Source organism: Amycolatopsis sp. NPDC001319 (assembly GCF_042896185.1).
Classification (GTDB): Bacteria; Actinomycetota; Actinomycetes; order Mycobacteriales; family Pseudonocardiaceae; genus Amycolatopsis.
The window spans coordinates 170324-226368 of sequence record NZ_JBIAWY010000006.1; the positions used below are offsets into that span (position 1 = coordinate 170324).

General features: G+C 69.9%; 56 protein-coding genes and 4 pseudogenes (1 of these 60 cut by a window edge). 46 read left to right on the forward strand and 14 right to left on the reverse strand.

The annotated features are described in order from the left end of the window. Both ACFY1H_RS24090 and ACFY1H_RS24095 read left to right on the forward strand, forming a co-directional pair. A pseudogene (locus tag ACFY1H_RS24090) lies at positions 1–53 on the forward strand (ATP-binding cassette domain-containing protein) (its annotated part extends 388 nt beyond the left edge of the window); the annotation flags it as partial. A gap of 559 nt (positions 54–612) precedes the next feature. After that, the gene (locus ACFY1H_RS24095; protein WP_386949729.1) at positions 613–1842 is read left to right on the forward strand and encodes a hypothetical protein; all 1230 of its coding nucleotides are present in this window, start codon (positions 613–615) and stop codon (positions 1840–1842) included. A 23-nt stretch (positions 1843–1865) separates the two neighbouring features. Here the strand turns inward: ACFY1H_RS24095 and ACFY1H_RS24100 are convergent, their stop codons facing one another. Then, a complete protein-coding gene (locus ACFY1H_RS24100; RefSeq protein ID WP_366581392.1) occupies positions 1866–2906 on the reverse strand; it encodes a GNAT family N-acetyltransferase in 1041 nt (346 codons plus the stop codon). 280 nt (positions 2907–3186) lie between these two features. On the opposite strand from ACFY1H_RS24100, the gene ACFY1H_RS24105 reads away from it, so the two are divergent. From ACFY1H_RS24105 to ACFY1H_RS24155, 11 genes are all read left to right on the forward strand, one after another. Continuing rightward, positions 3187–5844 carry an HAD hydrolase family protein gene (locus ACFY1H_RS24105; RefSeq protein ID WP_366581390.1) on the forward strand — a complete coding sequence of 886 codons (2658 nt, stop codon included), beginning with the start codon at positions 3187–3189 and terminating at the stop codon, positions 5842–5844. A 65-nt stretch (positions 5845–5909) separates the two neighbouring features. Next, positions 5910–8117 carry a phosphotransferase gene (locus ACFY1H_RS24110; protein ID WP_386949734.1) on the forward strand — a complete coding sequence of 736 codons (2208 nt, stop codon included), beginning with the start codon at positions 5910–5912 and terminating at the stop codon, positions 8115–8117. After that, the gene (locus ACFY1H_RS24115) at positions 8114–9424 is read left to right on the forward strand and encodes a hypothetical protein (protein WP_366581386.1); all 1311 of its coding nucleotides are present in this window, start codon (positions 8114–8116) and stop codon (positions 9422–9424) included. Before ACFY1H_RS24110 ends, ACFY1H_RS24115 begins: the two co-directional genes overlap by 4 nt. Beyond that, positions 9421–10323 carry an alkaline phosphatase family protein gene (locus ACFY1H_RS24120; RefSeq protein ID WP_366581384.1) on the forward strand — a complete coding sequence of 301 codons (903 nt, stop codon included), beginning with the start codon at positions 9421–9423 and terminating at the stop codon, positions 10321–10323. Before ACFY1H_RS24115 ends, ACFY1H_RS24120 begins: the two co-directional genes overlap by 4 nt. Next, positions 10307–11125 carry a polysaccharide deacetylase family protein gene (locus tag ACFY1H_RS24125; protein ID WP_366581382.1) on the forward strand — a complete coding sequence of 273 codons (819 nt, stop codon included), beginning with the start codon at positions 10307–10309 and terminating at the stop codon, positions 11123–11125. Before ACFY1H_RS24120 ends, ACFY1H_RS24125 begins: the two co-directional genes overlap by 17 nt. Next, the gene (locus ACFY1H_RS24130; protein WP_366581380.1) at positions 11122–12390 is read left to right on the forward strand and encodes a hypothetical protein; all 1269 of its coding nucleotides are present in this window, start codon (positions 11122–11124) and stop codon (positions 12388–12390) included. The genes ACFY1H_RS24125 and ACFY1H_RS24130 overlap by 4 nt, the downstream gene beginning before the upstream one ends. A 400-nt stretch (positions 12391–12790) precedes the next feature. Next, positions 12791–13573, forward strand: a complete 783-nt coding sequence (locus ACFY1H_RS24135) for a glycosyltransferase family 2 protein (RefSeq protein ID WP_386949740.1) — start codon at positions 12791–12793, stop codon at positions 13571–13573. After that, complete coding sequence (locus ACFY1H_RS24140; protein ID WP_386949743.1) at positions 13573–15735, forward strand: glycosyltransferase; 2163 nt, start codon at positions 13573–13575, stop codon at positions 15733–15735. Before ACFY1H_RS24135 ends, ACFY1H_RS24140 begins: the two co-directional genes overlap by 1 nt. After that, positions 15732–16085, forward strand: coding sequence for a hypothetical protein (locus ACFY1H_RS24145; protein WP_386949746.1), 354 nt, complete (start codon positions 15732–15734; stop codon positions 16083–16085). The genes ACFY1H_RS24140 and ACFY1H_RS24145 overlap by 4 nt, the downstream gene beginning before the upstream one ends. Beyond that, positions 16082–17929 (forward strand): hypothetical protein, encoded by a 1848-nt coding sequence (locus ACFY1H_RS24150; RefSeq protein WP_366581373.1) that lies wholly within the window; start codon positions 16082–16084, stop codon positions 17927–17929. Before ACFY1H_RS24145 ends, ACFY1H_RS24150 begins: the two co-directional genes overlap by 4 nt. Beyond that, on the forward strand, positions 17926–18144 hold the full coding sequence (locus ACFY1H_RS24155) for a hypothetical protein (RefSeq protein ID WP_366581371.1): 219 nt from the start codon (positions 17926–17928) through the stop codon (positions 18142–18144). Before ACFY1H_RS24150 ends, ACFY1H_RS24155 begins: the two co-directional genes overlap by 4 nt. A gap of 378 nt (positions 18145–18522) precedes the next feature. Here the strand turns inward: ACFY1H_RS24155 and ACFY1H_RS24160 are convergent, their stop codons facing one another. After that, positions 18523–18966, reverse strand: a complete 444-nt coding sequence (locus tag ACFY1H_RS24160) for a hypothetical protein (RefSeq protein ID WP_386949750.1) — start codon at positions 18964–18966, stop codon at positions 18523–18525. Positions 18967–19059: 93 nt separating this feature from the next. Between ACFY1H_RS24160 and ACFY1H_RS24165 the strand changes: the two are divergent. From ACFY1H_RS24165 to ACFY1H_RS24175, 3 genes and pseudogenes are all read left to right on the forward strand, one after another. Next, positions 19060–19548: pseudogene (locus tag ACFY1H_RS24165) on the forward strand (RNA polymerase sigma factor); the annotation flags it as partial. 37 nt (positions 19549–19585) lie between these two features. Continuing rightward, positions 19586–19708, forward strand: coding sequence for a hypothetical protein (locus tag ACFY1H_RS24170; RefSeq protein ID WP_386950511.1), 123 nt, complete (start codon positions 19586–19588; stop codon positions 19706–19708). 211 nt (positions 19709–19919) lie between these two features. Continuing rightward, on the forward strand, positions 19920–21920 hold the full coding sequence (locus ACFY1H_RS24175; protein ID WP_386949753.1) for an APC family permease: 2001 nt from the start codon (positions 19920–19922) through the stop codon (positions 21918–21920). A gap of 69 nt (positions 21921–21989) precedes the next feature. Here ACFY1H_RS24175 and ACFY1H_RS24180 read toward each other — a convergent pair whose 3' ends face one another. Then, positions 21990–22370, reverse strand: coding sequence for a twin-arginine translocase TatA/TatE family subunit (locus ACFY1H_RS24180; RefSeq protein ID WP_386949756.1), 381 nt, complete (start codon positions 22368–22370; stop codon positions 21990–21992). 1150 nt (positions 22371–23520) lie between these two features. Here ACFY1H_RS24180 and ACFY1H_RS24185 point away from each other — a divergent pair. The 4 genes from ACFY1H_RS24185 to ACFY1H_RS24200 all read left to right on the forward strand — a co-directional run bounded on the left by ACFY1H_RS24185 (position 23521) and on the right by ACFY1H_RS24200 (position 29605). Continuing rightward, positions 23521–26337: a Pls/PosA family non-ribosomal peptide synthetase gene (locus ACFY1H_RS24185; RefSeq protein ID WP_386949759.1), complete on the forward strand. Its 2817-nt coding sequence runs from the start codon at positions 23521–23523 to the stop codon at positions 26335–26337. A gap of 70 nt (positions 26338–26407) precedes the next feature. Then, a complete protein-coding gene (locus ACFY1H_RS24190) occupies positions 26408–27412 on the forward strand; it encodes a TauD/TfdA family dioxygenase (RefSeq protein ID WP_366581357.1) in 1005 nt (334 codons plus the stop codon). Between the two features lie 168 nt (positions 27413–27580). Beyond that, positions 27581–29176 (forward strand): acyl-CoA ligase (AMP-forming), exosortase A system-associated, encoded by a 1596-nt coding sequence (locus ACFY1H_RS24195; RefSeq protein ID WP_386950514.1) that lies wholly within the window; start codon positions 27581–27583, stop codon positions 29174–29176. 141 nt (positions 29177–29317) lie between these two features. Beyond that, the gene (locus tag ACFY1H_RS24200; RefSeq protein WP_386949763.1) at positions 29318–29605 is read left to right on the forward strand and encodes an acyl carrier protein; all 288 of its coding nucleotides are present in this window, start codon (positions 29318–29320) and stop codon (positions 29603–29605) included. A 53-nt stretch (positions 29606–29658) separates the two neighbouring features. On the opposite strand, the gene ACFY1H_RS24205 is transcribed toward ACFY1H_RS24200, so the two are convergent. Continuing rightward, complete coding sequence (locus ACFY1H_RS24205) at positions 29659–30846, reverse strand: serine hydrolase domain-containing protein (RefSeq protein ID WP_386949765.1); 1188 nt, start codon at positions 30844–30846, stop codon at positions 29659–29661. A 431-nt stretch (positions 30847–31277) separates the two neighbouring features. Between ACFY1H_RS24205 and ACFY1H_RS24210 the strand changes: the two genes are divergently transcribed. Continuing rightward, positions 31278–32777 (forward strand): FAD-dependent oxidoreductase, encoded by a 1500-nt coding sequence (locus ACFY1H_RS24210; RefSeq protein WP_386949768.1) that lies wholly within the window; start codon positions 31278–31280, stop codon positions 32775–32777. 352 nt (positions 32778–33129) lie between these two features. Here ACFY1H_RS24210 and ACFY1H_RS24215 read toward each other — a convergent pair whose 3' ends face one another. Then, positions 33130–33357: a DUF6766 family protein gene (locus ACFY1H_RS24215; RefSeq protein WP_386950517.1), complete on the reverse strand. Its 228-nt coding sequence runs from the start codon at positions 33355–33357 to the stop codon at positions 33130–33132. After that, positions 33342–33524, reverse strand: a pseudogene (locus ACFY1H_RS24220) (DUF6766 family protein); the annotation flags it as partial. The pseudogene ACFY1H_RS24220 and the gene ACFY1H_RS24215, both read right to left, overlap by 16 nt. A 436-nt stretch (positions 33525–33960) precedes the next feature. Between ACFY1H_RS24220 and ACFY1H_RS24225 the strand changes: the two are divergent. The 13 genes from ACFY1H_RS24225 to ACFY1H_RS24285 all read left to right on the forward strand — a co-directional run bounded on the left by ACFY1H_RS24225 (position 33961) and on the right by ACFY1H_RS24285 (position 41152). Next, positions 33961–34611 carry a hypothetical protein gene (locus ACFY1H_RS24225; RefSeq protein WP_366581346.1) on the forward strand — a complete coding sequence of 217 codons (651 nt, stop codon included), beginning with the start codon at positions 33961–33963 and terminating at the stop codon, positions 34609–34611. Continuing rightward, entirely contained in the window at positions 34608–35717 is a 1110-nt protein-coding gene (locus ACFY1H_RS24230) for an SRPBCC family protein (protein WP_386949771.1), read from the forward strand. The genes ACFY1H_RS24225 and ACFY1H_RS24230 overlap by 4 nt, the downstream gene beginning before the upstream one ends. Beyond that, a complete protein-coding gene (gene gvpJ, locus ACFY1H_RS24235) occupies positions 35714–36106 on the forward strand; it encodes a gas vesicle protein GvpJ (RefSeq protein ID WP_364067153.1) in 393 nt (130 codons plus the stop codon). The genes ACFY1H_RS24230 and gvpJ overlap by 4 nt, the downstream gene beginning before the upstream one ends. A 5-nt stretch (positions 36107–36111) precedes the next feature. Further along, the gene (locus tag ACFY1H_RS24240) at positions 36112–36891 is read left to right on the forward strand and encodes a GvpL/GvpF family gas vesicle protein (RefSeq protein ID WP_386949774.1); all 780 of its coding nucleotides are present in this window, start codon (positions 36112–36114) and stop codon (positions 36889–36891) included. A gap of 4 nt (positions 36892–36895) precedes the next feature. Then, positions 36896–37162 (forward strand): gas vesicle protein GvpG, encoded by a 267-nt coding sequence (locus tag ACFY1H_RS24245; RefSeq protein ID WP_366581338.1) that lies wholly within the window; start codon positions 36896–36898, stop codon positions 37160–37162. A gap of 6 nt (positions 37163–37168) precedes the next feature. After that, on the forward strand, positions 37169–37498 hold the full coding sequence (gene gvpO, locus ACFY1H_RS24250) for a gas vesicle protein GvpO (RefSeq protein ID WP_386949777.1): 330 nt from the start codon (positions 37169–37171) through the stop codon (positions 37496–37498). Between the two features lie 3 nt (positions 37499–37501). Beyond that, positions 37502–37858, forward strand: coding sequence for a gas vesicle protein (locus ACFY1H_RS24255; RefSeq protein ID WP_386949780.1), 357 nt, complete (start codon positions 37502–37504; stop codon positions 37856–37858). After that, positions 37845–38615 (forward strand): GvpL/GvpF family gas vesicle protein, encoded by a 771-nt coding sequence (locus tag ACFY1H_RS24260; protein WP_386949783.1) that lies wholly within the window; start codon positions 37845–37847, stop codon positions 38613–38615. Before ACFY1H_RS24255 ends, ACFY1H_RS24260 begins: the two co-directional genes overlap by 14 nt. Then, positions 38612–38797 (forward strand): gas vesicle protein, encoded by a 186-nt coding sequence (locus ACFY1H_RS24265; RefSeq protein WP_366581333.1) that lies wholly within the window; start codon positions 38612–38614, stop codon positions 38795–38797. The genes ACFY1H_RS24260 and ACFY1H_RS24265 overlap by 4 nt, the downstream gene beginning before the upstream one ends. Further along, the gene (locus tag ACFY1H_RS24270; protein ID WP_366581332.1) at positions 38790–39077 is read left to right on the forward strand and encodes a gas vesicle protein K; all 288 of its coding nucleotides are present in this window, start codon (positions 38790–38792) and stop codon (positions 39075–39077) included. Before ACFY1H_RS24265 ends, ACFY1H_RS24270 begins: the two co-directional genes overlap by 8 nt. A 220-nt stretch (positions 39078–39297) precedes the next feature. Then, entirely contained in the window at positions 39298–40143 is an 846-nt protein-coding gene (locus ACFY1H_RS24275) for a hypothetical protein (RefSeq protein ID WP_386949786.1), read from the forward strand. Positions 40144–40218: 75 nt separating this feature from the next. Beyond that, complete coding sequence (locus ACFY1H_RS24280) at positions 40219–40419, forward strand: hypothetical protein (protein ID WP_386949789.1); 201 nt, start codon at positions 40219–40221, stop codon at positions 40417–40419. Between the two features lie 229 nt (positions 40420–40648). Then, positions 40649–41152 (forward strand): DUF2231 domain-containing protein, encoded by a 504-nt coding sequence (locus ACFY1H_RS24285; RefSeq protein WP_366581327.1) that lies wholly within the window; start codon positions 40649–40651, stop codon positions 41150–41152. Between the two features lie 15 nt (positions 41153–41167). Here the strand turns inward: ACFY1H_RS24285 and ACFY1H_RS24290 are convergent, their stop codons facing one another. Continuing rightward, complete coding sequence (locus ACFY1H_RS24290) at positions 41168–41812, reverse strand: phosphate uptake regulator PhoU (RefSeq protein WP_386949791.1); 645 nt, start codon at positions 41810–41812, stop codon at positions 41168–41170. Between the two features lie 222 nt (positions 41813–42034). On the opposite strand from ACFY1H_RS24290, the gene ACFY1H_RS24295 reads away from it, so the two are divergent. The 5 genes from ACFY1H_RS24295 to ACFY1H_RS24315 all read left to right on the forward strand — a co-directional run bounded on the left by ACFY1H_RS24295 (position 42035) and on the right by ACFY1H_RS24315 (position 46776). Continuing rightward, the gene (locus tag ACFY1H_RS24295) at positions 42035–42835 is read left to right on the forward strand and encodes an FAD-dependent oxidoreductase (RefSeq protein WP_386949794.1); all 801 of its coding nucleotides are present in this window, start codon (positions 42035–42037) and stop codon (positions 42833–42835) included. Positions 42836–42962: 127 nt separating this feature from the next. After that, positions 42963–43817, forward strand: a complete 855-nt coding sequence (locus tag ACFY1H_RS24300) for an SDR family oxidoreductase (RefSeq protein ID WP_366581321.1) — start codon at positions 42963–42965, stop codon at positions 43815–43817. Positions 43818–43850: 33 nt separating this feature from the next. Continuing rightward, positions 43851–44819 (forward strand): acyl-CoA dehydrogenase, encoded by a 969-nt coding sequence (locus ACFY1H_RS24305; protein WP_386949797.1) that lies wholly within the window; start codon positions 43851–43853, stop codon positions 44817–44819. Next, on the forward strand, positions 44816–46093 hold the full coding sequence (locus ACFY1H_RS24310) for a bifunctional PIG-L family deacetylase/class I SAM-dependent methyltransferase (RefSeq protein WP_386949800.1): 1278 nt from the start codon (positions 44816–44818) through the stop codon (positions 46091–46093). Before ACFY1H_RS24305 ends, ACFY1H_RS24310 begins: the two co-directional genes overlap by 4 nt. After that, a complete protein-coding gene (locus ACFY1H_RS24315; RefSeq protein WP_386949803.1) occupies positions 46090–46776 on the forward strand; it encodes a glycosyltransferase in 687 nt (228 codons plus the stop codon). The genes ACFY1H_RS24310 and ACFY1H_RS24315 overlap by 4 nt, the downstream gene beginning before the upstream one ends. A gap of 154 nt (positions 46777–46930) precedes the next feature. On the opposite strand, the gene ACFY1H_RS24320 is transcribed toward ACFY1H_RS24315, so the two are convergent. Continuing rightward, a complete protein-coding gene (locus ACFY1H_RS24320; protein ID WP_386949806.1) occupies positions 46931–47320 on the reverse strand; it encodes a hypothetical protein in 390 nt (129 codons plus the stop codon). 94 nt (positions 47321–47414) lie between these two features. Here ACFY1H_RS24320 and ACFY1H_RS24325 point away from each other — a divergent pair, with 94 nt between their 5' ends. Next, positions 47415–47732 carry a cytochrome P450 gene (locus ACFY1H_RS24325; protein WP_386949809.1) on the forward strand — a complete coding sequence of 106 codons (318 nt, stop codon included), beginning with the start codon at positions 47415–47417 and terminating at the stop codon, positions 47730–47732. A gap of 40 nt (positions 47733–47772) precedes the next feature. Here the strand turns inward: ACFY1H_RS24325 and ACFY1H_RS24330 are convergent, their stop codons facing one another. From ACFY1H_RS24330 to ACFY1H_RS24345, 4 genes are all read right to left on the reverse strand, one after another. Then, a complete protein-coding gene (locus tag ACFY1H_RS24330; protein ID WP_386949812.1) occupies positions 47773–48054 on the reverse strand; it encodes an ANTAR domain-containing protein in 282 nt (93 codons plus the stop codon). 135 nt (positions 48055–48189) lie between these two features. Beyond that, complete coding sequence (locus ACFY1H_RS24335; protein WP_386949815.1) at positions 48190–48636, reverse strand: hypothetical protein; 447 nt, start codon at positions 48634–48636, stop codon at positions 48190–48192. After that, entirely contained in the window at positions 48636–49061 is a 426-nt protein-coding gene (locus tag ACFY1H_RS24340; RefSeq protein WP_366581305.1) for a DUF6292 family protein, read from the reverse strand. Before ACFY1H_RS24340 ends, ACFY1H_RS24335 begins: the two co-directional genes overlap by 1 nt. Positions 49062–49139: 78 nt before the next feature. Further along, complete coding sequence (locus ACFY1H_RS24345; protein ID WP_386949818.1) at positions 49140–49589, reverse strand: Hsp20/alpha crystallin family protein; 450 nt, start codon at positions 49587–49589, stop codon at positions 49140–49142. Positions 49590–49692: 103 nt separating this feature from the next. On the opposite strand from ACFY1H_RS24345, the gene ACFY1H_RS24350 reads away from it, so the two are divergent. The 4 genes from ACFY1H_RS24350 (at position 49693) to ACFY1H_RS24365 (ending at position 53459) form a co-directional block, all read left to right on the forward strand. Further along, the gene (locus ACFY1H_RS24350; RefSeq protein ID WP_386949821.1) at positions 49693–50298 is read left to right on the forward strand and encodes an HSP18 transcriptional regulator; all 606 of its coding nucleotides are present in this window, start codon (positions 49693–49695) and stop codon (positions 50296–50298) included. A gap of 154 nt (positions 50299–50452) precedes the next feature. Further along, positions 50453–51118, forward strand: a complete 666-nt coding sequence (locus ACFY1H_RS24355) for an HAD family hydrolase (protein ID WP_366581299.1) — start codon at positions 50453–50455, stop codon at positions 51116–51118. Positions 51119–51291: 173 nt separating this feature from the next. Then, a complete protein-coding gene (locus ACFY1H_RS24360) occupies positions 51292–52014 on the forward strand; it encodes a GAF domain-containing protein (protein WP_386949824.1) in 723 nt (240 codons plus the stop codon). After that, on the forward strand, positions 52011–53459 hold the full coding sequence (locus ACFY1H_RS24365) for a PP2C family protein-serine/threonine phosphatase (RefSeq protein ID WP_386949826.1): 1449 nt from the start codon (positions 52011–52013) through the stop codon (positions 53457–53459). Before ACFY1H_RS24360 ends, ACFY1H_RS24365 begins: the two co-directional genes overlap by 4 nt. A gap of 81 nt (positions 53460–53540) precedes the next feature. Here the strand turns inward: ACFY1H_RS24365 and ACFY1H_RS24370 are convergent, their stop codons facing one another. Further along, positions 53541–54155, reverse strand: coding sequence for an amidase family protein (locus tag ACFY1H_RS24370; RefSeq protein ID WP_386949829.1), 615 nt, complete (start codon positions 54153–54155; stop codon positions 53541–53543). A 64-nt stretch (positions 54156–54219) separates the two neighbouring features. Beyond that, positions 54220–54810: pseudogene (locus tag ACFY1H_RS24375) on the reverse strand (amidase family protein); the annotation flags it as partial. On the opposite strand from ACFY1H_RS24375, the gene ACFY1H_RS24380 reads away from it, so the two are divergent. Beyond that, on the forward strand, positions 54709–55089 hold the full coding sequence (locus tag ACFY1H_RS24380; RefSeq protein ID WP_386949832.1) for a hypothetical protein: 381 nt from the start codon (positions 54709–54711) through the stop codon (positions 55087–55089). The pseudogene ACFY1H_RS24375 and the gene ACFY1H_RS24380 sit on opposite strands and share 102 nt — an antisense overlap. Then, the gene (locus ACFY1H_RS24385; protein WP_386949835.1) at positions 55064–56035 is read left to right on the forward strand and encodes a response regulator transcription factor; all 972 of its coding nucleotides are present in this window, start codon (positions 55064–55066) and stop codon (positions 56033–56035) included. The genes ACFY1H_RS24380 and ACFY1H_RS24385 overlap by 26 nt, the downstream gene beginning before the upstream one ends. Positions 56036–56045 lie beyond the last annotated feature (10 nt).

Here is a 56045-nt window from a genome sequence, read left to right on the forward strand (position 1 = left end):
TCGGCATGGGCCAGCGTCTCGGGGTCGCCGCCGCACTGCTCGGTGACCCGGCCGAGGAAGCGTTCATGGAGCTCACCGACGACGCCCTGGAGTACCGGGTCGTCGAGGCCGCACAGGAAAGGCGCGTGTCATGACCACGACGATCCCTGTCACCCCCCAAGCGGGCGCGCCGAAGGCCGCGGCCCTGCCCGGGTTGAAGGTGCCCCTGGCGCCATCGGGTGGCGCCCGGCCCACGCCCGCAGCTGCTCGGCGCAGGGCAGGCTGGAGAGCAGTCCGTGTTCGAACACGGGCCACGCGGCGGCTGCGTCGGTCATCGGTCCATCGTCCCCTGCGACCGCGTCCAGGCGGTCGTGCTCGCCTACGAGGTCGGCCTGGTGCGTCCCGCCTGAGCACGGCCCCACACCCGTAAATGTGAATGGGACGAAACAACGGGCGCATCTCCGGACGATTTTACTGGACGCTAACCGCGTCCCGTCCGGTCCTTAATCGGGTTTCCCCTAGCGCCTGACGGGCCATGAAGCGATACTGCATTTCGCGACCAGTTTTTCCCGGCGTGATTCCTTCAGGTCGCGCAGATCTCCGCCGCGGCGGCGAACCGACTCGAAAGAGCCCATGACCGCACACAGCTCGCTCGCACCGAACCAACGGCTTCTCAACAAGGTTCCCGAAGTCACCCTGTATTTCTGGATCGTCAAGATCCTCTGCACCACGGTCGGTGAATCCGCGGCCGACTTCTTGAACGTGAACCTGAACTTCGGCCTCACCGGAGTCTCCCTCGTCACGGGCGCCCTCCTGGTCGTCGCCCTGGTGCTCCAGTTCAACGCGAAGCAGTACGTGCCGGGCAAGTACTGGCTGACGGTGGCCCTGGTGAGTGTCTTCGGCACGTTGGTCACCGACAACCTGACCGACAGCATCGGCGTACCGCTGGAAGCCAGCACCCTCGTGTTCGGCGCGTTGCTCGCCATCACTTTCCTGGCGTGGTACGCCACCGAGAAAACGTTGTCCATCCATTCCATTGTCACTCGGCACCGCGAGGCCTTCTACTGGCTCGCGATTCTCTTCACTTTCGCGCTCGGCACGGCGACCGGCGACCTCATGGCCGAAGTACTCGGCCTCGGCTACCTGGTGACCGGAGCGATCGTCGCGGCCCTGATCGCGGTCCTCTCGATCGGATGGCGATTCGGGCTCCACCCGGTCCTGGCGTTCTGGTTCATCTACATCCTGACCCGCCCGCTGGGAGCGTCGATCGGCGACTACCTCTCCCAGTCGCCCGGCCAGGGTGGTCTGGGCCTCGGAACGACGCTGACGAGCGCCATCTTCGTGGCCGGCATCATCGCCGTCGTCCTCTACTTGTCCGTGACGAAGACCGACGTCACTCCCCGCGACGCAGCCGCTGACCCGGCCACGGCGAGGACCCGAGGTGGCCTGTGGCAGACCGTCGTGGTCGTCGCCCTCGTCCTCGTCGCCTCGGGAATCGGGTACTCGGTGCGAAAGTCCGCACTCCAGGACGACACGCCCGCACCGGTCGCCGGACAGCCGGCATCCTCAGGCGGCCGGACAACGCACCTCACTCCCCTGGGCGACCTCTCGGAGTTCCGGACCGTCACCCAGGACACTCTGCAGCGGTTGAACACCGGCGACCAATCCGGCGCGACTTCCCGCGTCGACGACCTCGAAACCGGCTGGGACAACGCCGAAGCCCGCCTCAAACCCCGGGACGAAGCCACCTGGACCGCCATCGACGGCAAGATCGACACCGTGCTCCGCCGGCTTCGGGCGACAAGTCCGGACCCGAACGCCGAGAAATCCGCGCTCACCGCATTGCTGTCCACGCTCGGATGATCCGGCACCTGTGACGCCGAGAGTCAATCCTGAAACCGGATGATCTTCTTGACCGCCGTTTTGATCTCCCGTTCGACCCGGGTGACCGGAAGCCGCTCGAAGCGGAACTCCGGAGCCACAATGCGGCGCGCGCCGAAACGTTCCTTGAACTGGCCGAGCGTTCCGGTGCCGGATTCGCCGAGGTAGTAGTAGCGGCACCCGGCCTCGCACGCGTCCTGGATCGCCCGCGCCTGCAGCAAGTCGGTGGCCCGGTAGTCCTTCAGCCGTTCGTCCATGACCCCGCGGAAGTCATGTGCGTTGGAGCCCCGCACCACCAGACAGGCCGCGGCGGGCCGGCCGTCGGCGCGGGCGATCCACACTTGGAAGCGCTCGCCGAGGCGACGGGCGATCGCCTCGAATTTCTCGCGCGGATCCCGCCGGTGCAACCGTCGCCTCGCGAGCCACGTCGGCTCGTGCTGCCGGCGAGCCCACCGCAGGACGCCGCGTTCCATCAGCTCGTAGAACTCCGAAACGAACTCGGCTCCGGTGCCGTGTTCCACCGTGACGCCCTTGCGCTCCGCGGTCCGGACACCACGCCGGGAGGTCTTCGCGAAACGCCGCGCCCACACCTCGTCCCATCCGCCCTGCAGGTCGAGCAGGTGCACGTGGTGCTGGTGGACCACGGCCCGCGGGTGGTGCGCGTCGCGCCACATGCCCACCTCGAGCGGGCCCGGCGACACGGATTGGACCACAACGCGCCGCGCCGCCAGGTCCCTCAGCACGGCGTTGACCTCGCCGGCTTGTGTGCCACCCACCGCGAGGAGCCCCCCGAGCCCGCACGCCGGTGGATTGGACTCCTCCGCCGTGAGCAACCTGGTCGCCAACGGACGTCGAAGCATCGGCAGGATGAGCGTGCGCCCCTCGGCCGTTTCGTACAGCCTGCTCACGTCCCGCAACTGGTGAGCTTCGCACATCGCGTCGGCCCATTCCGGTGATTGACTTTCCAACGCGTACGGATCACCGTGCATGATCGTCGCCCACGCTTCCCGAGGAGCAGGGCTGATCACCTTCACCAAACCGTTCACGGCCGGAACGTCCACCTGCTGGTCCGACCAAATTTTCACACGTTGCCTATGCATCAAGCGGCCCCGTTCGCTCCTCGCCCACGACCTTTGCCGGCACGTGGCGTACCTGGTAATTCGTCCGGTTCACCGCAAGGGTTACACAAGATCGTTGAATATTTCCTCCACAAAGGTCCGTCCGATCCGGACTTTCGCTGTAACGGCCGGAACCGGAAGAGCGAATGCCGGGTAATGAAGAATTCCGTTGATAAACGCATCGAACATCAAGTTGGGCGGCTCATCGATGAGGCATTCGGACGACAGGAAACCGACCTTCGACAGTGACCTGCTCGTCGTGGCCGACCTGCTCTCCGACCTGACCGAGATCGCGCACCGGCTGATCGATCGCGTGGCCGGACAGGACATTCTCGACACCTACCTGCTCGCTGCGGCCGCGGTGCAGATCGTGGAAGACCACCTCCAACGGGACACCCTCGCCCTGCGTCGCGCCGGCGAGTACTTTCGCGAGCGGAACACAGCCACGGTGGTTCCCGATCTGCTGGGCCGGGTCGCCGCTGCCGGCGAAATGGCGAGATCCTCACGCGCCGGCGAGCGAGAGGCCGTGCGCTGGCGCGACGCCGCCGCGAGGTTGCGCGACGCGGCCGCCCTGCAGGTGGTCACCGACACACCCGAGGGCGAATTCGAATCGTGGGCGAGCGCAGCTGTCCGCCTGCGGGCCTCGCTCGCTTCGCTGGACCGCCACCTCACCAGCGCGATCCTCCGGATCCCGTCGTGTTTCCGGAGTTTCGATCAGGAGCCGGCCGACATGGTCGCACTCGCGACGCGGTTGCGGCTGCGGTATCCGGACCGCGGACGGCCCGTCGTCGTCCTGGGGGTGCGCACTTCAGGCAACTACCTCGCCCCGCTCGTCGCCGCCGCATTGCGCGACGCCGGCTACGGAGAGGTCCACGCCGATTCGGTACGACCGGGCCACCGGCTCCGGCCGCGGTTGCGCGCGCTGCTGCGGTCGGCCGCCCAGCGCGGAGGCAGGATCGCCGTGGTCGACGATCCGCCCGAGACCGGACAGTCCATCGCCGACGTCGCGGCCGCCGTCTGCCGGGCCGGAGTCCCCGAAAGCGCTGTCACACTGCTGCTCCCGCTGTTCGCCGACACCCCGCCGGCCACTTTGGGCAGTTACGACTCGATCACCTTGCCCTATCGCGACTGGGCGATCCACGACCGGCTCGAGACCGAGGCCGTGGTGCGGTCGCTGTCCGCGCTCCTGGGCCGGCCCGTTCGTTCGGTCAGCCGGGTGCCGAACACCGGAGTATCCCGGGGGCGGGAGCACGCCCGCGCAGTGTTCGACGTCGGGTTGCCTGACGGAGAATCCCGGCGCATCGTGGCCGCCGGGGCCGGCCTGGGGTTTTTCGGGAGGCATTCGCTCGCCGTCGCACACGCGGTGTCCCAGCACTTGCCGCACAATTACGGCTTCATCGACGGCATCGTGTTCCGTGACTGGCTGCCGGCCGAGCAGAAGCTCCGGCACGCGGACGCCACCGACGCGGAACGGCTGGCCGGCTACGTCCGCGACCGGGCGGCCGCCATGCCCGCCGGAGCCGATCACGCCGCCGGGCTGGTCGGCCGGCAACCGGTGTGGGAGGCGGCGAGCCGTGTGGTGGAGCGCAACTACGGCCGCGCCGGCGTGGTGCTGCGGCCCGTCCTGCTCGATCCTCTGATCCGCCGTCTGTGCGAGGTGGCCGAGCCCTCCGTGGTCGACGGTGCGACCGGTCTCGGCCACTGGTTTCGCGGCACCGCAGGACTGTACAAAGTGGACGCGGATGTCCGCGACTTCGCCAACACCGATCTGGCCTGCTACGACCCGGTGTACGACCTGGCCGGAATCGACCCGGGGAGCACCGACCCCGCGTTCGCGCAGTCGCTGCGCCGGGCGCTGCCGTGCGACCCGGAACGGTTCCTGCTCTATGAACTCGTGCACCTGTGGAACCGTGAACGCCAGGGCCACCCCGTCCACCGCGCCGGCGCGCGAGCCGTCCAGCACTACCTGCGGGAAGTGCTGCTGGCCGGAGTGCAGGCCACTTCGGACGGTGCGGTGTGCGCGCTGGACGTGGACGGAGTGCTCGAATCGGACGCACTCGGGTTTGCCATGGCCACCCCGACCGCCGCACTCAGCCTGCGCGCGCTGCTCGCCCACGGCTTCCGGCCCGTCCTGGTCACCGGCCGCAGCTTGGACGAGCTCCGCGAGCGGTGCACCGCCTACGGACTGGCGGGAGGTGTCGCCGAATACGGGTCGGTGATCTTCCACGAAGGTGCTGCCCACGATCTCGTTCCCGCAAAGGGAGCCGAGGCACTCGACCGGGTACGGGATGCGTTGGCAGCCCGGACCGACGTCGTCGTGGATCGCGATTACCAGCGCATCGTCCGTGCCTACCGGCTCGGCTCCGACGGGGTCCGGCTCGCCCTCCCCGACGCGGTGGTCGAGCGCGTGCTGGACCACCTGGGACCGGCGACCGCGCACATCCGCACGATCGTGGGCAATGGCCAGACCGATTTCGTCGCCGCGGCGGTGGACAAGGGCACCGGTCTGGACGCGCTCACGGCCCGGCTCGGGGTCGACTCGGTGTCGTGGGCGGTCGGGGACACCGCGGCGGACCTGCCGATGTTGCGAGCGGCGAGGCTCGCCTACGCGCCCGGCAACGCGGACGCGCGAGTGCGCGCGTCCCAGGTGCCGGTGCTGCGGCGCCAGTACGCGGCAGGGGTCGCGCAGGCTGTGGCGTTGCTGATCGGTCACCGTCCCGGCACCTGCGGAACGTGCCGGCCGCCGGCCCCCACCGCACGGACGCGGACGTTGCTCACCCTGCTGGACGCTTCGAACGCGGGCGCGCGAGGGCTGCCCGCGGCGGTTGCCCGGTGCCTGGCGAGAGCGGCGGTGCGCACGCGATGACGACTGCGGTGCGAGGACAGCCGGAGCGAGCGACGCCCCCGGGCAGGGCGTTTCCCCGGCGCTCCTTGTACGGCCACGGATACGCGCTGGTCCTGAGTTCGGCGCTGACGGCCGGGATCGGCCTGGTGTTCTGGATCGTGGCCGCGCGCAGCTACGACCAGGCTGTGCTCGGCCTCAATTCCGCGCTGGTCTACGCGATCATGTTCCTGGCCGGGGTGGCGCAGCTGAACCTGATGAACGTGCTCATCCGGTTCGTCCCGGTGGCCGGGCCTCGGGCGCGCCGGTTGGTGGCGATGGCCTACCTGGTCGGCGGCGGGCTGGCGGGCCTGGCCGGTCTGGTGTTCGCGCTCGGCGTCCGCTGGTGGTCGCCGGACCTGGCGGGCCTCCTGCACGGTCCCGTCGCGGTCGCCGGGTGCGCGGGCGCCTGCGCGGTGTGGGCGCTTTTCGTGATGCAGGACGGAGTGCTGACCGCCGTCGGCCGGGCCAGGGTGGTCCCGGTCGAGAACCTGGTGTTCTCCCTGGTGAAGCTGGGATTGCTCGCCGGTCTCGCGGCGACCTTGCCCACCGGCGGGATCACCGTGTCGTGGATGGCCGCCACGGGGTTGGTCGTACTCATCACCACCGGATACCTGTTCCTGCGCGCACTGCCCGTGCACGAGGCCGCGGCGACCACCGGCGAACAGATTTCGCCGCGGGCGATTGCCGGATACCTGGGTGGCGACTTCCTCGGTGCGACGTGCTGGCTCGCCTGCACCCAGCTGTTGCCGGTGCTGGTGCTCGGCACGCTCGGCGCGCGGCCGACCGCGACGTTCGCCGTGGCGTGGACGATCGCCTACACGCTCTACCTCGTCCCCGCGGCGATGGGGCAGTCGCTGGTGGCGCACATGGCGCTCGATCCCGAGCACGCGGCGGCGGCCCGGGCGGGGGTCGAGCGACGCTCGCTGATCGTGCTCCTGCCTGCGGTCGTCGTGCTCGTCCTGGCAGCGCCCTGGGTGCTGCGGCTGCTGGGCCCCGACTACGCCGATGCCGGCCGTTGGGTCCTGCCCCTGATGGCGGCGTCGGCGTTGCCCAACGTCGTCGTCGCCGCCGCGGTGAGCCAGGCCCGAGCGCTCCGGCGGACCGGCGTCGTGGCCACGCTCCTCGGGAGCCTTTCGGTGCTCGTGGTGAGCCTGGCCGTGGTGCTGATGCCGGTTTTCGACATCGCCGGGGTCGGGCTGGCCCTGCTGGCCGGGCAAGCCGCCGTCGCGGGCGTGATCCTGTGGCTGCGGGCCGACTGGGCGCCGCGGCCCGTTGTCGGCCCGCTCGCGGGCGTACGCAGCTGGGGCCTCTTGCGCCGGATCGCCCCCACCGCGCTCAGGAGCCGTTCGTGGCACCTCCAGCACCGGTTGCGCGGCCGGTCCGACTCCGCGGTCGCGACCGTCGGCCCCGACGACCGCGGCTCCGCGCTGTTGAAGGTCGCCGACACCGAAGAAGGACGAGAAGCGCTCCTGCACGAGGTGAGGGCGCTGCTGCACCTGTGCGAAGACCGCCGGCTGGACGGCTGGCGGCACCTGGTGCCGGCCGTGTACGACGTGGGGAACGCGCTGGGTGCCTCCTACAGCCTGCAAGAACTGCTGCCCGGTACGGACGCGCGCGCCCGCGTGGCCGATCCGGTGGGTCGGGCCCGGTTCACCACCGCGGCCCTCAGCACCATCGGCGAATTGCACCGGCGCACCGCGGGCCTGGCCCGGGTCGACGGCCGCCTGCTCCGACAGCACGTCATCGCCCCGGCGGCACTGGTTCGGGCGGAGGTTCCGCCTCGGGAGGCAGCCGTGGTCGATCGGGTCGTCGCCGAGCTCTCGGCCGGATTGCACGACCGGCGACTGCCCGTGGGATGGGTCCACGGAGACTTCAGCGCCGACAACGTGCTCGTCGACGCCGACGACCACATCACCGGCATTGTCGACTGGGGGCAGGCCATCAGCGGCGGGCTCGTCGCTGTCGACGTGGCAAGCCTCGTGCTGGCCACCGACATGGCGGTGACCGGGCAGGAACTCGGCGCCGTGGTCACCACCTGGCTCGCTCCGGGCTCGGCGCCCGCGCTGGCAGAGGTGTTGCGGGACCGGAGCACGCTGGGCGGCGATCCGGTACCCGTTCGCACGCTCGTGCTGCTGGGGTGGCTGCACATGGTCTCGGCCAATCTCGCCAAGTCGTCGCGCTACGGCGCGAACCCGATCTGGTTGCGCCGCAACCTCGTCTCGGTCCTGCGCGCGCTCCAGCGGGAGGTCCCGTGAGCGGCGGTTCCGCGTTCGGCACCTCGGCTAGCCGGCGAGCCGGCCGCAACTCCGAGCAGACGATGGTCCGCGACGGCGCGTCGCTCGTCGTCGGCGCGGTGCTGACCTCGCTCGTCGGTGTCGCGGCCTGGGTCGTGGCGGCCCGTCTGCTGCCCCAGGAGCAGGTCGGGCACGCCTCCGCGTTCGTCTCCGGGTTCCTCCTGGTGGCCGGCCTCGGCGATCTGGGGCTGGGCGCCGCCCTGATGCGCTGGGTTCCCCGTGCGGGCGTGCGCCGCACGGGGCTCATCGTCCGCTGCTACGGCCTGGTGCTTGCCGGTTCCGTGCTGGCGGCGTGCGCCGTGCTGCTGCTGCCCACCGGCGACGAGATCACCGAGAGCCTGCCCCGGTTCAGCGCGGTCGCGTTCCTGTTCGCGGCCGTGGCCTGGGCACTGTTCCAGTTCCAGGACGCCGTGCTGGTCTCGTTGGGCCGGGCCCGCTGGGTGCCCTACGAGAACGCCACGATCGGCCTCGCGCGCGTCGGCATCCTGGCGCTCGCCGGGCCCGCGTTCGGCGCGACCGGCATCCTCCTGTCGTGGATCGCTCCCGCCGTCGCGGGGGTGCTGGTGATCTCCCTCGTGCTGTACCGGGTGCTCACCCGTGACCCGGAACCCGCAGTGGCGCAGCGGACACCGCTGCTCCCGGACCGGCGGGAGGTCGTGCGGCTGCTCGCGCCGACGTACCCGGCGAAGGTGACCGGCGGCTTGCTGACCGACCTCGTGCCGTTGCTGGTGATCGGGCGGTTCGGCCCCGAGACGGGCGCGGTCTTCTTCCTGGTGTGGATGGCCGGGAACACCGTGGATTACGCCGCGATCAGCTTTTCCCAGTCGATCATCGTGCGGATCGCGCACGAACCCCACCGCACCCGGGAGCTCTTCGGAATCGGATGCCGCAAGCTCGCGATGGTGTTCGTCCCCGCGCTGCTGCTCGCGGTCGCGCTCGCGCATCCGCTGCTGTCGGTGTTCGGACAGGCGTACGCCGACCAGGGCGCCTGGCTGCTGCGCTTGGTCATGCTCGGATGCCTGCCGAGGCTCGTCATCACCCTCGTGGTCGCGGCCGGGATCGCCCACGGGCGTGGGCCGATGGTCGCGGGGTTGGAAGCCGGCAGCGCGCTCGGGGTGATCGGCGTGGTCGCCGTCGTGCCCATAACGCACATGAACCTGGTCGGGGTGGGCTTCCTCCTGGTGCAATGCCTGGTCGCCGTCTGCGCGCTCGGTGTGCTGTGGCGATGGCGGAATCGAGCGACGAGATCGAGAGAGGCGCTCACGTGACGGCCTGCAGCCGCGTGATGGCGGTGGGACTGTTCCTCGCGGCGACGCTCACGGCCGCCGCGTGTGCGCCGTCCACACCGGACGGTCTGCGAAAGCCGACGCCGACGACGGCACCCGCCGAGAGCACCACGGTGAACTCGGCAGTGCCGCGACCCAGTCACGTGGTCGTGGTGATCTTGGAGAACCACGGGACCGAACAGGTGTCGGGCAACAGCCAAGCCCCGTATCTCAACGAGCTCGCCGCCGCGGGCGCCCGCTTCACCGATGCCACCGCCATCACCCATCCGAGCCAGCCGAACTACCTCGCGCTGTTCTCCGGCGACCCGCAGGGAGTCACCGACGACTCCTGCCCGCACACGTTCAGCGGTCCGAACTTGGCCCGCCAGCTGATCGACGCGGGTTACCGCTTCGGGGCGTTCGCCGAAGATCTTCCCGGTCCCGGATACCCCGGCTGCCGCTTCGGCGGCTACGTGCGCTGGCACGCGCCCTGGGTGGACTTCACCACGGTTCCGGCCGTGGTGAACCAGCCGTTCACCGCGTTCGGACCGAACTACACCCGGCTGCCGACTTTGTCGTTCGTGATCCCCGACATGTGCCATACCATGCACGACTGCGACATCACCACCGGCGATTCCTGGCTGCGGGCCCACCTGGGTGACTACGCAAATTGGGCCGCCACACACAACAGCCTGCTCGTGGTGACGTTCGACGAAGCCGAAGACGCCTCGGCGACGAACGGGATACCGCTGAGCCTGACCGGCCCCATGATCCGGCCGGGCACCTACGCGGAGCCGGTCGACCACTACCGGTTGCTCCGCACGATCGAAGCCATGTACGACTTGCCCGCACTGGGAAACGCCGCAGACGCGAAACCGATCACCGATGTCTGGCGCACCTGACCCGGGGAACGGCCGCGGCGACCCCCGCGACCGTTCTCAGGGAAACCGGAAACCGGCGATCCCCGAAGCCGGTGGCTCTCTCGCCACGGCACGCCGGCGCGCACTCGCGCTCGCCGGGCCGCTGACCCGTCCCATCGGGTCGCTGATCGCCGTCCGCACGCAGGCACCGGAAGTGGTGCTGACCTTCGACGACGGGCCCGAGCCCGGCGGCACCGACCGCGTGCTCTCGGCGTTGTCGGATCACGCCGCCACCGCCACGTTCTTCGTGCTCGTCGACCGCGCCCGACGGCATCGCGCATTGGTGCGGGAAGTGCTTGCCGCCGGGCACGAGATCGGCCTGCACGGAATGGACCACCGAAGGCTCTCGCGGCTACCGTCCGCCACCGTGCGCACACTGCTCGCCTCCGCCACGGCACAGCTGGAGGATCTCCTGGGCACGCCGATCCGCTGGTTCCGACCTCCCTACGGTGCGCAGACCCCGGCGGTGTGGCGCGCGGCGCGCCGGCAGGGACTCACCTCCGTCCTCTGGGGTCCCTGCGCCTGGGACTGGCTCGACCGGCCGCCCGAACTGCTTGCCGCGCAGGCCTTGCGCGGACTCGGGCGCGGTGCCGTACTGCTGGCCCACGACGGCCACGCGGGACCGGAAGACGGTGCGGACGACGGTCCGCGGCCCGGGTTCGACCGCGGCGACCTCGTCCGGCGCGTGCTGACCGGCCTCGACGAACGCGGGCTGCGAGGACGATCGCTGTCCGACGCCCTGGCGACGGGCGAAGCCCGGACCGTGCCGTGGTTCCTCCGATGAACCGCGCCCGGATAGCCGGCGCGGTCGCGGTTCTGCTCGCCGCGGTGCTGACCGGCTGCTCTCCTTCGTCCGGCAACGCGGCGCCGGTGCCCGTCGTGGGCGTCACCCACACCCAGGACAGCGCGGACGACTACCCGGCGGCGCAAATGGCCGCCGCGACGACGACCCTCGCCCGGCATCCGATGGTGCAGAACCAGTACCTGATGGGGTGGGGTGCGGACAACCCGGAACCCGCGCCGGGCGTGTTCGACTGGTCCTCTTTGGACCAGCGGATGGACCTCATCGGACAAACCCGCGGGATACCCGTGCTCACCCTCGCCGGCGCCCCGGATTGGATGAAGGGCGGTTCGCCCGGCACCACGGACTGGAGCCGGCTGAACACCGCGCCCACCCGGGCGCACTACCGGGACTTCGCGGCACTCGCCGCGGCCGCGGCGGCCCGCTACCCGCAGGTGCGGTACTTCCAGGTGTGGAGCGAGCTGAAAGGCCTGTACGACGAAGCCGCGAACCGATGGGACTACGAGGGCTACACCGAGCTGTACAACGCGGTCTACGACGCCGTGAAAAAGGTGCGCCCGGATGCTCTGGTCGGCGGTCCCTACGTGGTTCTCGACACCTGGTCAGCAGCGGGAACTCCGGCGCCCTCGGCTCTGTCCGGCCCGTGGGGCGTGGTCGACCAGCGCGCGCTCGACGTGATCGACTACTGGAACACGCACAAGCACGGCGCCGATTTCCTCGTCGTCGACGGGTCCAGCGGCACCCGGGACGCCGGTCTGACCACCGACGTGTTCCGCGCGACGGCGATGTTCGACACCGTCAGCACCTGGCTTCGCGCCCGGGTCGGGCTTCCGGTGTGGTGGTCGGAGTTCTACCCCACACAGCCCGGCGGACCGGCCTGGTCGCCGGAAAGCCCTGCCGCGGCCGCATTGACCGTGGCCGCGGTCGCCCAGGCGCTGCGCGGCGGGGCCGACCGGATGTTGCTGTGGCAGCCGCAAGCCTCTGCCGACCTGCCCAGCGCAGCGCTGTGGACCACGCCCACCGCGAGCACCAACGCCGAGCCACTGCCCCTCGCCGTGCCCTGGACCTGGCTCGCAGCCAATGTCAACACCCGCACCACGATCTCTTATTCACCGGCCGGCACGATTCTGGAGATCACCGCGGAACGGGAAGTGCTCACGATCAACCTCACCGCCGACGAATTGATCCCGCCGAACCAAAGCGCACCCCTGTCAGCTTATGGAATTCGAATCACTCCCCGCCACTGATCACCCACCACCGGCACATGAAGCTGAAAAACCTGCACACATTCAGGTTACGAAATGATAAACTTCACGCCTGGCCGATTCGGTCATCTGTGCCCAGTTCTCCCGCACGCTTAGTCGTCTCGACAACGCTGAGTGACGTCATCTCGAGGCCGAAGTCCGGACCATTCACCGAAATATTGGACCTGACCAGTGCCCGCGTGCCCGATCGTCACCGGATCGTGATCCTTGCACGAGCACCGTCAGGCTTCCTGTGAATCACCACCCGCGGCGGCCGGCTTTCTTTTTCAACGTAACGACCACCTATCGGTGCACGACGACCTTGATATCAACTTAAATTTGGATGACTTGTAGCGGAACTCAGTGGATCAGCGCCGCATGAATCAGGGAGAGGGTGCGCTCGATGAGACGGTGCGCGAATCCGAAGATCAGTATTGTGATTCCCGCGCGCAATGAAGCACGCAACCTCGAGGTGATCCTTCCGGAACTGCCCGAAGTCGACGAGGTCGTGCTGGTGGACGGACATTCGGTGGACCAGACCGTCGAGGTTGCGCGCAAAGTGCTGCCGTCGATCGTGACGCTGACGCAGACCCGCCGCGGCAAGGGAAACGCACTGGCGTGCGGTTTCGAGGCCGCCGGCGGGGACATCGTCGTGATGTTCGACGCCGACGGATCAGCCGATCCGGCGGAGATTCCTGCGTTCGTGGAGACTTTGGTGCAGGGAGCCGACTTCGCGAAGGGGTCCCGGTTCCGCCGCAACGGCGGCAGCGACGACATCACCGCGTTGCGCCGAGCCGGCAACGCCACGCTCAACAGGTTGGCCAACGTCCTGTACCGCACGAGGTTCACCGATCTTTGCTACGGCTACAACGCGTTCTGGCGAGACATCGTGCCTCAGCTCAAGTTGCCACCGACCATCGCGACCACTCCCGCCGCGGGAGGCTTTTGGGGTGACGGGTTCGAAATCGAGACCGTGCTGAGCTGCCGGGTTGTCGCCGCGGGGCTGGAGGTCGCCGAGGTACCGAGCTTCGAACGACCCCGCATCTACGGCGAGACGAACCTGCGCACATTCGCCGACGGCGCCCGGATCCTGCGCACCATCGTCGCGGAACACCGGCACTATCGCGCTCGCCTGAAACCAAGCCCGGCCGAGACCGGCGAGGTCCCTGCACAGGAGATCGCGTGATGGTGCCCGAAGCGGAAGGCGGCGAGCGCCCGCCCGCGACCTCGGTCGTCGTCTGTGCCTACACGACCGCACGGTGGGACACGATCCGCGCCGCGCTCGCCTCCGCCGCCGGGCAGATCCCGGCTCCGCTGGAGATTCTGCTCGTTGTCGACCACAATCCGGAGCTGGCCCGTCGCGCCCGCGCCGAACTGTCCGGGATCGAAGTCCTCGACAACGAAGGGCCTCGAGGCCTGTCCGGCGCCCGAAACACCGGGATCGCGCACAGCACCGGTGACGTCATCGCCTTCCTCGACGACGACGCCGCGGCCCTGCCCGGCTGGCTGGCGCAGCTGCTCGCGCCCTACACGGATCCCGATGTCGTCGCCGTGGGTGGTGCGGCTCGGCCACAGTGGCCGCCGGGGTCCGGCCGTCCCGGCTGGCTTCCCTCCGACGGGGTGCTGGACTGGGTGGTCGGCTGCACCTACGCGGGCTTGCCGACCGCACGCGCCGAAGTGCGCAACGTCATGGGTTGCACCATGTCCTTTCGCCGCACAGTGTTCGACGAGATCGGCGGTTTCTCCACCCGGGTGGGCCGCCTGGGCGCGCTCCCCCTCGGGTGCGAGGAGACCGAGTTGTGCATCCGGGCCCGCCAACGGCTGCCCCGGGCACGAATCCTGTTCGAGCCGCGTGCGGTGGTCGCGCACCAGGTCAGCGCCGACCGCTTGAGCTGGTCATACCTGCGCCGCCGCAGCTGGTCCGAGGGGGTGTCCAAAGCGGTCGTGAGCCGGTTGGCCGGTACCGGCAGCGCAGTCGCCACCGAGCGCCGCTACGTCGCCCGCGTGCTCCCGGCCGCCGTGGGACGCGAACTGGTCCGGTCCGCACGGAACCGGCGGACAGACTCGGGCAAGGCGCTCATCGGGATCGCCACCGCGCTGCTGGCCGCGGCCGGGGGCTTCGTGCGCGAGTCGGCTCGGCGAAGCGGGCCGGGGCCGGCCACCGGCGAACCCGCGCCCGCGACGGCGGTCACCGAGCTCGACGTCCGCCGAGGGGCGGCGACACTGCCGGTTCCGGCGAACCCCGAACTCGTCTATCGCGACGCGCAGGTGCTCGTACGTGACGGGCGCTGGACCTTGGACCTGCTCCGGTTGCCCGTCACCGGTCCCCGCGTGGACCTCAGCGGCCTTCACCTCGCCACTCCCCCGGCACGGCCCGAACCGGACTCTCGGACCCCGAGGGTGAGCGTCGTGGTACCGACCGCCGACCGTGCCGACGCGGTTCGGCGGTGCGTGAAGTCGTTGCTGGCGACCGGCTACCCGGACCTGGAACTGCTGCTGGTGGACAACCGGCCGCAGGCGGCCGAAGCCGCCGCGCTGGCCGAACTCGCGTCCGAGGATTCGCGCACGCGTTACCTCGCCGAACCCGAACCCGGCGTCAGCCGGGCCCGGAATACCGGCCTGGCCGCGGCGAGCGGGCAGCTGGTCGCCTTCGTCGACGACGACATCGAGGTCGACCGCTGGTGGCTCGCCAACCTGGTGGCCGAACTCGCCGACGAGGCCGTCGACTGCGCGACCAGCCTGGTGCTGCCCAGTTCACTGGACACTCCGGCTCAGCGAACGTTCGAGCAGCTGAAGGGGTTCGGGCAAGGTGTACGCCGCCAGGTGTTCGGTCCCGAGCTCGCCGGCGACGACGCGATGTACCCCTTCGCCCCGGGCCGGTTCGGTCCGGGCGGTTGCGCGCTGTGGCGCCGCTCCACCCTGGCCGGCCTCGGCGGGTTCGATCCACTGCTCGGACCGGGAACCCCCACCCGCGCGGGCGAGGATCTCGAACTTTTCCTGCGGCTAGCTCGCGCCGGTGGCTCCATCGTGTACACACCGCACGCGGTGGCCTGGCACGAGCACAGTGCGGAATGGGCACAGCTGCGCGAGCGCCTGCACGCCTACAGCGTCGGGTTGTCGGCGATGTTCGTCCGGCACCTGCTGCGCCGGCCCGAGGACCTCCGGCGGGTCGCCGCGGTGGTACCCGACCGCGCCGGCCGGATCCTCCGGACGCGCTCATCGCCGCAGGACAGCGGCTCGACCGGCCCGGGAACTCGGCTGCTGCTGGACCAGCTCACCGGCCTGGTCTCGGGTCCGGCAGCGCTCACCCGCAGCGCCTGGCGCACGAGGTCGAGGTGGCCGCGATGAGCCTGAACGAGCGGCGAGCCGTGGCCGCCCTCCTGCTCGGCCTGACTGTCACCGTGCTGCTGCTGGCTGCCTGGGAGGTCACCAGCGCGGTGCGCCTTTACGTGAATACCGCGTTCGTGCTCCTTGCCCCGGGGTGGGCGATCGTCGTCCACTTGCGGCTGGGCACCCGGGCCTTGGAGTGGATCACGGCGATCGCGATCGGCATCTCGGGGACGTTGCTGGTCGCGCAGGTCATGGTCTCGACCCATTGGTGGCATCCGACGGCGGGATTTGTGGCGGTCGCCGTGGTCACGGTGCTCGCGCTGCTCTGGCAGCTCATCGCACCCCGTACCGCGGGGACGGTGCCGTGACGAGAGTCGCCCTCGCGCTTCCCCGACTCCGGCTGTCCAGAAGCGACCTCGGAGCACCGCCGCGAGTCGCCGACGCCGGCCTCCCCGGCCGGCAGTGGCGCGACGTGCTGAGTTCGCTGCTCGCCCTTGTTGCCGCGCTGCTGTGGCTTCTGGGACTGCGCCCTGTCCTGCCCACACAGCTCGACGGCCTCGGCCTGATCACCGCGCTGTCGCCGGTGTTGCTGGCGGCCTACCCGGTGCTCCTGGCCGCGGTGGTGCTCGAACTGGTCCGGCGACGCCCGCGCCCGCGCCTGCTGGCGTGTTTCACCACGCTCGGCGTCGTGCTGGTCTACGGCCTTCAGCCGGCGAGCGAGCAGACGGCCCGGCTGACAGTCTCCTATCTGCACACGGGGTTCGCGCGCTACATAGCGGAGAACGGGCACGCGCTGCAGGGCTACGACGCGCGGTTCTCGTGGCCGGGGTTCTTCTCGTTGATCGCGTTCCTCACCAAGGCCAGCGGCCAGCCGGACGCGTCGCCTCTGTTGCAGTGGGCGCCGACAGTCTTCGCGGGGGTCGCCGTACTGGGGATGCGCGCCCTCGCGGCGGCGGTCTTCGGCAATGGGCGCGCGGGGTGGCTCGCGACCTGGGTCTTCCTTCTTGCCGAGTGGACCGAGCAGGACTACCTGTCGCCGCAGGCCGGCAGCTACCTGATCATGCTCGCCGCGCTCGCGCTGACCGTGCGATACCTGCTGCGCCCCGGCCTGGCGAGCCCTGCGCGGTCGAGGTGGGCTCGCCGTCGGCCACCCGCGAATCTGCCGCGCGAGCGCTTGGTCGCACACGGACTGATCGTGGTCTTCGCCCTGGCACTCGCGCCCACTCACCAGCTGACCCCTTTCGTGCTGGCGGGGCTGCTTCTCGTGATGGTGCTGACCCGGCGGCTGTGGCCGAGCTGGCTGCCCTGGCTGGTGCTGATACCCGCGCTGGTGTGGTTTTCGCTGGGTGCCAAGGACTTCTGGCAGGGCCAGCTGCACATGGTGGTCGGCGACTTCGGACAGGTGGGCAACTCCGTGGACCAGGGCATCACGGGCCGGTTCACCGGCGATGCCGAACGCACGGCCATCCTGTTCGTGCGCGTCGGGCTGACCGGCGTCGTCGGCGCGCTGGCCCTGGGCGGCTGGTGGGTGCGGCACCGCCGGGGTCTCCACTCGCTCCCGCTGGTCTTGCTCGCGGCCGCCCCGCTCGCGATGGTCGCGCTCCAGTCGTACGGAGGTGAGGTCTTCGTCCGCTGCTACCTGTTCGCGCTGCCGTTCGCCGCGTTGCTCGCCGCGGCCGGTCTCGACGCGGTACTCGGCGCGCGTGCGGCCCCGGGAGCGATGGCCGCGACGACGAGAGTGGAACGCCGGCTCCCCCACGTGCGGCCGGTCGTCGTCGGGCTCACGCTGACGTTGCTCGGCCTTGCGACGATCACCGCCCGGGGCGGCGGCGACGCCTACCTCAGCTACAGCCGCAGCGACGTCGCCGCGGTGGCGGACGCCTACCGGCTGGCCAAACCGGGTCAGACGATCAGCGGCCTCAGCGCCGACGCCACGCCCCTGGGCTTCGACAAGATCGGGGTGGTGTCGCAGACCTCGATCGAAGACACCTGCCCGCGGTATTTCCGAGTCGCCACCTGCGTTCAGGACGCGGCGCCGGACTACTTCGTGGTAACCCCCTCGCAGGACAACTACGGGCAGATCAACTACGGGCTCCAGGCAGGCTGGACCGACCGGCTCGTCGCCGACCTCGTTCGCGCCGGGACGTATCACGTGGTCTTCGACGAAGGCGGGAGCCGTCTCCTGGCCCGAGCAGGAGACGAGGCGCGATGAACGACACCCTTCTGGTGATCCTCACCCTCGCGCCGGCAGGCGCATTCGGTGCCATCGTCCTCACCCGCACGGTGCTGGCGGAGCGCGCCGCGGGAGAACGCGGCAGATCCCACGAACGAACGCCGCTCGTGCTCTGGCTCGACCGGGCCGGCGTGACGGTCACCGTGCTCGTCATCGCCGCGGTCCTGTTCCGCGTCGTCAACACTGTGCTCTGATCGCGTCGGCTATGCTGGCGATCAACCCGGGCTACCTGGAGGGTCGCCATCAGTTTCCCCACCCCTGGGCGCGACCAGTGCCGCTGCGGTCACCATCGTGACGCGCACACCCATCATCGTGGCGGAACCGAATGTGCGCTGTGCCCTCCTGGCGAGTGCAACCGCTTCCGCCCGCCAGGGCTGTTCGCGGATATCCTTCATCGGCTCCGCTTGCGCGGCTGACTCCTCCGGGTACGCGCAACTCGTACGCATACCGTTCCCGGCCGAACCTGAGACGGGCAGTCGCCTGACTTCACGACGACTTCAGCGTCGATCCGGGCCGCGCACCGCCGGCCGCGTTCGGTGCGCTCGCACCGGACACCTCGCCTCCGCCTGCGGTCAGCTGACGGTGAGCTTGAGGTCCATGCCGGCTTCTTTGTGGGCGTCCACCGGACAGTAGATCTCGTAACTACCGGGCTGCAGGGTGACAGTCAGATCACCCGACTGGCCGGTATTCAAGGCACTGGGCAAGGTCTGATCGGAAACGCCTGGGCCGTCGATCTCGAGTGAGTGCGCTGTTTGGCCCGCGTTGACGGCGTGGATGGTGTAGGTGCCGGGATGGAGGTTTTGAGTGGACAGGGCGATGTGGAAGTCGGTCAGAGTCGCGGTCACAGTCGTGCCCACCGGCGCGGTCGCCGAGTGCGGTGCAGAGGGGGGCCGGCTGATCGTGCTCACCGGTCCGGGCGAGCCACCACCCCCGCATGCGGTTGCCAATGCCGCAGTCATCACCAGGCCGAACGGCAGGACAACCCTGCCGACGCGGCGCGTGCCGGTGTTCCGCATGCTTACCTCCAAGCTCGGTGCAACGGGTCGTCGCAAGAGATACGAACGCGCGCTCGTGCGGGATTGCGCGAATGCGGAATACAGTCGACAGACATGCCTCGGGAGGCCGAACTGGCAGGCCCGAGCGCCTGCCGGGCAATCCCGCCGCTCGGAGGAGAAGAGGTGGGCAGGATCGGCATTCCGGTCGAGCTGCTTCCTGACGAGACGCTGCTCGCCGGCCTCGCCACCGGTGAGGCCGAGATCGCCGTGGCGTTCGTGCGCCGTTTCCAGCGGACGGTCTACGGCGTAGGGATCGCCGTGCTCGGGGACAGCAGACTGGCCGAGGACGTCGCGCAGCTCACTTTTGAACGAGCGTGGCGCCACGCCGAGATCTACGACGCCCGTCGTGGCTCGGTGCGCACCTGGCTGACCGCCATCGCGCACAACCTGGCCATCGACATGGTGCGCGCCCATCAACCGACCCCGCTGGACCCGGGCGATCTCGCCGCGCAGTTCACGGCTGTGGTGGACAGCCCCGAGCGGCTGGCGGCGGCGCACGAAGACGCTTCGGCGTTGCAGACCGGGTTGACCGCCCTGCCCGTGCCGCAGGCGCGCGCTGGTCATGGCCGGCATCTACGGCATGACCGCCCAACAGATCGCCGACACCGAACACATCCCTCTGGGCACGGCGAAAACCCGCATCCGGTCCGCGATGCGCAAGCTGCGGGGCTCGCTGGCCGCCGAACGAGTCGACCACGGCTGAGCTCCGGTGCGCCCTCGGCCCGGAACTCGCCCTGGACCTGCCTGCGGGACTGCCGAACCGGTCGTCGGGTTCGTGGCCGGGTGCGCAACCGGACGCTGTGCCGCACCTGAGGACCAAGGTTGAGGCGTCTTGACGAAATCCCTACGCCGAGCCACGGATGTTGATACTTTCCTTACCCTGGTAGTCAAGACAGCGATGCACGCTCCGGTAGGTGTCAGCACCCGCGTCATGGCTCAAAAGGTTGGTGCTCGGACGGCCGTTCCGGAGCGACACCCTCGGCGAGACCCTGCTGCCCAAGTGGCTCGCCCTGCCGATCTTCGCCAGCGACCCGCTGTCCTCGGTGGCCTACGCGACCCAGCAGATCCTGCTCATCCTCAGCATCGGCGGCCTGGCCTACCTGAGTTCGGCGCCGTGGATCGGCCTGGCCGTCGCCGTGCTCCTGACCGTCGTGGTCGTGTCCTACCGGCAGGTCGTGCGCGCCTACCCCACCGGCGGCGGGTCCTACGAAGTGGCGTCGAAGAACCTGGGCAGCTCCGCCGGCCTCGTCGTGGCGGGGGCGCTGATGGTCGACTACATCATGACCGTCGCGGTCTCGGTGGCCTCCGGCGTCGACAACGTCATCTCCGCCGTTCCCGCGCTCAACAACTACCGCATCGGCCTGGACATCGGGTTCATCGTGCTGCTGGCGGCAATGAATCTGCGCGGAATCCGCGAATCCGGCCGCACGTTCGCCATCCCGACCTACCTGTTCGTCGGCGGGGTCGTGCTGATGATCGTGCTCGGGTTCACGCAGCTGCTCACCGGGCACGCCCCGGTGGCCGCAAGCGCCGGCTACGGCATCCGGCCCGAACAAACAGGCCTGACCGGCCTGGCGCTGGCCTTTCTTCTGCTGCGTGCTTTCTCCTCCGGCTGCACGGCCCTCACCGGCGTCGAGGCCATCTCCAACGGCGTCCCCGCGTTCCGCAAACCCAAGAGCGCCAACGCCGCCCGCACGATGACCGCGATGGGTGCCATCGCCGTCATCATGTTCGGCGGCATCACCGCGCTCGCGATGATCACGCGCGTCCGGGTCGCCGAGAACACCTGCGACCTCATCGGCTTCCAGGGGAACTGCGTCAGCGACCCGCAGCGAACCGTGATCAGCCAGATCGCCGCCGCCGTCTTCGGCGGCGACCAGTCGGTGCTGTTCTACTTCCTGCAGGCCGCCACCGCGCTGATCCTGATCCTCGCGGCCAACACCGCGTTCAACGGATTCCCGTCGCTGGCCTCGATCCTCGCCCAGGACTGGCACCTGCCCCGGCAGTTGCACACCCGCGGCGATCGGCTCGCGTTCTCCAACGGCATCATCGCGCTCGCGCTGGTCGCCGGGGTGCTGATCTTCGCGTTCGACGGCTCGACGACCCGGCTGATCCAGCTCTACATCCTCGGCGTCTTCACCTCCTTCACGCTGTGCCAGGCGGGTATGGTCCGGCATTGGAACCGCGAACTCGCCACCGCGACCGAGACCCGGCAGCGCCGGGCGATCCAGCGTTCGCGGCTGATCAACGCCGTCGGCGCGACGCTGACCGCGATCGTGCTCGTCGTCGTCCTGATCACGAAGTTCACCCACGGCGCCTACCTGGTCGTCATCGCGATACCGGTGCTGTGGGTGATGATGCGCGCCATCCACCGCCACTACCGCGACGTCCGCGAAGAGCTCCAGGCGGACGACGAGAGCGGGTTGTTGCCCAGCCGCGTCCAGGCGATCGTGCTGGTGTCCACTTTGAACAAACCCAGTCAGCGCGCGATCGCCTTCGCCCGTGCGACGCGGCCCGACACCGTCACCGCGATCACGGTGGACGTCGACGACGCCGACACCCGCACGTTGCAACGGGAATGGGAGCAACGGGGCATGAAGATCCCGCTCAAGGTGCTCGAGTCGCCCTACCGCGAGATCACTCGCCCGGTGGTCGCCTACGTCGAGAACCTCCGCCGCGCCGGCCCGCGCGACGTCGTCTGCGTCTACATTCCCGAATACGTGGTCGGCCGCTGGTGGGAGAACATCCTGCACAACCAGAGCTCGTTGCGGCTCAAGGGGCGGCTGCTGTTCGAACCCGGAGTCATGGTCACCAGCGTGCCCTGGCAGCTGCACTCGACCAGCCGCCGCGACCTCCATCGCGTCCGCACCCTCCCCGGCGACACCCGCCGCGGCATCACCCCGCAGCGCCGCTGACAAGGACGACGCGACTTCGCATCGGGCGATCACCGCCAGCTCGCTGCCGAGCCGGTGTGGGGTGCGAGGTCAGGTGGCGTCCGGGTCGACCGGGGGCCGTTCACCCGGCTTCAACGGCGATCTGGCGGTGGCCACCGGGCCCGCGGGCGCGGTGTTGGTGGCAGCCGCTGAGTGTGGCTCGGTGAACGCGTCGTCGAGCAGGTAACGCCCGAGCGCGGTCTTCGGGTCGAATGTGCGCAGCGCTTGCAGCTCCTGCAGCGGTTTACGCAGCTGCTGGAGCTCCGGGCCCAGTTCAGCACGGAACTGGTCTTGGGCGCCCGTGGCGAAACTGCGGATCTTGTGGATCGTCCGAGCGAGCCAGCGGGCTGTCTCCGGCAGCCGTTCGGGGCCGAGGATGAACAGCGCGGCGATCAACAGGACCGACAGGTGCTCCAGGTTGAGACCGAACATGCCACGCTCCCTCACACCCGCCGCGGTGCTGTTGCCCGCCATGGTAAGGGGGATACTGTGGAATTCCTGTGATCATTCGCAGATACTGCGAATGAGACCGGTTACATGCCTTGCGTGGTGGCATCACGTGACCTCGTGTCCGTGCCGGGTCAGGCTCGTGCGCAGAACCTGACCGATAGCGCGGTCGTCGTCGACCACAAGGACTCGGCCGTGCCCGAGAATATCCGCGTTTCCCGATTCCGGGGTGAAGCGCGATCATTTTGCCTGGCACTAACCTGAGCGGACTGTTCGTTTGCCTGGGCAGACGGCGAAATCGGTTCACATTCGCCGGGCAATGCGTTTGATCGGCACGTGCCGGCCGGATCACCGGCGCGGTGCCGCGGCAGCCCGATCACGTCGCGGGTGGCGGCACTCCCAGGCGTAGACAGCAAAAACGAAGATCCAATCGGCGCAAGCGGCGGCACAAAGCCTGCCCCAATGTCGCGCTGTCTCCCGCGCGCGAGGGGCGCCGCCCGGTAAATTATCGAAGGCTTGACAGCCGGGCGTCGCTCACCACTAGGCTGGATTCCGGATATCAAAACAGATCTTCTTGAGCAGCCGGCTCCGATCTCCCGCATCGCGCGGGGGACATATCAAGAACGTCTTCGCAGGAATTTCTGGGTTGGCGGGGGGTTCAGTCACATGAGACACGGTTCGGCACCGCGAAGACTCGGGCGACGCCAGCGCCGCCCGAGAGCGCGCGACAGCTTTCACGGCACGGCCCAGCGCAATGCGCCGGCCATCGAGCCCGAGCGCGCTGCCCGACACCCGGCGGCGCCGGCGTCTCGACTTGCCGCCGCTCCTTCCACGATCTCGGCGCCGGCTCCCCGCCACGGGCCCGGTTCCGCATCGTACGGACGAGCACGGGATTGTTGCCGGTGTCGCACGATGCGTACCTGCATCCGGCGATCACATCGCTGTGCCGATGACGCGAGTTCCACAGCCGGACACTTCACGCGTCCTTGCTGCCGCAGAACGCGCCGGTGTACGGCCACCCGTGTTCCCTCCCCAGCTCCGACAGCAGTCCAGGCCAGTGCGGATCGCGCGCATGAGTCAGGCCGGCTTGTCGCGCAGACCGCTCTGATTCCTGCTGATTCAAGAGGTTCACCAAATGGGAAACTCCCACGGCGTCCTGACCGCTGAGCCGGCGCACAATCCGACCACGCTCGCCGAATGCGAGCGGCTCTACGCCGAGGTGCTCACCGGCATCGTGGACACCGACCACGTAGCGGCCGACAGCAACTTCTTCGACGACCTCGGCGCCGACTCCATGCTCATGGCCCGCTTCTGCGCACGAGTACGCAAACGCCCCGAACTGCCCTCGGTATCGATGCCGGACATCTACCAGCACCCGACAATTCGGTCCCTCGCAGCGGCCCTCACCACCACGCCTGCCTCGCAGCCGGCAACCACGCTCGCCGAATGCGAGCGGCTCTACGCCGAGATACTCGCCGGCATCGTGGACACCGACCACATCGCGGCCGACAGCAACTTCTTCGACGACCTCGGCGCCGACTCCATGCTCATGGCCCGCTTCTGCGCACGAGTACGCAAACGCCCCGAACTGCCCTCGGTATCGATGCCGGACATCTACCAGCACCCGACAATTCAGACTCTTGCATCGGCCCTCACCACGACAACCGGCACCGAACCCGCACCTGCCTCGCAGCCGGCAACTCCGGCAGTTTCCCCTGACCCACCGAGATCCGCTCGCAAGGGCAAGTTCGTCCTCTGCGGGGCGCTGCAACTCCTGTTCCTTCTCGGCTATCCCGCCCTCACCGCGGCCCTCTGGGTGACGGGCTTCTACTGGGTCTCGGCCAGCCCGAACCTGGTCGACGTCTACCTGCGTTCCGTCGCGTTCGGCGGTGCGATGTTCTTCGGCCTGTGCACCGTCCCGATCCTCGTCAAGTGGGTGCTCATCGGCCGGTGGAAGCCTCAGGAGATCCGCGTCTGGAGCCTGGCGTACGTCCGCTTTTGGCTCGTCAAAACGCTGATCCAGCGGAACCCGATGATGTTGTTCGTCGGTTCGCCCCTCTACGCGCTCTACCTGAGGGCACTGGGCGCGAAGATCGGGCGCGGCGCCGTCATCTTCTCCAGGAACCTGCCCGCGTGCACCGACCTGCTCAGCATCGGCGACGGCGCGGTGATCCGGAAAGACTCGTTCTTCAACGGCTACCGAGCTCACGACGGCGTCATCCAGACGGGTGCAGTGAGCATCGGCAAGGACGCGCTCGTCGGCGAGGCGACGGTGCTCGACATCCGGACCTCGATGGGTGACGGGGCCCAGCTCGGGCACTCGTCCGCTCTGCACGTGGGTCAGGCAATACCCACCGGGGAGCGCTGGATCGGCTCACCCGCGCAGCGGGCCGTGAAGACGACCCAGATGACGGTCACAACACGCGACGTGGGCGCAGGACGACGGGTGGTCTTCTCGGCCGTGCAGCTGGCGAACCTGCTCCTGCTGGGCCTGCCGCTGACGTTCGGCATCGCGGACTTCGCGATCCCGCGGGTTCCGGAGTTCGGCCCGCTGCTGGACTCGGCACCGGTGTCGCTCACGACCTGGACGTTCTTCCGTGACGCGCTGGTTGTCTCCGCCGTGCTCTTCTTCGGCGCCATGCTCGTCGGCCTCGTGCTGGTGGGAACGGTTCCGCGCGTGCTGAACCTGTTCATCAAGCCGGACAAGGTCTATCCGCTGTACGGATTCCACTACTGGGTTCAACGCGCGATCACCCGCACGACCAACATCAGGTTCTACACGACTCTCTTCGGCGGAACTTCCTACATCATCTACTACCTGCGTTGGCTGGGCTACCGCCTCCGCGGGGTGCGGCAAACCGGTTCGAACTTCGGCGAAATGGTCAAGCACGACACCCCGTTCCTCAGCGCGGCCGGCAGCGGAACGATGGTCGCGGACGGGCTGTCCATCATCAACGCCGATTTCTCGAGCACCTCCTTCCGCCTGTCCCAGGCGTCGATCGGGCCGGACAACTTCCTGGGAAACATGATCGCCTACCCCCCGCAGAGCAAGGCGGGCGACAACTGCCTCCTCGCAACGAAGGTCATGGTGCCCCTCGACGGACAGGTGCGGAAAGGCGTGGGCCTGCTCGGCTCGCCCAGCTTCGAGATCCCACGATCGGTCAAGCGCGACAGGGATCTCGACGTGAGCAGCGCAGACGAGCTGCGCCGCGGCCTCAGGGCCAAGACCGTCTACAACACCATCAGCATGGCGCTGTTCCTGCTGGTGCGCTGGACCTTCTTCGTGTCCGTCGTCGTGGTCTACCTGGCCGCGGTCAACCTCCTGCACTTCGTGGGTTCGCTCGCACTCGCGGTCGCACTGGCCACCGCGGTGATCATCGTTTTCACGGTCGCCTACAACGTCGTGATCGACCGGCTGTTCCGGCCGCTGCAGGCCTTGGTGCCGCAGGGCTGCTCGATCTACGACCGCGCTTTCTGGCGGCACGAACGTTTCTGGAAAGTCAGTTCCCTCACCTATGTCCTCGCCTTCAACGGCACCCCGTTCAAGAACGTGATCTGGCGGCTGCTGGGCATGCGGGTCGGCCGCCGGGTCTTCGACGACGGCCTCCGCGTGCCCGAGCGGACGTTCACCACGATCGGTGACGACTGCACTCTCAACGCGGACACCATCGTCCAAACCCACTCGCAGGAGGACGGCGGATTCAAGTCGGACCGCACCACGATCGGTGCCGACTGCACCCTCGAGGTCGGCGCCTTCGTCCACTATGGCGTGACGACCGGCGACGGCGCCGTGCTCGCCACCGGCTCCTTCCTCATGAAGGGCGAGGAAATGCCACCGAACACACGGTGGGGCGGAAACCCCGCCACAGAGATGCACGAGCAACCGGGCGATCCACAGGTCCGAAAGACCAGCGAGGACAACGGCACCGCCGTAGTCGCGCGGTGTCCTTAAAGGACATTGCCGAGCCACCACGCCCGGACAGCTGAAGTCGTCCTCCGGTCGGAACTGAAGGGAGATCGAGATGTCGTCCTCGTCATCATTGCTGCTGGACGTGGATCTGCAGCCCGGCAGGGTGCCGATGCTGCGAGCCGGGACCACCGGCGACGGACCGAACTGGGCGGCCGGGCACCGCGACGCCTTGCGCGCCGTCGTCGCCGAGCACGGTGCGGTCCTGGTCCGCGGTCTCGGGCTGCGCGATGCGGCCGAGGTCACCGAGGTGTTCCGCGGGCTGGCCACCGCGGGCCTGATGACCGAGAGAGAGGCGTTCGCGGAGCGGCAGACCTACGCCGACGGCGTGTACTCCTCGTCGAAGTGGCCACCGAACCAGCCGATGTGCATGCACCACGAACTGAGCTACCGCCTCGAGTTTCCCGGCCTGATGCTGTTCGCGTGCCTGTCCGCGCCCGCCGAGGGCGGGGCAACCGGGGTGGCGGACTCGACCGCCGTGCTCGACGCGCTGCCCGGTGACCTCGTCGAACGGCTCGAGCGGGAGGGCTGGATGCTCGTCCGCAACTACAACGAGGAGATCGGCGCGTCGCTCGCCGAGGCGCTCGGCACCGAGGACCGCGGCGCGGTCGAGAGCTACTGCCGCGCCAATGCCATCGAGTTCGAGTGGCAGCCCGACGGCGGGCTGCGCACCTGGCAGCGCCGCAGCGCGGTGGTGCGGCACCCGGTCACCGGCCGGCGTTGCTGGTTCAACCAGATCGCCTTCCTCAACGAGTGGACGCTCGACCCCGAGGTGCGCGAGTTCCTGGTCGACACCTACGGCACCGACGGGCTGCCGTTCACCACCCGCTTCGGCGGCGGCGACCCGATAGGCGAGGACGTCGTGCAGCTGCTCAACGAGGTGTACGAGGCCAACACCATGCGGGAGCCCTGGCAGGCGGGCGATCTGATGCTCGTCGACAACATCCGCAGCGCGCACAGCAGGGAGCCCTTCACCGGACCGCGCGAAGTCCTGGTCGGGATGGCGGACCCGGTTCACCTGGCCGACTGCTCGCCGACCGTCGAGATCGACGTCGGATGACCACGTCGGCACTGCGCGCCGGCCGGTCGGATGCGCACCGAGGTGTTGCCGACTTCCGGTGTCCGGCACCCGGGCGATCCCGGCCCTGTCCTCCGGGCCGAGCCGGCGCGGGAGGGGGCTGAGCCTCGCCCGCGGCCAGGCGAACCGAACAGAAGGGAACCTTCCGTGATGATCATGCGGTTGCCGGACCTCGTTGCCAGGTCCGCCCGACGCGCCCCCGACACGCCCGCCCTGACCACGCGAAGGAGCACGATCTCCTACGCGGATCTGTTGGAGCGGACGGAGCGAGCGGCCGCCGGCCTGCACGATCTCGGGCTCGATGGTGGTGAGCGCGTCGCGGTCTTCCTGGACAAGCGGATCGAGACCGTCGTGGCGCTGCTCGCCTGCTCGCGGGCCGGTGGCGTGTTCATCCCGGTGAATCCCGTGCTGCGGCCCAGGCAGGTGAGGCACATTCTCGATGACTGCGCCGTGCGGGTACTGGTGACGTCCCCGGATCGGCTGCGGGCCCTGCGCGCCGAGCTCGCCGCCTGCAAGTCACTCTCCCACGTCCTCGTGGTGGGCGACTCGCCTGGTGAGGACAAGGAAGCCCCTTACCGCGTGCATTGCTGGTCGGAGGTCGCCGAGCGCGCAACCCAGGCGGTGTGTCCTCCGACGGGTGGCGTCGACACGGATGTGGCCGCGATCCTCTACACGTCAGGCAGCACCGGGGCCCCGAAGGGCGTCGTGCTGTCGCACCGCAACCTGGTCGTCGGCGCGGAGAGTGTCAGCGCCTACCTGAACAACACGGCAGAAGACCGCATCCTGGCAGTTCTCCCGCTGAGCTTCGACGCCGGACTGAGCCAATTGACGACCGGCTTTTCCGTTGGTGCCAACGTGGTGCTCGCCGACTACCTGCTGCCGGGAGATGTCGTCCGGCTGTGCGCGGAGCACCGCATCAGCGGGATGGTCGGTGTACCGCCGCTGTGGATCCAGCTCGCGGCCCAGACGTGGCCGGCCGAGGCCGTAGCCGGGATGCGCTACTTCGCGAACACCGGAGGGCGCCTCCCGCGCGTCACCCTGCAACGACTGCGAGCGATCTTCCCGACTGCGGCGCCGTACCTGATGTACGGCCTCACAGAAGCGTTCCGCTCCACCTACCTCGACCCGCGGGAGGTCGACCGGCGGCCGGATTCGATCGGCCAGGCCATCCCGAACGCCGAGATCCTCGTGGTCCGGGAGGACGGCGGCCTGTGTGGCCCGGGCGAGCCGGGTGAGCTGGTACACCGAGGTCCGCTCGTCGCCTTGGGCTATTGGAACGACGCGCAGCGGACGGCCGAGCGGTTCCGGCCGGCACCGAACCGTGCAATCGAGCTGTGTACACCTGAGCTGGCGGTCTGGTCCGGCGACGTCGTCGTCCGCGACGAGGAGGGCTTCCTGTACTTCGTCGGCCGGCGCGACGACATGATCAAGACATCGGGGTATCGGGTCAGCCCCCAGGAGATCGAGGAAGTGGCCTACGAGACCGGGCTCGTCCACGATGCCGTAGCGCTCGGCCTCGAGGACGAGGCGCTCGGCCACCGGGTCGTCCTCGCCGTGACCCCCCGCGACCCCGCCGGCTTCGACCCGGCTGCGGTGACCGCGCGCTTGCGGCAGGAACTGCCCGGCTACATGGTGCCCGCCGAGGTGGTGGTCCGCAGCGCCCTGCCCCGATCGCCGAACGGCAAGTTCGACCGGGCAGTCCTTCGCCGCGAGCTCGCCGCCTCCCGCCCTCAGGAGCCCGCATGACCGCCGTCGCCCGCGCGCGCCCCACGATCAGCCCGTTCGCAAACGCCGACGGCTTATCGCGTTCCCGGACGTCCGGCACCGGGGAACTGTTGATGCAGATCGCAGGCCGTCGGGCCTGTGTGCCCAATGAGGAGGATCCGCATGCCTCGCTCGCCAGAGATCTCGCAAGCGATTTTCGAGGACGTCAAGGCCGTCGTGGTGGGCACGCTGGACATCGAGGACCAGGCCGATGACCTCGGGCCGGAGACGGGACTGTACGGCAATCTCCCCGAGCTCGATTCGCTCACCGTCGTCAAGCTCATTATCGCCTTGCGGAAACGGTTCGGGATCGAAATAGAGATCGACGAGATCGCGTGTGAAATCTTCGACACACTCGGGCGGCTCGCGGCGTTCGTGGAGTCCAGGGTGTACCGGGGGCCGCGCAGTTGAGTCCAGCGCTGGAAATGCTGAATCAACCGTCCGGCGCCGACCCATCACCTGCTTCACGTCGGGATCGGCACCGGCGCCGGCGGCAGCGACAGTCCGGTGTAGATCTGGTTGAGCACGGTGGGCAGCAAGGCGACCGCCGTGGTCCGGCCGTCCGGGGCCAAGGTCAAGTCGGCCCAGATGGTGAGCGTGACGTCGTTGGCCGGGTCGTATCCCATGAACGAGTTGAACCCGGGACATTCACCGCCGTGGTACCACATCGCGGCGTTCGGCGCGAAACGCTGGTAGGAGATGCCGTACCCGTACTTCTGCCCGTCGGGCGCGTTCGGGTCCTCGGCTTGCAGGCTGCCTTGCCATTGCCGCTGGAAGTCGGCGTTGAAGACCTTGCCCGAGACCAGCGCCCGGATCCACGTCGCCAAGTCGTCCGAGGTGGAGATGACTCCTCCCGCAGCGGTGGCGTACGAGGGGTTCTGCCGGGTGTAGTCGTTGGGCTGCAGTGTTCCGGCCCGGGCGGCGGCCTGCAGGTCGGGCGGGTACGTCAGGTCGACGAGCGCGTAAGCGGTCCCGCCGTACATGTAACCGTGGGAGTAGCGGTCCGGGATGGAGGTGTCGGTGGCCGCGGGCAGCGAAGTCTGCCGGAGGCCGAACGGGCCGAACAGGCGCTGCTGCATCTGCTGGGCCAGGGGCCTTCCGTCGACCTTCTCGGCCACCAGGCCCAGTAGCGCGTAGTTGGTGTTGTTGTACTGGTACGCCGAGCCGGGCGGGAACTCCGGCGGGCGCCGGAAGGCGATGGCCAGCACGTCCTGAGGCGTGTAGACCTTCGCCGGTTCGGCGTCCAGAGCCGCCGCCAGCTCGGGTGCTTCCGTGTAGTCGTACAGGCCGCTACGCATCGTCAGCAGCTGCGCCAGGGTGATGTTGTCGCCGTTGGGCACACCGGAGACGTAGCGCGACACCGGGTCGCTGAACCGGAGCTTGCCGTCTTGCGCGAGGAGCACGATCAGCGCCGACGTCATGGTCTTGGTGTTGGAGGCGACGCGGAAGTGGGTGTCCGCATCGGGCGGCGTGGTGGTGCCCAGTTGCGTGGTACCCACTCCCGCCGTGTAGGTGCCCTGCGGCGTGCGCAGCCGCACCACCGCCCCGGGAACCAGCAGCTCCTTGGCAGCGGCCGCCACGGTCGCCCGGAACGCGGCCGGGTCGATGGGCTTCAGCGCGGACTGCGCCGATGCGGAACCGGTTGTGGTCACCGGTGCCGCTGACGTGCCGGGCGGCGGCGTCGGTGCGGACGGAGTGCACCCCGCGATCATCAACACAACAGCGGACGCGAGCCCGGCTACGCGCCAGGATCGCCGCTTCCTCCAGCGAATTCCTGTGTCACGCCGGCCCCCGGCCGGATGCGCTCGGCATACCCTCATCGTGGGTATCACCGCCTCAGCCCCGGACTCGACTACCGCGCCGGTGCTGCCGGCACCGGACGATGGCCGTCATTAGAAGCCGAAAAGCCTATCAAGCCAAGCTTTCCGCACTCAATCCCCGGTGAAATCATGGCCGGTGCGCCGAAGCCGGGCACCACGACGAGCCCGCCGTCTCACGGCGCGGCGAGCCCGTCGGTGGTGAAAGCCTGGCCGCCGGCCCGACGCCGGGGTTTGGGCTCACTCCACGGGGGAACCACCCGGGGATGACGGACTTGCCCGCCCCGCTGTCGTTGTGGATCGACACCGCGCCCGCGCCGGAACGCGGCTCGGGGCCGCCGCCGGCGTGGGCCGAGGTGGTCGTGCTCGGGGCCGGGATCGCGGGCCTGACCACGGCGGTGCTGCTGGCGCGGGCCGGGAAGTCGGTGGTCGTGCTGGAGGCCGACCGGGTGGCGAGCGGCGTATCCGGGCACACGACGGCGAAGGTGAGCGCCCAGCACGGGCTGAAGTACGCCGAGCTCGAGGCGCGCCACGGCGCGGACGCCGCGAAGACCTACGCCGGGGCGCAGTCCGCGGCGCTGGAGTGGATCGCGGCCGAAGCGGGGATCGACTGCGCGTTCACCCGCGCGCCCAGCTACGTCTACACGACGCAGGCGGGGACCGTCGACAAGCTCAAGAAGGAAGCCGACGCGGCCACGAAAGCCGGGCTCCCGGCGGCGTACGTGAAAGACGTCGAGCTGGACGTGCCCGCCCTCGGTGCCGTGCGCGTCGCCGGGCAAGCGCATTTCCACCCCCGCCGTTGGCTGCTCGGGCTCGCCGCCGAGGTCGAACGCGCGGGCGGCACCGTCCTGGAGCACACGCGCGCGCTGGGCCTCGACTTGCGCGGCCGGGTCGTGCGGACGTCCGAGGGCGACGTCGAGGCCGACGAGGTCGTGGTCGCCACGCACTACCCCGTGTTCGACCGAGGGCTCTACTTCGCGCGGCTGGACCCGGTGCGCGACCTGGTCGTCGCGGGCCCGGCGGCCGGCGACAAGGCGCCGGAGGGGATGTACCTCGACGCCGACACCCACCACTCGGTGCGCGCCTACACCGCCGAGGGCACCCCGACCGTCGTCGCCGGCGGCGAGCACTACCGCGTGGGCTCCGAATCGCACATCGAGGCGCGCTACGAACGCCTCGCCGCCTGGGCCGGCGAACACGCGGGCCTGCGCCGCGTGACGCACCGCTGGTCCGCGCACGATCTGTCCACTTTGGATGGACTGCCGTACGCCGGCCGCTATCTGCCCGCTTCGGTCCCGCTGTGGGTCGCCGCGGGCTTCGGACAATGGGGCATGACCGGCGGCACGGCCGCGGGTCAGGTCGTCGCCGCCCGCATCCTCGGCGAGGACCACCCCGCCGCCGCCCTGTTCGACCCCAATCGCTTCGACGCGCGCTCGGTGCTCAGCCTCGCCGAAGACGCCTTCGAGGTCGGCCGCCACCTCGTCGGCGACCACGTGTCCGTGCTGCAGCAGGGCCGCTCCCTGAACCAGGTGCGGCCTGGCCAGGGCGCCGTGGTCCGGGTGGGCGCCGAGCTCGTCGCCGCCTACCGCGCCGAAAACGGCGACCTGCACACCGTCGAGGCGCACTGCACGCACCTCGGCTGCCTGGTGACCTTCAACGACGCGGAACACACCTGGGACTGCCCGTGCCACGGCTCCCGCTTCGACCCCGACGGCGCCGTCGTCCAGGGCCCCGCCGTCCGGCCGTTGCGCCGTCATCAGCGCTGAGCCGCCGCGGGTCACCTCGGGGACACGGACGCGATGGACACCCACCCCGAGGCATGGTTCCGGTGGCCGCCGAGGGTCTTTCCCGGGCAAGACGCGGCTGCGACGCAGCGTCCTCACCGGCGCCGGACCAGATCGACGCCGCGGGCCCGGCGGCCTCCCCTGGCAACGACGCCGGGCCCGTTCCGGCACCCGGCCGCAGCACTACGCCCGCATCGTCAAGGTTCGTCGTCGACGGCGCGAGGACTTTGCGGTCGCGCGCACTCATAGCTGTCGCCGGACGCTTCGTGGGTGCCCACCTCGGGACGATCACGCGGCAGGTCGCCGACCCCGGCGGCAAGACTTCGCCGCCCCATCAGCCTGACTCGTCCGTGACGTGGTGGTCGGTTCCGACCGGTTTCGACTCGGGCGAGCCGCGCCGGCGGAGGTAGACGCTGAAGATGGCCACGCAGCCAATGGCGAGGAACTCCGACTGCCAGTTCTGCAGGGTCGCACGTGGGGGCCCAGCACCGGGTCGCGATCGCTCTCCAGGCCGACCCTGCTCAGCGGCTCCGACTCCGGCGAACCGCGTTGCACCAGCCACACCGTCGCGAACACGTAGAGGAAGAACTGCAGATACTCCGACTGTCAGTTCTCGGCGACGTCCACCGGGAACGACCACGACGTGAGGTACTCCCCCAGCCCGACCGTCCGGGCGCCGTGGGCCGGCTGGTGATCGTTGAAATCCGCCAGGCCGGACCAGGCCTGCACGAAGGTCCGCAGTCCCTACACGGCCCGCAGCGAACGACGGGCAACACCTGGGGAGCATCGGCGCTGCACGGCGCCGCAACCGTTTCCGTAGCCGTCGGCCGTCGGCAGTCGAGCCGTAAGGTGCGTTGAAAAGCCGGGACATCGGGCCGGGCCGCATCGGTTCACATATTTTCCCGGGGCCGTGAATCATTGAATTGTTCAAGCGATTCGCCCAGGACGATCACGGGAAATGATCTTCGAAACCGCTTCCGTGAGCCTTTTTTATCGTGGCCTCGCAAGTAAGAAAGACGTTTTCCATGATCCCGTGTTTTCGCACGGAAGGATGCGGGTAGCTGATTTGGATGACGAAGTCACATTCCTGTTCGCGTCGATTTCGGGGGCAGCGTGCGGGTTGTGCGTGGGGACCTCGCAACCGCAAGAGTCAGGAGGAGCGGCAATGAAGGCAGGAACACGGATGGCGCTGGGCGTCGCAGCCGGTTATCTACTGGGGCGGACGAAGAAGGGGCGCCTCGCGTTGATGATCGCGGCCGCCGGGGCGAGCGGCAAGGCCGGGGTGTCACCGACGAAGCTCCTCCAAGATGGCCTCAAGCAGCTGGGGACGTCCCCGGAGATCGGCCAGCTGACGTCGCTGGCGCGCGACGAGCTGCTCAGCGCGGCGAAGTCGGCGGCGGTGACGGCGGCCAGCGGGCGGATCGAGTCGCTGAGCGAGCGCCTCCAGGACGGTGGTGCGCTCACCCGCGGCAAGAAGTCCAAAGCCGACGACGAGCACGACGAAGAGCCGAACGGTGAGGACGAAGCCCAGGAAGAGACCGAAGACGAGGACGAAGTCGCCGACGAGGACGAAGCCGAATCCGAGGAGGAACCGGAGGAAGAGCCGGAGCCCGAGGAAGAGCCGGAGCCCGAGAAGCCCCGGCGCCGCCGTGCGGCGAGCCGCCGCACGAGCGCTGACGACAGCGACACCGATGGCGAACGGCCGCGGCAGCGGCGGTCGCCCGGCCGGCGGGCCGCGGCGTCCGGTGACGGCGAAGGGTCCGGCAGTGCACGCACCGCCACCAAACGCTCGCCCGTCCGACGGACGAGGAAGTGAACGCAGTGGTCACCAAGACTTTGAAAAAGACCGCAGACAAAGCGACGGACACAGCCGGCAAAGCCACCGACACCGCCACGAAGGCCACCGGCGGGGACTCGAATGAGCTGACCGACGCCATCCGCGGGCTGGGCCAGGCGGCGATGAGCCGGGCAACCGGCGCGCTGACGAAAAAGATGTCCTCGACGGCCGGGCGGCTGACCGACTTCGCCGGAGGCGGGGGCGGTGGCCTGATGGAAGCGGTAACCGGCGGCAAGGGCGGCAGCATCAAGGGCCAGGCGATCAAGGGCGCGCTCAAAGGTGGCCTGTCCGGCATCGCGGAGAAGGTGAAGGGCGCGTTCAGCGGCGGGGGCGGCGGCGGCGGGAAAGGAAACAAGATCAAGCTCACCAACATCGTCGAGGAGATCGACATCGGTGCGCCGATCGACCTCGTCTACGACCAGTGGACCCGGTTCACCGACTTCCCTGCGTTCATGAAGAAGGTCAACAACGTCGAACAGGTCAGCGACGAGAAGACCGAGTGGAAAGCGCAGGTCTTCTGGTCGCACCGCACCTGGGAGGCCAACATCCTGGAGCAGGTGCCCTTCGAGCGGATCGTCTGGCGCTCCAAGGGAGCGAAGGGCCATGTCGACGGCGCCGTGACGTTCCACGAGCTCACGCCCGACCTCACCAAGGTCGTGCTGGTTCTCGCCTACCACCCGCAGGGGCTGTTCGAGCGCACCGGCAACATCTGGCGCGCCCAGGGCCGCCGGGCGCGGCTGGAACTCAAGCACTTCCGCCGGCACGTGATGATGGAGGACCTGCTGAACCCCGACGACATCGAGGGGTGGCACGGCGAGATCCACGACGGGGAGGTCGTCGAGCAGGAGGACGAGGACACCGACCGCGACGAGAGCTCGCCCGACCAGGACGAAGAATCCGCCGACACCGGTTCCGACGAGGACGAGGACGAGGACGAGGAGGAGCCGGAAGAAGAACCCGAAGACACCGACGAGACAGACACCGACGAGACCGAGGAAAACACCGACGAGGAGCCCGAAGAAGAACGGCCGCGCCGAGGCCGCGCCCGTGCGGGCGCCGGTAGAGGTCGAGGGAGCAAGCGATGACGACAGCCGTACAGCCGTCCGGTGGGGGCGGTGGCCTCGACCGGCCGAGTTCGAGCGGCCTCGCCGACGTGATCGACACGATCCTGGACAAGGGTCTCGTGATCGACGCGTACGTGCGGGTGTCCCTGGTGGGCATCGAGCTGCTGACCGTGGATGCCCGGATCGTGGTGGCCAGCGTCGACACCTACCTGCGGTTCGCGGAAGCGGTGAACCGGCTCGACATCTCGGGCACCGAGCAGAAGGGCCTGCCCGACCTTTTGGAGGACGTGACCTCCGGCGGCGCCAAGGCCAAGACCCGCGGTGCGCTCGACGCGGCCGGCGACAAGCTGCGCGACATCCTCGGCGACGACGAAGAGGAACCCGTGAGCCGCGGCCGGAAAGGACGGTGAGGCCGGTGGCCGCCGAAACAGACATCGGGACGGAGACCGAGACCGCGATCTACGTCTACGGCATCCTGCCCGCTGACGTCGAGATCGACGACGACGCGCGCGGAGTGGGAGATCCACCCGCCGAGGTGACCACAGTGCACAGCGGTCCGATCGCGGCGCTGATCAGCGAAATCCCCCAGGACGCACCGCTGGGCCGGCCTCAGGATCTCTCGGCGCACGCCAGCCTGCTCGACTCGGCGGCCGCCGAGGTCCCGGTGCTGCCGCTGCGCTTCGGCGCGGTGGTCGCGGACGAGCGGGCCGTGGTCGACGAGCTGCTCGACGCGAACCGCGACGACTTCACCGCCGCGCTGGAACAGCTGGAGGGCATGGCGGAGTACGTCGTCCGGGCGCGCTACGACGAGCAGGCCATCCTGCGGGAGATCCTGTCCGAGAACGACGGTATGGCACGGCTCGCGGATGCGATCCGGGGCAAGCCGGAGGAGGCCACCCGCAACGAGCGCATGGCGCTGGGCGAGCACATCACCCAGGCGATCGAGGCGAAGCGGGCGGTCGATACGCAACTGGTGGCCGACGCCTTGGCCGAGCTGGTCGAGGAGTTCGCGCCGCGGCAGCCGACTCACGAGGAGGAGGCCGTGAACCTGGCCGTGCTGGCCGAGACCGACCGGGAGAAAGACCTCGAAGCCGCGATCGGCGAGCTCGCGAAGGAATGGGACGGCCGTGTCGAGGTCCGTCTGCTCGGTCCGCTCGCAGCGTACGACTTCGTCGTCACGCGGACGCCGGAGTGACGCCATGGGTCTGTTGTCGGGAATCTTCGGCCTGCCGCTGGCACCGGTGCGCGGGGTCCTCGCCTTGGGCGAGCTGATCCGGCGACGGGTCGACGAAGAACTGCACGACCCGGCGTCGGTCCGGCGTGAGCTCGAGGCGGCGGAGGCGGCGCGGGCGGCCGGCGAGATCTCGGCCGACGAAGAAGCCGAGGTGCAGCAACGGGCCTTGAGCCGGCTCACGGCCTCCCCGCCGAGCCGGCCCGTGCGCCGAAGGGACGAAAGGGAAGGGTGACGGCCGATGGCCACCGCCAAAGGTGAAGGCCGGGCCCCGTCGGCCCGCCGTCGATCGGAGCGGGACGGCATGATCGCCTCGACCGCGGCCGCCGCGGCGGTGCGTCAGCTGAACGAGCTGATCACGAACGAACCCGTGGGCGTCACGTCGATCGAGCCACTCGAAGACGGCTGGGTCGTGGAGGTCGAGGTGATCGAGGAGCACCGCATCCCCTCGTCGGCCGACATCCTGGCGCTGTACGAGATCGAGCTGGACGACGAAGGCGACCTGCTCGCGTTCCGCCGCACGAAGCGGTACGCGCGCGGGAAGTCCGGCACCGGTAACGAGGGGAGCTGAGAGATGGTATCGGGACAACCGGTCAGCCGGTCCCAAGGCGGTCTCGGGGCGCCAGGCGGCCAGTCCTCGAACCTCGGCGACATCCTCGAGCGGGTCCTGGACAAAGGGCTGGTCATCGCCGGGGACATCCAGGTCAACTTGCTCGACATCGAACTGCTGACGATCAAGCTGCGGCTGGTGATCGCCTCGCTGGAGACGGCCCGCGAGGTCGGCATCAACTGGTGGGAGAGCGATCCGTGGCTGACCGGTGACAACGGGAAGCTGCAAGAGGAGAACCGGCTGCTGCGGGCGCGCGTCGCCGAACTGGAAGCGGCGCCGGAGTCCATCGAGGCGGGCGGAGAGGACGATGAACGCGAGTGAGGAGACCGGCGTGTGGCTCTACGCCGTGACGCCTGAAGCCGGCGCGTCCGCGCTCGGCGGCGTCACGGGCGTCGCGGCCGAACGCCCGCGGGTCGTCACCGCGGGCAGGCTGGTCGCCGTGGTGGGCGACGTGCCGTTGGGCTCCTTCGGCGAGGAGGCCTTGCGGCGCAACCTGGAGGACCTCGATTGGCTGGCCACGGTGGCGCGAGCGCACGACACAGTGATCGCGGCACTGGTCGAGCGGGGGCCCGTGGCGCCCGTCCGGCTGGCGACCGTCTACCACGACGATGCCTCGGTCCGCACCGCCGTCGAAGAACGCTCGGCCGACTTCGAACGGACGCTCGAACACGTCTCACGCCGGGTCGAGTGGGGGGTGAAGGCATTCCTGCGGAACGATCCGGAGCCCACCACGGCCGCGACGGCCGGCGAAGGTGCAGGAGTCGCGTACCTCGCGCGGCGGCGCAGGGAACTCGCGTCCCGTGAAGACCGTCAGCAGCAGGCGGCAGACCAGGCGAGTCACATCCACGCCACGCTGTCCGACCTGGCGGCTGACGCCTGCACCCACCCGCCGCAGAGCCGGGCGCTGACCCATCAGGACGGGCCGATGGTGCTCAATGGCGCGTACCTCGTCGACGCCGATCGAGCCGAGCAGTTCGCCGAGGCGGTGGCCGCGTGGGACCGGGACAGCGCCGTGCTGACCGTGACCTTGACCGGGCCGTGGCCCCCGTATTCGTTCTCTTCACCGGAGGAACCATGACTGTGCCGGCGCGTGCCGGGAACCGCAATGTCGCGCTGATCGACCTGCTCGACCGCGTGCTCGCGGGCGGGGTCGTGGTGAGCGGCGAAATCACCCTGTCGATCGCCGACGTCGATCTCGTGCGCATTTCCCTGCGCACCCTGATCACGTCGATCACCGCATTGCAGCCCCATCATGAATGACGAGCAGAAGAACCGGATCAACGCCGACCCCGAGACCGCGGAACGCAGCCTCGTCAGCCTGGTGCTGACGGTGGTGGAACTGCTGCGCCAGCTCATGGAGCGCCAGGCACTGCGCCGGGTCGACCACGGGGATCTGGGCGAGGACAAGGTCGAAGAAATCGGGCAGACGTTGATGTACCTCGATCTGCGCATGGACGAATTGTGTGATCACTTCGGGCTGGACCGGCGGGAACTGAACCTCGACCTCGGACCGCTGGGGTCTCTGCTTTCCGACGAATAGCCCGCACTGCTTGCTGTCCGGAACCCCTTTCGTCAAAAAATGACCGGGAAACGAAATACGCCGTGGAGTGACAACGGCGCGTTTGACCTGCCTTCAACGGGGTACGCAGGGGAAATACAACCTGATCGGGGTTTTCAATACCGGATAACGCGCTCATGCGTTGAGGCAAGAACAACTCGCGTGAGTTGCAATGCATTTCGTCCATGAGAGGACAAGATCAATGAACACAGGGTTCAACATCCTGCAAAGTCTGCAGAGTGCGTTCACGACATTTGTGGGGTACCTGCCGCAGGTGATCGGCGCGCTCCTGGTGCTGCTGATCGGTTTCGTGATCGCCAAACTGCTGGACAAGGCCATCACCAAAGGCCTGCAGAAGGCGAAGGTCGACGACCGGCTGAAGACCGGCGGCGGCGCGAACTACGTCGAGAAACTCTCCCCACGGGGCAGCCCCGCCAAGCTCGTCGGCACGGTCGTGTTCTGGGTGATCATGCTGTTCGTGATCTCCTCGGCCATCGGGACGCTGGGCATTCCGGCGTTGACCGGGTTCATGAACCAGGTGCTGAGCTACCTGCCCAACGTGATCGCCGCGTTGCTGATCTTCATCGTCGCGGCCGCGGTCGCCGGCGCGGTCGGCGGCCTGGTGCACCGCACCATGGGCGACACGCCGACCGGCAAGATCGTCCGCACCCTCGTTCCGGCCATGATCATGGGCATCGCCGTGTTCATGATCCTCACCCAGCTGGGCATCTCGCCGGTGATCGTCACGATCACCTACGTCGCCCTGGTCGGCGCCGCAGCGCTCGCCGCGGCACTGGCTTTCGGCATCGGCGGCCGCGACGCCGCCGCGAAGCTGGTCAACTCCGGATACGAGAAGGCCAGGGAACAGAACGACACCATCAGGTCCGACGTGGCGATCGGCAAGCAGCGCGCCGCGCAGGACGCCGCCGACGCCAAGCACCGGGCCGAGCAGAAACCGGGCGGCCAGGAGCAGAGCGCACCGGCCGCGCAGCCGCCGCCCGCGCAGACCCAGCCCAGGGCCACTGCCGACGGCGCGCATCGAGCCTGACACCCGGGCGGGATCCGGGCTGCCGCCGACGCCTCATCGCGCCGGCGGCAGTACGGAGCACGAGGAGCCGGACTGATGACGACCGAGCCGCAAGCCCCCTGGGCGAACGTCTGGACCGACGACGCCGTCGTGCACCTGGTCCCCATCGAAGACATTGTGTGGCACGAATTCTCCGACAGCTGTGTCTGTGGACCGGACAGCGAACCACACCGCCCCCAGGCAGCCGGGCCGGACGTCTGGTACGTCATCCACCATGCGCTGGACGGGAGGCCGTGATGGGCGGCCGTGTCCGAAAGGCGAGCCGACGTCCTGCCACCGCTTCCGCACAGCCCGTTTTCCGGAATCCACGCGGGAACGCCAAGAATTCGCGTCTGTGGTGAGGATTGGAGCCCGACCGTCGGGGTAGGCCCTTGTCATGACCGAAAACACACCCTCAGCCATCAGGTACAGAATCCGGACTGCAGCGGAGGCCCCGCCGCACCGGCTGTTGTCCACTTTGGAAGACGTGCAGGCACTGGACGAGCCCGCGGCCGCGGTGGCGAGGCCGGTGAACAAGCTCTTCAGCGGCCAGGCCGGCGAAGAGCTGCGAGGCCGCAGCCTCGGCCATCCACTGCACCCGATCGCGGTCACTCTGCCGATCGGCGCGTGGGCCTGCTCGTCTCTGCTCGACCTGGTGCCAGGCAACGAAACGGCTTCCCGCCGGCTGGTCGGAATCGGGCTGATGGCAGCTCCGGCGGCAGCCGTTCTCGGTGCTGCCGACTACCACGAACTCAGCGAACGGCAGCGCCGGGTCGGGTTCTGCCACCTCGTGGTCAACCTCGTCGCGACCGTGATCTTCGCCGCCTCGTACCGCCGGCGTCGCCGTGGCGCGGCCGGGGGCAAACTGCTCGGCGCACTCGGCCTGCTCGTCCTCGGCGTCGGGGGTGCGCTCGGTGGCCACCTCTCCTACGCCCAGGGCGCCGGCGTCTTCCGCTGGGAGCCGCCTCCCGTCGGGCTGGACGGCCGGTGACCTCCGCGGCCGCAGTCAGACGGGCAAGGCACCGGTCACGGTGAATTCGAGGCGCCTGGCCACCGACACGCACTGGTCGCCGAAGCGTTCGTAGAACCGGGCCAACAGAGCGGCGTTGGCCGCCGCGGCGGCGCTGCCTTTCCAGTCCTGACTCGTGACCAGCTCGAGTATCCGAGCGTGCAGATCGTCCACCGCTTGATCGGCGTTGTCCAATTCGGCGAACATCCCGGCGAAGGGCGCGGCGATCAGATCCGCGAGCCGGTCGGCCATGCTCGCGGTGAGGTCGCCGAGGCGGCGAAACCCCTCCGCCAACTCCACGGACTCGAACCGGCCCGGATGCTGAAGGCGCGCAGTGCCGGCGATGTGCGCGGCCAGATCCCCCATGCGCTCGAGCCTGTCGGCGCAGTACACCGCGGCCAGCACGAGTCGCAGCTCATGGGCGACCGGGGCCTGCAACGCCAGCAGCGCCTCAGCGTGTTCTTCGCACTCGGCGCGCTGGAGATCCAGCTCGATGTCGCTGCCGAGCACCTGCTCGGCCAGCCCCACGTTCGCGGTGAGCAACGCCGTCGTGGCCTGGCGCATCGCCTGCGCGCAGACGACGCACATTTCGGTCATCTCGGTACCGAGCCGAGCCAGCTCCTGATGGAATGCCTGTCGCATACCGACCACTACCCTCTCGCACGGCTCCAACGACCGCGTCTCGGGAGTCTTCTTCGGATTCCCGAGTACCCGGACGGAGGCCGGGGAAACTTCTATTTCACAGCCGGCGGGCCGGCGGTGTGCGGCATCGCCGCCGGGACCGCCCGGTGTAACCCCGTGGTTTGCGGGAACCCATGACGCAGGTGGCAGCCGGTTGAACAGCCAGCCGGCTGCCACCGTAAGGTGTGCCCGGACCATTGCCTCCGCCGCGACGCCCACCAGCCACAGCACGAGCGGAATTCCGGGCACCGACCGCGCAGTCGATCAGGCGGCCGCGCTACTCAACTCCAGCGGTCTTTCGGCGCACGCGCCCTGACGTCGATCGTTTGGCGACCCGGCTCCACTCGTCCTCTTCTTCGAGGTACGCGCGAGTGGACAACGCTCACGCACCCCTTCACGCGGTGTGTGCTCGCCACGGGTGCGGAACCGGTTCGCCCGCCCGTGCCGGGCGCCGATCATCCGGACGTTCGCTGCCTGCGTTCACTGACCAGCTCCCGCGAGCTGCGAGCAGCGGCCGGGCCGGCGCGCAGCACGGTGGTGGTGGGCGCCGGATTCATCGGTTGTGAGGCCGCGGTTTCACTGGCCCGGTCGGGCGTGCAGGTCACAGTCCTGTGTCCCGATTCGGTGCCGCAGCAAAAGCGCCTGGGCCGGGATGCCGGTGAGCTGATCCTGCACTGGCTCAAGACCGAAGGCGTCGGCGTGCTGCGCGAAACCCGGCTCAGGTCGATCACCGAAGGCCACCGGGAACACCTGCGCACCAGCCGCCCCGACGTGTACGCGGCCGGTGATGTCGCCTGGGCCCACAACCCGTCGGCTGGGCGCGCGCTCGCCGTAGAGCACCGGAGCGAAGGCCTCGCCATGGGTGAGGTCGCCGGCCGGTCCGCCGCGGGCGTGGCCGTCGGCGTCCTCACACACAACGCCGACGACGACTACGAGCGGGGCGCCGAACTGATCCGCGAGCACCGTCCGGTTCCTTCGCGGTAGGCCCGGACCGGACCTTTTCGCGGTAGCCCGCCGCCGGAACCGAACGCCGGCGCCGCAGGCAGCTTTGGAACCGCCCGCGCGGGGGTAACCGGTGGGCGCAAGGACCCTGACTGCACAGGAGAAGCGCATGCCCGACCGACAACGTCCGCCCCAGGAGCAGGAGCCGCCCGGGGTCACCGAGGAGATGGAGCCGCGCCCGCGGGACACGATGGACGGCTACGAGGGCCACGGGCTGCTCGCGGGCCGGCGCGCGTTGGTCACCGGGGGCGACTCGGGCATCGGACGGGCCGTGGCGATCGCGTTCGCCAAGGAAGGCGCGGACGTCGCCATCGCCTACCTCGAAGAGGACGACGACGCGAAGTACACCGCGAGCCGCGTCGAAGCCGAAGGACGCAAATGCGTGCTGCTGCCCGGCGATCTGGCCGCCGCGCGGCACTGTCGTGACGTGGTGGCCCGCGCCGTCGAGCAGCTCGGTGGTCTCGATCTGCTCGTGAACAACGCGGCGGTGCAGTGGCCCGTCGACGCGCCGGAGAACCTCACCGACGAACAGTGGCTGCGTACGTTCGACGTCAACATGCACAGCTACTTCCGCGTGACCGCCGCCGCGCTGCCCCACCTGGGCGCGGGCTCGTCGATCATCAACACCGGCTCGGTGAACGGCCTGCGCGGCAACAAGTCCCTCATCGACTACTCGGCCACCAAGGGCGCGATCCACGCGTGGACGTACTCGATGGCCCAGGCGCTGGCCGAGCGCGGGATCCGCGTGAACTGCGTGGCGCCAGGTCCGGTGTGGACACCGCTGATCCCTTCGACGTTCCCGCCGGAAAAGGTCGAAACGTTCGGCTCGCAGGTGCCCTTCGGCCGCGCCGCGCACCCCGACGAGCTGGCACCGTCCTACGTCTTCCTCGCCGCCGACCGCCTTTCCTCGTACTACAGCGGCGAAGTCCTCGCCGCCCTGGGTGGCGAGACCACCCCCGGCTGAACCCCCGACCGATCGGCAGACAGGAACCTCGTGATGACCTCGTTGCTGAGTGCCGAGCCGCCCGCGGAACCGCTTCCGGTGCGGCGGACCGTCGAATGGGTGGCGGCCGAACTGCGTGCGCTGCTGGCAAACGGCGCCATGGAGCTGCCCATGCCCGGCCACGGCGGGCTCGCGCGGCGCTGGAGGGCGCTTGCCGCGTGGGGGCGGCGAGACCTCGCGTTGGCGCGGCTGGCCGAAGGGCACACCGACGCCGTGGCGATCCTCGCCGAGGCGGGCCGCAAGCCGGAAACCGGTGCGCTGTACGGGGTCTGGGCCGCGAAGTCCGGGGGGACCGGCGCGGTCCTCGACGGCGGCCGGCTCTCCGGGACGGTCCGGTTCTGCTCCGGGCTGACCACGCTCGACCGCGCACTCGTGGCCGCCGCGAGCCGGCTCGTGGAGGTCGACCTCACCGCTGCGGGCGTGGTACGCCACCCCGAAGCGTGGCAGGCACTGGGGATGGACGCCTCCGACAGCGGCGACGTCGTCTTCGACTCCGTTCCCGTCGCGTCCGACTCGGTCATCGGTCCCCCGGGCTGGTATGTCGAGCGGCCCGGGTTCGTCTTCGGTGGCACGGGCGTCGCGGCCGTGTGGCTGGGCGGTGCCGCCGGTGTCTTCGACGGGGTCCGCGAAGTGCTGCGGGAGAAGGCCGACGACCACCAGCTCGCGCATTTCGGTGCGCTGCACACCGCGATCGCCGCGGCCGACGCCCTGCTCACGGCGACCGCCGGCGTGCTCGAGGACGCGCCGGATCCCGGGCTGCTCAACGACACCTGCCGCGCGAGCGTGGAGCAGGCCGCCCGTGAGGTGCTCGACCGCGCGCCCCGCATCACCGGCCCCGCGCCGATGTGCCGCGACCGCGGGTTCGCCCAGCGCCTGGCCGACCTGCAGGTCTTCGTCCGCCAGCACCACGGCGAGCGGGACCTCGCCGCGTTGGGCCGCCGCGTGCTGGAGGTGACGCAGTGAAACCGTTCGTCCCGGAGAACGAGTGGACGCGGGAGTTCGAGCCGTGGCCGGACGAGCCGTTCCGGCGCGTGCTCGTGGTCGCCGCGCACCCCGACGACGAAACGCTCGGCGCCGGTGGGCTGGTGCAGCACCTGCACGCCGCCGGCGCGGCGGTGACGCTCGTCGTCGCCACCGACGGCGAAGCCGCGTTCCCCGCCGCCGGCACCGACGAACGCCGCCGGCTGGGACGGGCCCGCCGCGAGGAGCTGGCGCGGGCGCTCGCGGCCCAAGGACTGTCCGAAGTGGAACCGATCTGGCTCGGCCTGCCCGACTCGGGCCTGGCCGGGCACACCACTGAGCTCACGGACGCATTGCGCGAGCACGCCGCCGACCGCGACCTGTGCCTGATGCCGTGGCCGGACGACCCGCACCCGGATCACCGGGCGGCGGGGCGGGCCACGGTGGCCGCCGCGCCCGTGACCGCGCACTGCTGGGCCTACCCGATCTGGCTGTGGCACTGGGGCCGGCCGGACTCGCCGGACGTCCCGTGGCACCTCGCCCGCGCGTACTCGCTCAGCGGCGCCGAGCGGGCGGCCAAGGCCGCCGCCGTGCGCGAGTTCACCTCACAGCTCAAACCCGGCCCCCGCGGCGAAGACCCCATCCTGCCGCCCGAGGTGCTGGCCCATTTCGACCGGCCACACGAGACACTCCTGCGCGTGCCACCGACCAGCTCGGCTCCCGTCGGCCGGTTCGCCGAGCTCTACGACCTCGCGGCCGACCCGTGGCAGGTCGCCACCAGCTGGTACGAACGCCGCAAACGCGGGCTGCTGCTCGCCGCGCTGCCCCGCGAGCACTACGGCACCGTCGTCGAACCGGCCTGCGGCACCGGGGCGCTGACACGCGAACTCGCGGCCCGGTGCGACCGGCTCCTGGCCTCCGACCCGGTGCCGCAAGCTGTGCGACGCACCCGGGAAGCCACGGCCGGACTGTCCACAACGGACGTCCACGAGGGCGCCGTGCCGGACGTGCTGCCCGCGGGCCCGGTGGACCTCGTCGTGTTCGGCGAGCTGCTCTACTACCTGGACGACGCCGACCTCACCGCCACCATCGACCGGACCGTGGCCTCGCTCGCGCCCGGCGGCGAGATCGCGGCCGTGCACTGGCGCCACTGGGCACCGGAGGCGCCGCGCGACGGCCAGGAGGCCCACCGGCGGCTGGCCGGGCACCCCGGGCTCGAGACCGTGGTGGAGCACGTCGACGAGGAGTTCCTGCTGCACGTGCTGAGGCGCCGGTGATCGACGCCGCCGCAGTGGTCGTCCCCGCCCGGGACGAAGCCGCGACCCTGCCCCGCTGTCTCGACGCCATCCGCCGTGCCCTGGCCCAGCTGCCGGCCGGGATCACCCGCACCGTGGTCGTCGTCGCCGACCGCTGCACCGACGCCACCGCCGCGCTCGCCCACCGCCACGGAGCGCGCGTCACGACGAACACCCGGCTCACCACCATCGGCGCGGTGCGCGACCTCGGCTGCCGCACGGCGCTGCGAGCGCTCCCCGGGTATCCGGCCTCCGAGGTGCTGCTGCTCAACACCGACGCCGACACCGAAGTCGCGGGAGCGTGGGCAGCCCGCCACCTGGCTCGGGCACGCCGCGGGTGGCACGCGTCGGCCGGCCCGGCGCTGCTGTCCGAGCCGTTCCCGGGCAGCAGCGACGCCGCCGCACGCTACCGCGGCATCGTGGCCCGGGACAGCCCCAACGTCTACGGCGCCAACCTGGCCGTCCGCGCCGACGCCTACCGCGCCATCGACGGATTCGGCCCGATCGCGACCGGGGAGGATCACGCGCTCTGGCAGCGCCTCGGCCAGGCCGGGTTCCGCCGCTGCCACGAACCGGCGGCCCAGGTGTTCACGAGCGCCCGCCGGCAGGGCCGCGCACCGGGCGGGCTCGCTTCGCTGCTGAGGGAACTCGGCGCAGGGGGCTGAGCCGCCCCAGGCTTGACCTGGCCGGTCCACGCCGCGGCCTGGGTGGAAACCGGGCGGCAGGACGGGAGCCCACGATGCTTGGGCTGCTCGACGCGTCGCGGAGACCGGGGCAAGAAGCGAGAAGCCGTTTCCGCATCGCGCCAGGGAAGCGTTGTCAGGACCAGTCCAGGGTGCCCGCCGGCACCCCGATGTTCATCGAAGGGTTTTCGCGCCGTTGATGAACTTGTTGGACGGAGTGGTGAAGGAGACCGCAACGCCGACGACCGCGGGCCAGGACACCGATGTACCCCAGGACGGTGCACTGACCCACGAGCAACGAAATCAGCTGCAGTGCGGTGATGACGGTGAGCACGATCCGCGCCCGGTTGCGCCCGGCCCGCAGCTTGAAAGCAAAAAGGAGACAGAGCAACGCGATCACCACGGCGACGACCATTCCGACGTTGACCGCCTGATCGATCTGGGCGTCGGTGAGCTGCCCGCCATTCTGTCTGTTGGACGATCGCAGGGCATCTACCAACGCGCCTTTGTTCCCGAAGATCAGCACCGCCCCTACGACGACCACCTCGCCTGGGCCGCACGCGCACCACCCCGGCTTTCCGTCCGGCGAACTTCGAGCGCACGTCGGTGTGCACCTTCGAGTGGGTAAGCCTCTGGCCGATCACCCGGCGTTGCTGCGCGAAAGCCGCACGCCGTACTTCCAGCGCGGCCCCGACCAGGTGCCCTGCGCGAACACCTTCGAGCCGGCCCTCTGGCTCGACGGCCGCGCCGCGGCCAGCCCGGCGCTCGTCCCGTTCAGCGGTGGTCCCGCCGCCTGCCCGGGCCGCGACCTGGTGTTCTTCACGACGTCCGCGGTGCTCGCCAACCTGGTCCAGCAGCACGGCGCCACCCTCACGCCGGGCGACCTGCCCCTGACGCTCGACAACTTCGGGCTCCGCTTCGAGGTCACCGCACGTTGATGCCAGGAGAAGACGACGCCGGGGGTCGCTTCGTGTCGGTTCAACGATGGTCGGTGCGTTCCGCGCTCCAGATTCCGGCGGACTTGAGCTCGGCGAGCACGGCGGCGGTCGTCTCCTGCGGCATCGCCGCCGTACGCCGGGTGCCGGCCGCGACCACCACCGCGGCGACGTCGTGCAGTTTCACGTTCGTGTGCTGCGAAACCTCGCGCAACGCCGTGAACGCGTCGTCCGCCGACCAGCTCCGCAGCACCATGAGCATGCCCTTGGCCTGCTCGATCACCGGCCGCGTCGCGAGCGCGTCCTCCAGCTGCTTCACCTTCATGGACTGCTCGACACGATCTGCTTGAGGGTTCACTCGAGAGTCCTCACACCCGTCCCGATTCAATGCTGTGACGACAAGCTGTTCCACTCGCCCGTTTTCCCCAGAACTGTCCACATCGGACGTCCGCTGGTTCGATCACGCAGCCACCTGCGGCATGGCTCCTTCTTCCAGAGCTGATTCCGCTTCGGCGAGAACTGCGTCGATCGCACGCAGCTGAGCTTGGGTGCGGCGGATGGTGCCCTCGGCTTCCGCGCGCAGGGCGGCCGCGCGGTGCTGCGCCGTCAGAACGAGGTCGTCGGCTTCCGACCGGGCCAGCGCGAGCAAACGGCTCACCTTCGCACCGACCGCGGCCGGGTCCGCCGGGGCGCGGCAGAAGCGGTCGAGCTGGTCACGCAGCGCGGTGATCTCGGCGCGGGCTTGGGTGAGCCGGTCGGCGAGGAGTTCAGCCTGGGAATGCGCGGCATCGCGGTCGAGGGTGAGCAGGCGCAGTTCCTCGTGGAGCTCGGCGAGCCGGTCGTCGACTTGCTCGCGGTCGTAGCCGCGCAGTGTGAGCGCGAAGCTCTCGGGCAGCGGCAGCGTCATCACGGCCGCACCCTCTCGCCGAGCAGAGCGACAAGTTCCTCGGCGCGGCCCGCGGTCCGGAGGCGGGGCGGATCGGGTGTTCCGATCGTGTGGTCGTCGGCCAGCACGGCTTCGGTGAAGCGAGCCACCTGCTCCGGCGTCGGTGCGACGGTGCCGCCCAAGTAGCGGACGACGATGAGGTCTTCACCGGAGTGGGTCTCGACGGCTGCGGCCCAGCCACGCTCCTCGTCCCACAACAGCGCGAAGTCGCGGTCCGGGTACGCCGGGTGCCGCTGGTCCAGCGCGACGTAGGCCGACAGCGGCGAAGCGTGGTCGAGCGTGCACGACTCGAGGCCGATGCCCAGTTCGGCTGTCACGGCTCGCAGGTACGCGGTCAAAGCGGCGGCGGCGTGGTGGTCGGTCGGGATGTCGATCGATGCGGTCACGGGAGCCGATCTCCTCTCTCGTGCGGGAGGGCCGGGCCGGGGCGAGCCGGCCCGGCCCTCGGAAACGGCACGACGTCGTCAGGAAGTGATCTCCTTGCGGTCCGCACCGGAGGTTCCGGTGGAGACCGCGATCCGGCGCGGCTGCGCGGTTTCGGCGACCGGGATCCGCACGGTCAGCACGCCGGCTTCGTACGCGGCGGAGATCCGGGTGGTGTCGAGCCCATCGCCCAGCAGCAGTTGCCGGGAGAACACGCCGTACGGCCGCTCGGAGACCTGCAGCCGCGCATCGTCGCCGGTGGGCAGCGGGCGGCGCTCGGCCTTCACGGTCAGGACGTTGCGTTCGACTTCGAGCTCGACCGCGTCGGGATCGACGCCGGGGAGGTCGAAGCAGGCGACGAACTCGTCGCCGGCACGGTAGGCGTCCATCGGCATCGCGGCGGGCCGCGACCACGTTCCGGGCGACGCGCTGCCCAGCAGCTGCTGCGTGAGCCGGTCGAACTCGCGGAACGGATCGGTGCGCATCAACATCTGTTCCACCTCCTGGAGTCGTATCGGGCTTGTCAACGCGCAGAACTGTTCTAACATGTCATCGGAACGTTGACAAGCCGAAAGTCATCGGAAGGTTGACAGGATGGACGAAGCCGATGTCATGGCCCTCGTAGGTCAAGCCGTGACCGACGCTCGGGCCGGCGCCGCCGACGGAGAGCAGCTGCTCGCGGCGCTGAGTGCCCTGCACGCGCTGCGGGCGAGCCTCGCCGAGTGGGAGCCGGAGCTCATCACCGCGGCGCGCGTGGCCGGCGTGAGCTGGGCGGCCCTCGCACCGTCGCTCGGCGTCACGAGCCGGCAGGCCGCCGAACGGCGCTACCTGCGGCTGCAGCCCTCCGCCACCGGAGAGGAGACCGGCGAGGGCCGCATCGACGCCCAGCGCGACCGCCGGGCCGGCGACCGCGCGGTGTCGGAATGGGCGCGGCGCAACGCCGCGGTCCTGCGCCAGCTCGCCGCACACGTCACCGCGGCGGAAGGCATGTCCGCCGCGGGCCGGCGGGCCGCAGCGGGTGTCGCGCGAGCCCTGGCCGCGGACGACGCGTCGGCGCTGCTCGAACCACTCGCCGCGACGCGGCGCCACCTCGTGGCCGGCCACGCCGATCTCGCCGGCCGGGTCGGCGACGTCGACGCGGAGAGCGGCCGTGTGCGCGACGAGGCGATCTCCGATCGCCGGCGCCGGACGAACAGCTGACCGCCCCGCACGGTCGCCGCGAGCTCGTGGAGCAGGCGCCGGCGCGCGGCGACCGCGGCGCATGCTCGGGTCTGGCGAACGGTGGCCGCAACCGAAGGAACGACAAGCCGGGGCAGCGGGGTTGAAAAGCCGGGATGTCGGGTAGCCGCCGACCGTGACCGACTCCACCATCGCCGTCCTCGACGTCGACGGGACGCTCGTCGACTCCAACTACCAGCACGCGCTGGCCTGGTACCGCGCGCTGCGCTCGGTGGGCGAGACCTACCCGGTGTGGCGGCTGCACCGGCTGATCGGCATGGGCGGGGACAAGCTGCCCACGGCGCTCGGAGGCGAGGACCTCGAGCGCCGGGTGGGCGACCGGCTCCGGGAGCGGCAGGGCAAGGAGGTCGACGCCCTGCTCGAGGAGATGGCGCCGCTGCCCGGGGCCCACGACCTGCTCGTGGCGATCAGGAAACGCGGGCACCGGCTGGTGCTGGCCAGTTCCGGTCAGCAGCGTCACGTGGACGTCTACCTGGACAAGCTGCACGCCCGCGACATCGCCGAAGGCTGGACCACCAGCGCCGACGTCGAGGCCTCCAAACCAGCACCGGACCTGCTGCAGGTGGCGCTGAAAAAGCTGGGCGCACCGCCCGACGCGCGCAGCGTCATGGTGGGCGACTCGGTGTGGGACGTCGAGGCGGCGAAGAGCGCGGGCATGCCGGCGATCGTCGTGCGCTCCGGCGGCTTCGGCGAGGACGAGCTGCGGGAAGCCGGGGCCGTCGCGATCTATGACACCCCAGGCGATCTCCTGGACGCTCTGGACGACACCCCCCTCGCCTGACCCCGGCCGTCAGGTCTCGGCTCCCGGGAGGCCGCGAGGGTGGCCAAGCGACGATCCGCGAGCCACCTCCGGCGATGACCCGGGTTCGGATTCTCGCCGCAGCGCCCCGATTGGACCCGGCCCCCGCCGGGTAGCCGCCCCTGCAACGCCGCATTGCGGGGAAGAAGGACCCGATGGAACCCGAGCTGCCCCTGGCCGACGAGCTCGCCGCCGTGTTCGCCCGACTGTCCGGCCTGCTGCTCACCGCCGAAACGGTGCGGTCGCTGCTGAAACTGATCATCGCGGCCGCCCGGGAGGTGTTCCCCTCGGCGCTCGGGGCGGGGGTGACGGCCGCCGGCGACCAGGGCGCGCCGGTGACCTGGGCGGCCACCGGCGAAGAGATCGAACGGGCGGACCGGCTGCAGTACGAGCTGGGAGCCGGCCCGTGTCTGACGGCGTGGCAGGAGCGTTCGGTGATCGACGTCGGCGACATGCACGACGACGACCGCTGGCCGGAGTGGGCGGCGTCGGCCGCGCGCCTCGGCCTGCGCTCCGCGCTGAGCGCGCCGATGGTCGCCGGCTGCCGCAGTGTCGGCGCCGTGAAGGTGTACGCCGACCGGCCGCACGCGTTCGGCGAGCGCGACCGGACGCTGCTCACGATGTTCGCGTCCCAGGCCGCGGTGCTGGTGGCGAACGCGAGGTCGGCCGAAGCCGCCGAACGGCTCAGCACCGAGCTGCGGTCTGCGCTGCGTACCCGGGACATCGTCAGCATGGCCAAGGGAATCGTGATGGCCCGCGACCACGTCCCCGAGGAGACGGCGTTCCTCGTGCTGGCGGACGAGGCCGCGCGGGCCGGCAAACCGTTGCGGGACAACGCCGAGGCGATGCTGCGCGCGGTCGCCCGCCCACGCCGATGAACGGGGACCAGCGTCGCGAGATCGTCCTCGCCTGCCGGCATGCCGACCTGACCGCGGAACAGCTCTGGACGCGGTACTTCGCCCTCGGCGGCAGCCAGGACCTGATGGAGGTCGAGGCCTACCTCGACGGTGTCGCCGGACTGCCGCCAAACCAACGCGACGTGCTGGCCCACGCGGTCAACGAGTGTCTCGACGAGATCGCCTGGACCCGCCGCGCCCCCTACAGCCGCACCCTCCGCCCCCGCCGGCCGCACGACGACACGCTGGCCGCTCTCGTGCACCTGCTCGAAGGCGCGGAACTGGCACCGCCCGATCGCCTTCCCGGCCTCGTCGAAGCGGCGGGCGAGCTGATCGGGATCGGGTTCAGCGCCTACCTCGCCGATTACGCCCAGCAGTATCTGCACCCGGTGTCCGCCGTCGCGGATTCCGGGCCACCGCTGCCGATCGACAGCACCCTGGCCGGGCGCGCCTTCCGCAGTCTGGAGATGCTGCCCGCGGATTCGGGTGGCCGGCCGTGCCTGTGGGTGCCGCTCGTCGACGGGGCCGAGCGGATCGGCGTCCTGCGAGCCGACGTGCCCGACGAGGACACGCTCGAGGACCCCGGGCTGCGTGCGCAGTGCCAGTGGGTAGCCCTGCTCGTCGGGCACCTCGTCGTGTTGATGACGCAGTACGGCGACGGCCTCGACGCGGTCCGCCGCCGCAGGGACCGGACGATCCCCGGCGAACTGATCTGGTCCCTGCTGCCGCCGCTGACCGCGGGTGTCGACGGCTTCGTCGTCACCGGCGTGCTCGAACCGCGGCACGCCGTCGCCGGGGACGCCTTCGACTACTCGCTCTCGGACACCACCGCCGTGCTGTTCATCGTCGACGCCGTCGGGCACGACCTGCGCAGCGGCCACATCGCCGCCACCGCACTGGCCACCCACCGCAGCGCCCGCCGCGCCGGCTACGGGCTCTTCGAACAGGCCCGGCAGATCGACGAGACGATCGGCGCGGCGTTCGGCAACGCCTCCTTCGCCACGGCCGTGCTCGCCGAGATCGACCTCGCGACCGGGCGGATGCGATACGTCAATGCCGGCCACCCGGAGCCGCTGCTGATGCGCGGCGGCAAAGTCGTGAAACAGCTGACCGGCGGCAGACGGGCCGCGCTGGGCCTCGGCTCGGGCGAACTGGTGGTCGGTGAGGAACGGCTGCAGCCCGACGACTGGCTGGTCCTCTACACCGACGGCATCACCGAGGCCCGCAACCGCGAAGGCGAGTTCTTCGGCGAGGCACGGCTGGCCGACTTCCTGCGCCGCGAGGCGTCGACCGGTTACCCACCACCGGAGACCGTGCGGCGCCTGATCCAGGCCGTACTCGCCCACCACGACGGCACCTTGCAGGACGACGCCACCGTCCTGCTCGCGCGGTGGACCAACCCTCGCGACCTCGATCCGGGAAGGTGACGCTCTTTCCGGGTGAAGGGCGGATTCGGCTTTCCCGCCGAGCAATCCGTTCTGCCCGCTCAGCGTCACCGACGCCACGGGTCAGCCGACGACGGTCGGCGGCCGGTGGGCGGCCCAGGGCATCGCCTGCTCCAGGTCGCCGGCGAGGGCGAGGAGGGTCGCTTCGTCGGCGTAGGGTGCCATGAGCTGCACGCCGACCGGCCAGCCCTCGTCGGTCCGGCCGAGCGGGAGCGAGATCGCCGGGTTGCCGGTGACGTTGGCCAGTGCGGTGAAACCGGCTGAGGCGAAGAGGTGGTCGTACCAGCCGCGGGCGGTGAGCGAGTCGTCGTCGGCGTTCAGGTGGCCCAGGGCGGTGTTCGGCACGTTCATGGTCGGCGACAGCACGACGTCGTAGTGCTGGTGGAAGGCCGCGATCGCGCGGGCGGTCGCGTTGAACACCCGCTCGGCGCCGTAGAGGTCCGCCGCCCGCAGCGTCCGCCCGTGTTCGACGCACGCCCGGGTGGTGGCCTCGAGGTGCTCGGGTCCGGCCGACACGCCCAGGGCGGCGCACAACCCGTCGACGCCGTCGGCGAGGAAACTGGTCCAGGCGACGAAGTTGGCGTCGTCGAGCTCCGCCTTGGCGATCCCGGGCGCGGCCGGCTCGACCGTGTGCCCCAGCGCCTCCAGTGCGCGGCCCACGGCCTCGGTCGCCGCCACACATGGTCAGCGCGATCCGCAACGGCCGGCAACCCGAGCGGGCCTCGTCCACGTAGCTGCGCGGCAGACCCGGCAGCTGGTACCGGTCGCCGGGCTCGTACCCGTGCACCGCGTCGAGCAGACCCGCGCAGTCCCGCACGGTCCGGGTCACCGCGAACTCGACGCCCAGGCCCATGAGCGGGTCGGCGTAGTCAGGACCCACCGACACCCGCCCGCGGCTGGGCTTGAGGCCGACCAGCCCGCAGGCCGCGGCCGGGATGCGGATGGACCCGCCGCCGTCGTTCGCGTGCGCGACCGGCAGCGCGCGGGCCGCGACCATGGCGGAAGACCCGCCGCTCGAACCACCCGCGCTGCGCGTCAGGTCCCACGGGTTGCGGACGGAACCGGACGTCAGCGGCTCGGTGTTGGCGTTGAAGCCGAGCTCCGGCGTGGCCGTGCGGGCGAAGGTGGCCAGGCCGGCACGCCGAAAGCGCGCCATCAGGTGGGTGTCGGACGGCATCGGCACACCCTCGCCGAGCAGCCGAGTGCCGGCGGCCTGTGTGACACCCTCGGCGTGCAGGATGAGGTCCTTGATGGCGAAGGGGACGCCGGCGAACGGCCCGTCGGCGGCGTAGTCCAGCGGTGCGGCGAAACGCTCGCCGACCAGCCCGTTCACCGTGGGCTGAACGGCATCGAGCGCCGCCGTCGCGGCGGCGTGGACCTCGTCCGTGTTCACCTCGCCGGAGCGGATCAGCTCTGCGAGGGAGGTGGCGTCGAAATCGGCGTATTCGTGGGGCTTCATGGCGTCCTCCGATGTGTCGAAGGCGCGACCGTAGGAGCGGGCGTTGCGGAAAACATCGGTAGGTTGACGGATGTTTCGTCACCGTCGTCGGCTGTTCGAGAGCCCGCCGCCGGGGTAGCTTGCGCGGGTGACCGCCCTCAGCGCGGCGCGTGAGCTGCGCTCATTCCTGCGCCGAAACGGCAGCCGCTCCCCCGGCGCGGCGACGGCAGCCCTCGACGGGCTGCACGCCGTGGTGCCATCCGACTGCTCGGCGCTGTCGGTCTGGGACCCCGTGGCCCGGCACCACCGATCGCTCGCCTCGTCGTACCCGCCGGTGGCCACGACCTTCCTCGACGCCCTCATGCACACCGATCCGGTCTTCACCTTCGTGCAGGCCGGGCGGACGCTCGTCCGAATCCGGGACCTCGCTCCCCCGCTGCGCAACGGCCGGACCTTCGACCAGGTCATCACCCCGCTGGGCTTCCGGGAGGGCTTCACGCAGTGCCTGTTCGCGACAGACGGGCGCTACGTCGGCATGCTGAACGCGAGCTCGCTCGACGTCGATCACGCCGGTGACGACACCGTCGCCCTGCTCGAACTGCTGGCCCCCGACCTCGGCGCCGCTCTGGACCCGGTCCCGGCGCCACGCCCGGCCACCGCCCGGCTGGCCGACGGAGAACTGGACGGGTTCGTCGTCGGCCCGGGCGGCGCGATCACGCCGCTCTCCGCCGGGGCGCGGCCGGACCTGCTCACGCCACCCTCGCCCCTGCACGCCGCGGTGGCGCAGGTCCGCGCCGGCCTGCCGCCCTCGGCCCCGGTGCTGCACGTCGTCCTCAACGACAGCGTGGTCGCCGTCGAACTGCACCCGTCGCCGCCCGCGGTCGTGGTCCTGCACCGGGAAACCCCACCGCCCGCCGGCCTGACCCAGCGCGAGCTGCACGTGCTCGCCGACGTGGCCGAGGGCCTCAGCAACGGGGAGATCGCCGCCGCGCACTGCGTCAGCTCCCGCACGGTGGCCACCCACGTCGAGCACATCCTCGCGAAGACGGGCTGCCGCAACCGCATCGAGGCCGCCCGGCTGGCCTCTCGGTGGGGACTGCTGGTCACGCCGAACCGCTGACGCACTGCAG

Bases quoted from the DNA above. Each gene is read 5' to 3' on its own strand.
- ACFY1H_RS24095 (WP_386949729.1), top strand. From the start codon at position 613: ATGACCGCACACAGCTCGCTCGCACCGAACCAACGGCTTCTCAACAAG.
- ACFY1H_RS24105 (WP_366581390.1), top strand. From the start codon at position 3,187: ATGAGGCATTCGGACGACAGGAAACCGACCTTCGACAGTGACCTGCTC.
- ACFY1H_RS24125 (WP_366581382.1), top strand. From the start codon at position 10,307: ATGTCTGGCGCACCTGACCCGGGGAACGGCCGCGGCGACCCCCGCGAC.
- ACFY1H_RS24130 (WP_366581380.1), top strand. From the start codon at position 11,122: ATGAACCGCGCCCGGATAGCCGGCGCGGTCGCGGTTCTGCTCGCCGCG.
- ACFY1H_RS24135 (WP_386949740.1), top strand. From the start codon at position 12,791: ATGAGACGGTGCGCGAATCCGAAGATCAGTATTGTGATTCCCGCGCGC.
- ACFY1H_RS24140 (WP_386949743.1), top strand. From the start codon at position 13,573: ATGGTGCCCGAAGCGGAAGGCGGCGAGCGCCCGCCCGCGACCTCGGTC.
- ACFY1H_RS24145 (WP_386949746.1), top strand. From the start codon at position 15,732: ATGAGCCTGAACGAGCGGCGAGCCGTGGCCGCCCTCCTGCTCGGCCTG.
- ACFY1H_RS24155 (WP_366581371.1), top strand. From the start codon at position 17,926: ATGAACGACACCCTTCTGGTGATCCTCACCCTCGCGCCGGCAGGCGCA.
- ACFY1H_RS24160 (WP_386949750.1), bottom strand. From the start codon at position 18,966: ATGCGGAACACCGGCACGCGCCGCGTCGGCAGGGTTGTCCTGCCGTTC.
- ACFY1H_RS24170 (WP_386950511.1), top strand. From the start codon at position 19,586: ATGACCGCCCAACAGATCGCCGACACCGAACACATCCCTCTGGGCACG.
- ACFY1H_RS24180 (WP_386949756.1), bottom strand. From the start codon at position 22,370: ATGTTCGGTCTCAACCTGGAGCACCTGTCGGTCCTGTTGATCGCCGCG.
- ACFY1H_RS24185 (WP_386949759.1), top strand. From the start codon at position 23,521: ATGGGAAACTCCCACGGCGTCCTGACCGCTGAGCCGGCGCACAATCCG.
- ACFY1H_RS24190 (WP_366581357.1), top strand. From the start codon at position 26,408: ATGTCGTCCTCGTCATCATTGCTGCTGGACGTGGATCTGCAGCCCGGC.
- ACFY1H_RS24195 (WP_386950514.1), top strand. From the start codon at position 27,581: ATGATCATGCGGTTGCCGGACCTCGTTGCCAGGTCCGCCCGACGCGCC.
- ACFY1H_RS24200 (WP_386949763.1), top strand. From the start codon at position 29,318: ATGCCTCGCTCGCCAGAGATCTCGCAAGCGATTTTCGAGGACGTCAAG.
- ACFY1H_RS24210 (WP_386949768.1), top strand. From the start codon at position 31,278: ATGACGGACTTGCCCGCCCCGCTGTCGTTGTGGATCGACACCGCGCCC.
- ACFY1H_RS24225 (WP_366581346.1), top strand. From the start codon at position 33,961: ATGAAGGCAGGAACACGGATGGCGCTGGGCGTCGCAGCCGGTTATCTA.
- gvpJ (WP_364067153.1), top strand. From the start codon at position 35,714: ATGACGACAGCCGTACAGCCGTCCGGTGGGGGCGGTGGCCTCGACCGG.
- ACFY1H_RS24245 (WP_366581338.1), top strand. From the start codon at position 36,896: ATGGGTCTGTTGTCGGGAATCTTCGGCCTGCCGCTGGCACCGGTGCGC.
- gvpO (WP_386949777.1), top strand. From the start codon at position 37,169: ATGGCCACCGCCAAAGGTGAAGGCCGGGCCCCGTCGGCCCGCCGTCGA.
- ACFY1H_RS24255 (WP_386949780.1), top strand. From the start codon at position 37,502: ATGGTATCGGGACAACCGGTCAGCCGGTCCCAAGGCGGTCTCGGGGCG.
- ACFY1H_RS24260 (WP_386949783.1), top strand. From the start codon at position 37,845: ATGAACGCGAGTGAGGAGACCGGCGTGTGGCTCTACGCCGTGACGCCT.
- ACFY1H_RS24265 (WP_366581333.1), top strand. From the start codon at position 38,612: ATGACTGTGCCGGCGCGTGCCGGGAACCGCAATGTCGCGCTGATCGAC.
- ACFY1H_RS24270 (WP_366581332.1), top strand. From the start codon at position 38,790: ATGAATGACGAGCAGAAGAACCGGATCAACGCCGACCCCGAGACCGCG.
- ACFY1H_RS24275 (WP_386949786.1), top strand. From the start codon at position 39,298: ATGAACACAGGGTTCAACATCCTGCAAAGTCTGCAGAGTGCGTTCACG.
- ACFY1H_RS24280 (WP_386949789.1), top strand. From the start codon at position 40,219: ATGACGACCGAGCCGCAAGCCCCCTGGGCGAACGTCTGGACCGACGAC.
- ACFY1H_RS24290 (WP_386949791.1), bottom strand. From the start codon at position 41,812: ATGCGACAGGCATTCCATCAGGAGCTGGCTCGGCTCGGTACCGAGATG.
- ACFY1H_RS24300 (WP_366581321.1), top strand. From the start codon at position 42,963: ATGCCCGACCGACAACGTCCGCCCCAGGAGCAGGAGCCGCCCGGGGTC.
- ACFY1H_RS24305 (WP_386949797.1), top strand. From the start codon at position 43,851: ATGACCTCGTTGCTGAGTGCCGAGCCGCCCGCGGAACCGCTTCCGGTG.
- ACFY1H_RS24330 (WP_386949812.1), bottom strand. From the start codon at position 48,054: ATGAAGGTGAAGCAGCTGGAGGACGCGCTCGCGACGCGGCCGGTGATC.
- ACFY1H_RS24335 (WP_386949815.1), bottom strand. From the start codon at position 48,636: ATGACGCTGCCGCTGCCCGAGAGCTTCGCGCTCACACTGCGCGGCTAC.
- ACFY1H_RS24345 (WP_386949818.1), bottom strand. From the start codon at position 49,589: ATGTTGATGCGCACCGATCCGTTCCGCGAGTTCGACCGGCTCACGCAG.
- ACFY1H_RS24350 (WP_386949821.1), top strand. From the start codon at position 49,693: ATGGACGAAGCCGATGTCATGGCCCTCGTAGGTCAAGCCGTGACCGAC.
- ACFY1H_RS24360 (WP_386949824.1), top strand. From the start codon at position 51,292: ATGGAACCCGAGCTGCCCCTGGCCGACGAGCTCGCCGCCGTGTTCGCC.
- ACFY1H_RS24365 (WP_386949826.1), top strand. From the start codon at position 52,011: ATGAACGGGGACCAGCGTCGCGAGATCGTCCTCGCCTGCCGGCATGCC.